55 protein-coding genes (1 of these 55 only partly in view) are annotated in these 55,215 nt (G+C 69.2%); 43 read left to right on the forward strand and 12 right to left on the reverse strand.

Going from position 1 to position 55,215, the window contains the following annotated elements; all coding sequences use genetic code 11:
- The 18 genes from ACE37J_RS02650 to ACE37J_RS02735 form a co-directional block, all read left to right on the forward strand.
- The coding region (locus ACE37J_RS02650; protein WP_409706607.1) for a hypothetical protein at positions 1-1,586 on the forward strand (1,586 nt) is incomplete at its 5' end.
- On the forward strand, positions 1,583-2,518 hold the full coding sequence (locus ACE37J_RS02655) for a glycosyltransferase family 8 protein (protein ID WP_409706610.1): 936 nt from the start codon (positions 1,583-1,585) through the stop codon (positions 2,516-2,518). The genes ACE37J_RS02650 and ACE37J_RS02655, both read left to right, overlap by 4 nt.
- Positions 2,519-2,576: 58 nt before the next feature.
- A complete protein-coding gene (locus ACE37J_RS02660) occupies positions 2,577-3,359 on the forward strand; it encodes a phytanoyl-CoA dioxygenase family protein (RefSeq protein WP_409706613.1) in 783 nt (260 codons plus the stop codon).
- Positions 3,311-3,979, forward strand: coding sequence for a hypothetical protein (locus ACE37J_RS02665; protein WP_409706616.1), 669 nt, complete (start codon positions 3,311-3,313; stop codon positions 3,977-3,979). The genes ACE37J_RS02660 and ACE37J_RS02665 overlap by 49 nt, the downstream gene beginning before the upstream one ends.
- Positions 3,976-4,629 (forward strand): FkbM family methyltransferase, encoded by a 654-nt coding sequence (locus ACE37J_RS02670; protein WP_409706619.1) that lies wholly within the window; start codon positions 3,976-3,978, stop codon positions 4,627-4,629. Before ACE37J_RS02665 ends, ACE37J_RS02670 begins: the two co-directional genes overlap by 4 nt.
- A gap of 55 nt (positions 4,630-4,684) precedes the next feature.
- A complete protein-coding gene (locus tag ACE37J_RS02675; RefSeq protein WP_409706622.1) occupies positions 4,685-5,686 on the forward strand; it encodes a hypothetical protein in 1,002 nt (333 codons plus the stop codon).
- A 597-nt stretch (positions 5,687-6,283) separates the two neighbouring features.
- On the forward strand, positions 6,284-7,816 hold the full coding sequence (locus ACE37J_RS02680) for a hypothetical protein (protein WP_409706624.1): 1,533 nt from the start codon (positions 6,284-6,286) through the stop codon (positions 7,814-7,816).
- Between the two features lie 27 nt (positions 7,817-7,843).
- Positions 7,844-8,992: a phosphatase PAP2 family protein gene (locus ACE37J_RS02685; RefSeq protein WP_409706627.1), complete on the forward strand. Its 1,149-nt coding sequence runs from the start codon at positions 7,844-7,846 to the stop codon at positions 8,990-8,992.
- Complete coding sequence (locus ACE37J_RS02690; protein WP_409706630.1) at positions 8,977-11,325, forward strand: hypothetical protein; 2,349 nt, start codon at positions 8,977-8,979, stop codon at positions 11,323-11,325. Before ACE37J_RS02685 ends, ACE37J_RS02690 begins: the two co-directional genes overlap by 16 nt.
- A 231-nt stretch (positions 11,326-11,556) precedes the next feature.
- Complete coding sequence (locus ACE37J_RS02695) at positions 11,557-13,191, forward strand: S8 family serine peptidase (RefSeq protein ID WP_409706633.1); 1,635 nt, start codon at positions 11,557-11,559, stop codon at positions 13,189-13,191.
- A 25-nt stretch (positions 13,192-13,216) separates the two neighbouring features.
- Positions 13,217-13,870: an N-acetylmuramoyl-L-alanine amidase family protein gene (locus tag ACE37J_RS02700; protein ID WP_409706636.1), complete on the forward strand. Its 654-nt coding sequence runs from the start codon at positions 13,217-13,219 to the stop codon at positions 13,868-13,870.
- Positions 13,871-13,890: 20 nt separating this feature from the next.
- The gene (locus ACE37J_RS02705; protein WP_409706639.1) at positions 13,891-14,703 is read left to right on the forward strand and encodes a hypothetical protein; all 813 of its coding nucleotides are present in this window, start codon (positions 13,891-13,893) and stop codon (positions 14,701-14,703) included.
- 77 nt (positions 14,704-14,780) lie between these two features.
- Entirely contained in the window at positions 14,781-15,452 is a 672-nt protein-coding gene (locus ACE37J_RS02710; protein WP_409706641.1) for a hypothetical protein, read from the forward strand.
- Positions 15,453-15,467: 15 nt separating this feature from the next.
- Positions 15,468-16,769, forward strand: a complete 1,302-nt coding sequence (locus ACE37J_RS02715) for an N-acetylmuramoyl-L-alanine amidase (RefSeq protein WP_409706644.1) — start codon at positions 15,468-15,470, stop codon at positions 16,767-16,769.
- Positions 16,770-17,214: 445 nt separating this feature from the next.
- A complete protein-coding gene (locus ACE37J_RS02720; RefSeq protein WP_409706646.1) occupies positions 17,215-18,525 on the forward strand; it encodes a flagellar hook protein FlgE in 1,311 nt (436 codons plus the stop codon).
- 42 nt (positions 18,526-18,567) lie between these two features.
- Positions 18,568-20,034 (forward strand): flagellar hook-associated protein FlgK, encoded by a 1,467-nt coding sequence (gene flgK / locus ACE37J_RS02725; protein ID WP_409706649.1) that lies wholly within the window; start codon positions 18,568-18,570, stop codon positions 20,032-20,034.
- 22 nt (positions 20,035-20,056) lie between these two features.
- The gene (locus ACE37J_RS02730; protein ID WP_409706652.1) at positions 20,057-21,070 is read left to right on the forward strand and encodes a flagellin; all 1,014 of its coding nucleotides are present in this window, start codon (positions 20,057-20,059) and stop codon (positions 21,068-21,070) included.
- A gap of 5 nt (positions 21,071-21,075) precedes the next feature.
- On the forward strand, positions 21,076-22,173 hold the full coding sequence (locus ACE37J_RS02735) for a flagellar basal body P-ring protein FlgI (RefSeq protein ID WP_409706655.1): 1,098 nt from the start codon (positions 21,076-21,078) through the stop codon (positions 22,171-22,173).
- A 174-nt stretch (positions 22,174-22,347) separates the two neighbouring features.
- On the opposite strand, the gene ACE37J_RS02740 is transcribed toward ACE37J_RS02735, so the two are convergent.
- The 5 genes from ACE37J_RS02740 to fliF are packed head-to-tail and all read right to left on the reverse strand — an operon-like array spanning position 22,348 to position 26,776.
- The gene (locus ACE37J_RS02740; RefSeq protein WP_409706658.1) at positions 22,348-23,454 is read right to left on the reverse strand and encodes a FliG C-terminal domain-containing protein; all 1,107 of its coding nucleotides are present in this window, start codon (positions 23,452-23,454) and stop codon (positions 22,348-22,350) included.
- Positions 23,451-24,200 carry a flagellar type III secretion system pore protein FliP gene (gene fliP / locus ACE37J_RS02745; protein WP_409706661.1) on the reverse strand — a complete coding sequence of 250 codons (750 nt, stop codon included), beginning with the start codon at positions 24,198-24,200 and terminating at the stop codon, positions 23,451-23,453. Before fliP ends, ACE37J_RS02740 begins: the two co-directional genes overlap by 4 nt.
- Before the next feature lie 4 nt (positions 24,201-24,204).
- Positions 24,205-24,528: a FliM/FliN family flagellar motor switch protein gene (locus ACE37J_RS02750; RefSeq protein ID WP_409706664.1), complete on the reverse strand. Its 324-nt coding sequence runs from the start codon at positions 24,526-24,528 to the stop codon at positions 24,205-24,207.
- A complete protein-coding gene (locus ACE37J_RS02755; protein ID WP_409706667.1) occupies positions 24,525-25,169 on the reverse strand; it encodes a hypothetical protein in 645 nt (214 codons plus the stop codon). The genes ACE37J_RS02750 and ACE37J_RS02755 overlap by 4 nt, the downstream gene beginning before the upstream one ends.
- Positions 25,166-26,776, reverse strand: a complete 1,611-nt coding sequence (gene fliF, locus ACE37J_RS02760) for a flagellar basal-body MS-ring/collar protein FliF (RefSeq protein WP_409706670.1) — start codon at positions 26,774-26,776, stop codon at positions 25,166-25,168. Before fliF ends, ACE37J_RS02755 begins: the two co-directional genes overlap by 4 nt.
- 297 nt (positions 26,777-27,073) lie before the next feature.
- Between fliF and fliL the strand changes: the two genes are divergently transcribed.
- From fliL to ACE37J_RS02810, 10 genes are all read left to right on the forward strand, one after another.
- Positions 27,074-27,592, forward strand: a complete 519-nt coding sequence (gene fliL / locus ACE37J_RS02765; protein ID WP_409706673.1) for a flagellar basal body-associated protein FliL — start codon at positions 27,074-27,076, stop codon at positions 27,590-27,592.
- Between the two features lie 10 nt (positions 27,593-27,602).
- Positions 27,603-28,463 (forward strand): hypothetical protein, encoded by an 861-nt coding sequence (locus ACE37J_RS02770; RefSeq protein WP_409706676.1) that lies wholly within the window; start codon positions 27,603-27,605, stop codon positions 28,461-28,463.
- A complete protein-coding gene (locus ACE37J_RS02775; protein WP_409706679.1) occupies positions 28,460-29,110 on the forward strand; it encodes a MotE family protein in 651 nt (216 codons plus the stop codon). The genes ACE37J_RS02770 and ACE37J_RS02775 overlap by 4 nt, the downstream gene beginning before the upstream one ends.
- Positions 29,111-29,238: 128 nt before the next feature.
- Positions 29,239-30,105, forward strand: coding sequence for a flagellar motor stator protein MotA (gene motA / locus ACE37J_RS02780; RefSeq protein ID WP_409706682.1), 867 nt, complete (start codon positions 29,239-29,241; stop codon positions 30,103-30,105).
- Positions 30,102-32,519 carry a hypothetical protein gene (locus ACE37J_RS02785; protein ID WP_409706685.1) on the forward strand — a complete coding sequence of 806 codons (2,418 nt, stop codon included), beginning with the start codon at positions 30,102-30,104 and terminating at the stop codon, positions 32,517-32,519. The genes motA and ACE37J_RS02785 overlap by 4 nt, the downstream gene beginning before the upstream one ends.
- Positions 32,512-33,234, forward strand: coding sequence for a flagellar hook-basal body complex protein (locus tag ACE37J_RS02790; RefSeq protein ID WP_409706687.1), 723 nt, complete (start codon positions 32,512-32,514; stop codon positions 33,232-33,234). Before ACE37J_RS02785 ends, ACE37J_RS02790 begins: the two co-directional genes overlap by 8 nt.
- Before the next feature lie 48 nt (positions 33,235-33,282).
- Positions 33,283-34,068 (forward strand): flagellar basal-body rod protein FlgG, encoded by a 786-nt coding sequence (gene flgG, locus ACE37J_RS02795; RefSeq protein WP_409706691.1) that lies wholly within the window; start codon positions 33,283-33,285, stop codon positions 34,066-34,068.
- Positions 34,065-34,502: a flagellar basal body P-ring formation chaperone FlgA gene (gene flgA / locus ACE37J_RS02800; protein WP_409706694.1), complete on the forward strand. Its 438-nt coding sequence runs from the start codon at positions 34,065-34,067 to the stop codon at positions 34,500-34,502. Before flgG ends, flgA begins: the two co-directional genes overlap by 4 nt.
- 2 nt (positions 34,503-34,504) lie before the next feature.
- The gene (gene flgH / locus ACE37J_RS02805) at positions 34,505-35,278 is read left to right on the forward strand and encodes a flagellar basal body L-ring protein FlgH (protein ID WP_409706697.1); all 774 of its coding nucleotides are present in this window, start codon (positions 34,505-34,507) and stop codon (positions 35,276-35,278) included.
- 9 nt (positions 35,279-35,287) lie between these two features.
- Positions 35,288-35,776 carry a flagellar basal body-associated FliL family protein gene (locus ACE37J_RS02810; protein ID WP_409706700.1) on the forward strand — a complete coding sequence of 163 codons (489 nt, stop codon included), beginning with the start codon at positions 35,288-35,290 and terminating at the stop codon, positions 35,774-35,776.
- Between the two features lie 56 nt (positions 35,777-35,832).
- On the opposite strand, the gene ACE37J_RS02815 is transcribed toward ACE37J_RS02810, so the two are convergent.
- Positions 35,833-36,522, reverse strand: coding sequence for a flagellar hook capping FlgD N-terminal domain-containing protein (locus ACE37J_RS02815; protein ID WP_409706704.1), 690 nt, complete (start codon positions 36,520-36,522; stop codon positions 35,833-35,835).
- 9 nt (positions 36,523-36,531) lie between these two features.
- Positions 36,532-38,085, reverse strand: coding sequence for a flagellar hook-length control protein FliK (locus tag ACE37J_RS02820; RefSeq protein WP_409706707.1), 1,554 nt, complete (start codon positions 38,083-38,085; stop codon positions 36,532-36,534).
- 103 nt (positions 38,086-38,188) lie between these two features.
- Here ACE37J_RS02820 and ACE37J_RS02825 point away from each other — a divergent pair, with 103 nt between their 5' ends.
- Together ACE37J_RS02825 and ACE37J_RS02830 are read left to right on the forward strand one after the other, a co-directional pair.
- Positions 38,189-38,497 (forward strand): rod-binding protein, encoded by a 309-nt coding sequence (locus tag ACE37J_RS02825; RefSeq protein WP_409706710.1) that lies wholly within the window; start codon positions 38,189-38,191, stop codon positions 38,495-38,497.
- Positions 38,490-38,861 carry a hypothetical protein gene (locus ACE37J_RS02830; protein WP_409706713.1) on the forward strand — a complete coding sequence of 124 codons (372 nt, stop codon included), beginning with the start codon at positions 38,490-38,492 and terminating at the stop codon, positions 38,859-38,861. The genes ACE37J_RS02825 and ACE37J_RS02830 overlap by 8 nt, the downstream gene beginning before the upstream one ends.
- A gap of 4 nt (positions 38,862-38,865) precedes the next feature.
- Here ACE37J_RS02830 and pyk read toward each other — a convergent pair whose 3' ends face one another.
- Positions 38,866-40,311, reverse strand: coding sequence for a pyruvate kinase (pyk, locus tag ACE37J_RS02835; RefSeq protein WP_409706716.1), 1,446 nt, complete (start codon positions 40,309-40,311; stop codon positions 38,866-38,868).
- 143 nt (positions 40,312-40,454) lie between these two features.
- On the opposite strand from pyk, the gene ACE37J_RS02840 reads away from it, so the two are divergent.
- Positions 40,455-41,213 carry an N-formylglutamate amidohydrolase gene (locus ACE37J_RS02840; RefSeq protein ID WP_409706718.1) on the forward strand — a complete coding sequence of 253 codons (759 nt, stop codon included), beginning with the start codon at positions 40,455-40,457 and terminating at the stop codon, positions 41,211-41,213.
- Positions 41,214-41,238: 25 nt separating this feature from the next.
- Positions 41,239-41,529 (forward strand): DUF1244 domain-containing protein, encoded by a 291-nt coding sequence (locus ACE37J_RS02845; protein ID WP_409706721.1) that lies wholly within the window; start codon positions 41,239-41,241, stop codon positions 41,527-41,529.
- A 219-nt stretch (positions 41,530-41,748) separates the two neighbouring features.
- On the opposite strand, the gene ACE37J_RS02850 is transcribed toward ACE37J_RS02845, so the two are convergent.
- Together ACE37J_RS02850 and glyA are read right to left on the reverse strand one after the other, a co-directional pair.
- A complete protein-coding gene (locus tag ACE37J_RS02850; protein WP_409706724.1) occupies positions 41,749-42,768 on the reverse strand; it encodes a DUF2332 domain-containing protein in 1,020 nt (339 codons plus the stop codon).
- The gene (glyA, locus tag ACE37J_RS02855) at positions 42,765-44,093 is read right to left on the reverse strand and encodes a serine hydroxymethyltransferase (RefSeq protein WP_409706727.1); all 1,329 of its coding nucleotides are present in this window, start codon (positions 44,091-44,093) and stop codon (positions 42,765-42,767) included. The genes ACE37J_RS02850 and glyA overlap by 4 nt, the downstream gene beginning before the upstream one ends.
- Before the next feature lie 93 nt (positions 44,094-44,186).
- Here glyA and ACE37J_RS02860 point away from each other — a divergent pair, with 93 nt between their 5' ends.
- From ACE37J_RS02860 to ACE37J_RS02875, 4 genes are read left to right on the forward strand one after another with little or no spacing between them, the layout of a single operon-like run.
- On the forward strand, positions 44,187-45,062 hold the full coding sequence (locus ACE37J_RS02860) for a LysR substrate-binding domain-containing protein (RefSeq protein WP_409706730.1): 876 nt from the start codon (positions 44,187-44,189) through the stop codon (positions 45,060-45,062).
- Between the two features lie 10 nt (positions 45,063-45,072).
- On the forward strand, positions 45,073-45,549 hold the full coding sequence (locus ACE37J_RS02865) for a hypothetical protein (RefSeq protein WP_409706733.1): 477 nt from the start codon (positions 45,073-45,075) through the stop codon (positions 45,547-45,549).
- The gene (locus ACE37J_RS02870; protein WP_409706736.1) at positions 45,549-46,499 is read left to right on the forward strand and encodes an NADPH:quinone oxidoreductase family protein; all 951 of its coding nucleotides are present in this window, start codon (positions 45,549-45,551) and stop codon (positions 46,497-46,499) included. The genes ACE37J_RS02865 and ACE37J_RS02870 overlap by 1 nt, the downstream gene beginning before the upstream one ends.
- A gap of 11 nt (positions 46,500-46,510) precedes the next feature.
- Positions 46,511-47,467: a glycerophosphodiester phosphodiesterase family protein gene (locus tag ACE37J_RS02875; RefSeq protein ID WP_409706739.1), complete on the forward strand. Its 957-nt coding sequence runs from the start codon at positions 46,511-46,513 to the stop codon at positions 47,465-47,467.
- Positions 47,468-47,474: 7 nt separating this feature from the next.
- On the opposite strand, the gene ACE37J_RS02880 is transcribed toward ACE37J_RS02875, so the two are convergent.
- Positions 47,475-48,098, reverse strand: coding sequence for a trimeric intracellular cation channel family protein (locus tag ACE37J_RS02880; protein WP_409706742.1), 624 nt, complete (start codon positions 48,096-48,098; stop codon positions 47,475-47,477).
- 9 nt (positions 48,099-48,107) lie between these two features.
- Entirely contained in the window at positions 48,108-48,869 is a 762-nt protein-coding gene (locus ACE37J_RS02885) for a competence/damage-inducible protein A (RefSeq protein WP_409706745.1), read from the reverse strand.
- A gap of 120 nt (positions 48,870-48,989) precedes the next feature.
- Between ACE37J_RS02885 and map the strand changes: the two genes are divergently transcribed.
- From map to ACE37J_RS02920, 7 genes are all read left to right on the forward strand, one after another.
- Positions 48,990-49,802 (forward strand): type I methionyl aminopeptidase, encoded by an 813-nt coding sequence (map, locus tag ACE37J_RS02890; RefSeq protein ID WP_409706748.1) that lies wholly within the window; start codon positions 48,990-48,992, stop codon positions 49,800-49,802.
- Positions 49,803-49,933: 131 nt separating this feature from the next.
- Positions 49,934-51,118, forward strand: coding sequence for an ABC transporter substrate-binding protein (locus tag ACE37J_RS02895; protein ID WP_409706751.1), 1,185 nt, complete (start codon positions 49,934-49,936; stop codon positions 51,116-51,118).
- Between the two features lie 64 nt (positions 51,119-51,182).
- Positions 51,183-51,965 carry an ABC transporter ATP-binding protein gene (locus ACE37J_RS02900; protein WP_409706755.1) on the forward strand — a complete coding sequence of 261 codons (783 nt, stop codon included), beginning with the start codon at positions 51,183-51,185 and terminating at the stop codon, positions 51,963-51,965.
- 29 nt (positions 51,966-51,994) lie between these two features.
- Positions 51,995-52,675: an ABC transporter ATP-binding protein gene (locus ACE37J_RS02905; RefSeq protein WP_409707351.1), complete on the forward strand. Its 681-nt coding sequence runs from the start codon at positions 51,995-51,997 to the stop codon at positions 52,673-52,675.
- Positions 52,676-52,788: 113 nt separating this feature from the next.
- A complete protein-coding gene (locus ACE37J_RS02910) occupies positions 52,789-53,802 on the forward strand; it encodes a branched-chain amino acid ABC transporter permease (protein ID WP_409706758.1) in 1,014 nt (337 codons plus the stop codon).
- Positions 53,799-55,118, forward strand: a complete 1,320-nt coding sequence (locus ACE37J_RS02915) for a branched-chain amino acid ABC transporter permease (protein ID WP_409706761.1) — start codon at positions 53,799-53,801, stop codon at positions 55,116-55,118. The genes ACE37J_RS02910 and ACE37J_RS02915 overlap by 4 nt, the downstream gene beginning before the upstream one ends.
- Before the next feature lie 85 nt (positions 55,119-55,203).
- Positions 55,204-55,215, forward strand: the beginning of a protein-coding gene (locus tag ACE37J_RS02920) for a DMT family transporter (protein WP_409706764.1). The gene runs 879 nt beyond the window's last position; only the first 12 of its 891 coding nucleotides appear in the window; its start codon is at positions 55,204-55,206; its stop codon lies beyond the right edge, outside the window.

A 55,215-nucleotide genomic window follows, 5' to 3' on the forward strand; every position in this document is an offset into this window, starting at 1 on the left:
GTGAAGCGTTTCTTGGGCATCTGGGCATTCCTCCGTTTCCAGATTCATGCCCGAAAAATCGCAATCGGTCCGGACCAGTTCTCCGGGTCAGGACCCGGATCAGCCGTGTCCTGCACGCGATCCGAGCCGGAGGGCTTGCACTGGAGAGGCGGGAGGAAGCGTTCGGCATTTCGTCCGGCAAAAAGCCTTCCGCCATCCGGATGAATGTTGAGGTCCATCAGGAGCCTCAAGGCGCGCCGACGCTTCGTGCGACGGAGGCGGAAGCCTTCGGCATTCACTCGACCGTCTTCGGCTTCGAAAGCGTTCTCGCGGAGGAAGCAACGGGCGTCTACGTGCGGATCGCGCCGCGCGGACTGCAGCGCGTGCTGGTCAAGTTGAGGAGTCGGGCGAACTTCAGATCGAATTGGGTTCAGTGCTTTCTGGATTTTGCGACCGGTGGCCGCAGAATGAACAGAGCTGGCCAGGGCCTGGATCTGACTTCGGTCGATTTCTTCCCGGAAGCGGAAACAGGATGGTGGCAATTGAGGTTCGAAGGCCTTCTTCAACCGGACTCCGGCGTAGCCGAGGTCGAGGTTGTCGCGCTGCCGGACGATGGCTCCGAGTGGACGTCCAATGGAAGCCCCGATAGGGGATTCGACATTTCGGAGGTGACTCTTTCGCGTCTGGCTTGGTCGGGACGTGATCCTTTGGCGCCAGGCAAAACGGTTGCGGCCCCCAGCGCAAACCAGCCCGCAGCGAGGCCCGAGCCTCCGAGGATGGTCCACTTGGAGAAACGGCGGCAATTGCGGGCCGCCTATCTGGCGTCGCCGGAATACCGGCGTATCGCGGATATGCGCGATCGTCACAGGGGGCGGCGCGCCTTCATCATCGGCAACGGGCCTTCGATCCGGAACCAGGATCTCACGTTGCTCCGCGACGAAGTAACGTTCGTCACCAATTGGTTCGTCAACCACGAACAGTTCGAGGACATCTCACCGACCTACATGTGCGTCTCGTCGCATGAGATGTTCGGGGGCTGGGGGAACGCGAAACCTGAGCTTAACGGCGAATGGGCGCGAAAGATGCAGGATCGCGGGGGGAAGGTTCACAAGTTCTTCTCGTTCGCCTTCGCAGACTATCTCCGCGAAGCGGCGATATTTCCGGAATCACAAACGGATTTCCTGCTTTTCGATCGGCCCAAGGAGCAGGTTGACGAAGCGGAAGACATCAATCTCGATCTGAGCCGGCCGATGATGGACGGCTATACGGGCGTAATCACCTTCTGCCTCCCTCTCGCCCATCATTTCGGCTTGAAGGAGATTTATCTCATCGGCTGCGATTGCGACTATGACATCAAGCCGGATTCCGATGAGAAGGCCTACTTCTACGATTACAAGCAACATGCCTCTTCCACGACAAAGACAGAAAGCCTCTTGCGCGTCTGGGCGGATGACGGCCCTGTTTTCCGCTCATATGAGATCGCGCGCAAACGATTTGCCGCAGATGGCGTCTCCATTGTGAACGCCACGGATGGCGGCCGGTTGAACACATTTCCCAGGTTGAGCTTCGAGCATGTGCTCGGGATGAAGCCGGCGGGGCGACCATGACGTTTTCTTCGGCTGAGGAATTCGCTCTCTGCAGCGCCGTCAACGACGATTTCGCCGTCGCATACATCCTGATGATCCACAGCTTTCGCCGTGAGAATCCGGCTCTGCGCCCGCGCCTCTACGTCATCGCCGAGAGCGGCGAGCAATTCCTGTCGCCTGCCGCCAGAGAGATGATGCTCCGCTGGTGTGGGGAGATCGAGTTCGTCGATGTCGACCCTCTCTCCTACGAGACGGTGCATATGCATGCGCGAACGACGTTCAAGACGCCGGATCGCTTGATGCCCGCATTCTACATTCTTGAGGCGTTCAACCATCCCGCCGAGCGAAAGGTGCTCTGCCTCGACAGCGACATGTTGATCTTTGGCTCGCTGGAGGAGGTTTTCCTCGCGGAGGGAAGCTTCGTGGCAGTGCGCGCGCGAGACGCCTCCACGGGAAGGCCGCGCGCCTTCGTGAACACCGGGGTCATGCTGGTGGACCGCGAACGCATGAACGGGCTGATGACGACCGACTATGTGCTCGATGCCATCAGGGACCTCACGCCGCGCCGCGGAACCGGCCTGGCGGATCAGGCGATCATCAACCTCTTCATGCCCAACCGGCGGATCACATATCTGCCGTCGATCTTCAACTACACGAAACGCTCGCTTCTCATTTCATATCTTCGGAGACATCCTGAGAACGAGTACTTGCTCAAGGCGCAATGCGAGATCGGAACAGCGGACGAGATGGTTGCGTGCGTCGAGGAAGATGACATACGCATCCTTCATTTCGTCGGCGAGAAGCCGTGGCAGATCAAGCAGAGGAGCGATGAGCGTTCCTTCGCGGCGATCGACGAAATCTGGTGGCGTGAACTGAAGGCTCTGGACGATGGGGAGCTTTCCGGGTTTGTCTACGGACGAATGCAATCGGTGCTCGCAGCGGGCGTGCAATGATCGGTGCGGTTCGGCTGCGGGCAATCAGCCGAAAATCGAGGTAATGATGACTGTGTCCATGAAAAACGTAACCTTCGAGTATGCGGACGTTCAGTTCGACGCAGCGGTTCGCGATGAGGTGAAGGCGTCGATAGCGTCGGCCGGCATTGCAATTCTGAAGGGATATTTTTCGCCTGAGACCTGCGATGCGCTCGTAGGAACTATTGATCGCGCGATCCAGGAGCGGCCGGAAATCGTATGGCGCCGAAGCGATCTGCGGATATTCGGCGCAGACGTACTGGCTCCGGAAATCGAGGCGTTCCGACGCGATTCATTCCTTGAGGAGGTCGGCGAACTCGCCGTAGGCAAGACCCAGAGATGCGTTTTCTCCATGGCCAATCGGCTCGAGATGGTGGCGGGCCAACCGCGCCGCTCGGGCGGGGACTGGCACCGGGACCGAATGTCTCCCCAGTTCAAGGCGATGGTCTACCTGACGGATGTCGGGCCGGACAATGGCCCCTTCTCTTTCTTTCCGGGGTCCAACAGGGTCTGGCCCTATGGCGTGTATTGCAAGGAGACCAAGTTCGATTTCTTCGCCAACCGATGGACGCCGGACGAGTTCGCCGATTTCCAGGAGGCTGCGAAGGCCAACCGGTTGATTGTGACCGCCCCAAAGGGATCGGTGGTGCTCTTCGAGAGCTCGAACATTCATTCGGGCCTTCCGATAACCGATGGGCGGCGATATGCGATCACAAACTATTACTACGCGGAGGATGAGATCGATATCGCGAAGATGACCAAGAAATTCATGCCATGCGCCAGGCCGATCACCATGCCCGATTTCTCGACACGGGCCGCCTGAACATGGAGAATGGGAACGCCGAAGGGCCGCTTCGGCTCGATCCGGCGGAGTTGGACTCGCGACGACCGAGTGGAACGAGGGCTTATCTGTCGTTCAACGAAGTTTCCCGCCCAGGATATGATGTTTGTGTCGTAGTGTACAAGCAAGACACGAATGAACTTGTCCTGCATGGAAAGGACGGAGTATTCGCCGAGGTGCTCGTCGAAAATGTTGCCGAACATCTCGCGACTGATCGGGCCAGCGCCGCCGCATTCTGGCGAGAACTCTACCGGATCTGTGCGCATGGCGCGATCGTCAAGTTGTTGCTCAGGGCTCGGCCTATCGGCGCCGCCAGCGCATTTCCGAACTCGCTCGGCGAGATGCGTGAGGCAATTGAGCGTGTCTGGACACTCGACATGGACGTCGACGCATGCTTCGCGGTCGAGCAGGGCGTTTCCTTCGGTCTGCTTTCCTACGAGCCGATATTCTCGGCCGAGTACCACCGCGCAATCAAGCGCCGCAAGATGACCCAGGATGCAGCTCTCGCGATTGCCGAAAAAGAGGGCGGAGTTGTCGATTTCCATTACTTCTCGTTGATCGTTAACAAGCGCCTCAGTGCCTTTGAAGAGGTCGAGCTGTGAGCGGCGCTGTGAAAGACGGGCGCCTTCTCGGGACTTCAGGCGACAATCCATATTTCGTCGACATGGCTCGATTGGGCCCGGAATCGGTGATCTACTGTGGCGGCCTGGGGCATCAAATAGAGTTTGAGAGGGCGCTGGTTCGCGAACTTGGCGCTGTGATAAACTGTTTTGACCCGACGAACGAGAGCGCGACTTATTTGCGACAAAAGAAACCTGAAGGCCTGCGTTTCTCTCGAATAGGGCTTTCCGGTACGGACGGCTCCATATACTTCACCGTGAAGAAAGAGCGGTCGAAATACTACAATTCTGTCGAGATTCGAGAAGGCCATTCCGCCGGGGTGGGGGAAGAAGTGTTCGAGGTTCGCCGGGTCGGCACGATTATGAAAAAAATGTCTCATCGAGTTATAGACCTCTTCAAGATCGATATAGAAGGGGCGGAGTACGCAGTTTTGGACGACATGATTTCGTGCGGAATACTCCCGAACCAGATCGCACTGGAGTGGCACTACTCTTATATTGGCGCAGGTGACCGCGTGCGTGGGCGCGACATCACCAAGTCTTACGTGGATAAGCTTATCGGTTTCGGTTACAAGGTTATCTACTCAACACGTTCAGACACGGAAATGACGTTCGCCCGGACGGATGCTTGATGCAAGTCATCGCGGCCGCTGCAGACAACACAAGAAAAAGTAGAGAATCGCCCGAATGACAGAAAAAAGCACCACGGATATCGCTGAGACGCTGCAGAGCCTTCATGATCTCATCGAGTCCCAGTCAAAAACGATTGGCGTTCTCCGCAAGGAAATCAAGGCGCTTCGTACTCGACCGGAACTCACTGCCCAGGAAATCAAGGCCGATCATGTTGTCTTCGAATCCATGCTTGGCTCGCTCCTTTCGCTTGAGCAGTGCCGCCTTCTTCATCGTTTTGTTTCGGATAAACACGAATGGCTGAACGCGGCGTCCCCTTGGTATACAGAAGGCGCGAAGACTTGGCTGTCAGCGAACGTGCGTTACACCGATAGTGTGATCGAGTACGGTGGAGGGCGGAGTACAATCTGGTGGTGTCTGCGAACGCAACGCGCCTCACTCGTCGAGGCGTCGCCAGAGTGGACGATTTGGATCCTTTTGTATTTGTACAATCGTCCGGAAGCGCTCAAGAACTTGCGTCTGCACTTCACGCCGGCGGAGTGGAACCCGAGTTTTCAAAAGCTCTCGAAGCGCTACTGGCTGAGCCACCGCGCCGCCCTGAACGAAGGTGACGTGATCAGGATGGAGAGCGATCTTGCCGATCCGAGACTGTTGAATGGCCATAATATACTAGTCCTTGATGGCGCAATCCGATATTTTGTGATGTGCCGCTTTGGCGCTCTAAAGCTTTTCGAGCAATTCGAAATGGTGATTGTGGATAATACAGAAGCACGAAACAATTCGTTCGTTGCAGATCATTATTTCAAGGATCTTCCGTTCCGGCGGCTGGATTTTGTCGCAGGGCCGAACGACATTATACCAGGCCATCAGAGCGGTGCGCACATAACCTCAGTTTACGTGCGCGAGGATCGCTTCGCCGGTTCGACTCCCATAGATATTGGCAGGAGCTACACGCTCACGGATGCAGAGCGGGACGCTTACCAAAACCCGGGTCAGGCTGACGACGACACGATCCATAAGCTTATCAAGCATTACGAGCGCTATAGTGCTCTTGGCTAGTTCTTGAGAGCCCGTCTCCGTGAGGCAGGTTATCTGGATCTGCTTAGGCCGCATATGTCACCGCTCGGGTGAGGCCGGGAGGTTGCTTGAGCCCGTGGACTTAATCCTGATCTTCGCTCGAAGTTCCTTCCTCGTCCGTTTCGGGGCGGAGCGAGCGCCAATGGGATTGTCGCCGATGGCGAGGAAGGTGAAGCCGCAAGCAAGGCGGCGCTGCCTCGCCTGAGCTTCCTGAAGAACGAGTCGGGGAAAGGTCCGCTGGTCGCCGACCCGAGGGTGTCGCGCTGCTGGCGACGGAACCAGACCTCGCGGCGGGTTGAAGGCAGTCCCCCCGAGCGCGGTGTCGGGCTGACGTTTTCTGTCCGATGCAGGTCATTTGGCCCAAACCGTGAAAAAAGTGTGAGGCGCTTTTAAAGCAGGTGAAGTTGACGCAGTCTGACTACTAGACGTAGCGGCGCATCACGTTTCGATTCGGCTCATTCGAGGGCGCGCGGTTTGAAACGACAACTTAAGATCAGGCTCTTCGGTGCGTTCGTCGCGGAATGGAGCGACGGCGGTCAGCAAGAGATAAGAGGCGCGAAGCAAAAGGCCCTGCTCGCAGTGCTCGCGACCGCGGCCAACGGCCGGCACACGCGGACCTGGCTTCAGGATCTCCTCTGGTCGCGATCGGGCTCCGAGTTGGGCCGCGCGAGCCTGCGCCGGTGCCTGTCGGACCTTCGCGCGGTGATCGGCGGCGGCTTCGACGAGCTCTTCGAAGTCACCAACAGCGACATCGCGCTCCGCCCGGAGCGGATCCGGATCGTCGGCGATCCGCGCGACGGCGACTTCCTTGAGGGGATCGACATCCAGGAGGAGGGCTTCGAGGACTGGCTGAGGCAGAAGCGCCGGGGCGGTCCAATCCCGCCCGCGATCAGCGTGGCGCGGGAGCAAGAGGGGATCAAGCCGCGGGTCGCGATCCTGCCCTTTCTCTGCCATTATGGGGCGACCGACGCGGCCTATTTCGCCGATCTCCTCGCGCTCGAGATCTCGCGGGCGCTGAGCCGGTCTCATTTCATCGATGTGATCTCGCATCTTTCGTGCAGGAGCCTCGCCGGTTCGGCCGTCGACCTCGCCGTCGTGCAGCGGTCGCTCGGGGTGGACTATGTCCTCTACGGCTCGTTGCGGGGCGACGCGCAGCGCTTCTCCGTGGACGCCGACCTTTTCGACGCGCGCCGCGGCAAGCTCTTGTCGACGCTTCGCCACGATGACGGTGTGGCGGCCGTGCTTTCCGGCGAGAGCCGCGCCGCATTCGACATGGCGAACCATGTCGGCCACCGAATTCTGTCCGCTTCGGTCGAACTGGCCCGCACGAGACCGTTGCCGAACGTGGAGACGCACGCTCTGCTGATGTCGGCGATCGCTCTGATGCACCGGCATACGAAGGACGCGTTCGACGACGCGAGGCGCAGGTTCGAGGAACTGATCGCCCGCGCGCCCGGAAGCCCGGAGGGATACGCATGGTTTGCGAAATGGCGGATCCTTGCGGTGTCGCAGGGGTGGAGCGCGGACGCCGCGGCGGATACGGCCGCCGCGTCGAAACTGGTCGACCGCGCGCTTGAGATCGATCCCAGAAACTCGTTCGCGTTGGCGGTTGACGGCATGGTCCAGGCGGACCTTGCGCGGGACTACGCGACGGCCAGCAGCCGGTTCGAGGCGGCCGAGGCGCTGGAGCCCAGCAACACGCTCGCGGCGATCCTCAGGTCACGGCTGCATTCCTTCAGGGGCGAGGGTCCGCTCGCCGTCAGATATGCGGAGCGCGCGCTTGCGCTGTCGCCGCTCGACCCGCATGCGTATTTCTACGACACGCTCGCGGCGACGGCCTATGTGACCGACGGCCAGTACGAGCAGGGCCTGGCGGTGGTCGAGCGGTCCCTGAAGGCGAACGCGCACCACGCCTCGGCGCTGCGGGTGAAGGCGGTGGCGTTGGCCAAGATGGGGCAGGAGGCTGAAGCCTTGATGGCGGTAGGCGCGCTGCTCAGGCTCGATCCCGACCTGACGGTCCAGAAGTACCTGCGCAACCATCCCGCGGCCGCTTTCCAGATCGGCCGCGACTGGGCGGAGACTCTGTCCTCCGTCGGACTTCCATCGCGTTGAAGAAATATTCGGGAGAGGGGAAATCGAATGGCGTCGTCAACGGGCATCACCGGGATCACCGGGATAACGGGCATCACCGGCATAACAGGGATCACGGGCATAACCGGGATCACCGGGATCACAGGCATTTCGGGCGACGCGCCGGTGGCGGGATCGATCGACGCCGCGACGGCGGCCGGTCTCCTCCTCGCGCGGGAGGGGATCGTCGGGCGGTGGGTCGTCGACGACGTGCTGGCGCCGAAGGAGAGGACCATCGGCGAGCCCGCCAACATCGAGGACTGGTCCCCGGCGGTGCGCGCCTCGGTCATCCTCCGCGAGATCCTCTCGACGCTGAGGGTCTCGCTGGATGGCGACCAGGCCGTCCTCTCCTTTGAGAAGCACCCGCCCGAGGCCGCGTCTTCCGCCGAGATCTGCAGGTTCACGCGCCCGGGTCATGCGGATTTCAAAGAGCAATTGAGATACGTGCGGAGCTATGCGGATCTGCGCTCGGATCGCGCGACGGAAATCCTGACCCAGACGGGTTTCACGACGCTATATTTCAACCACATCGTCGGGCTTCATCCGGGGCAGCGTCGATGGACCCACGAACTCATCGGAATCATCTACGCCGTGGCCAGCGCCTGCGTGCTTGACATCAAGCATCTCCTGGCCTGCCAGCGGCCGGACGCGTTTTCGCCTCAGGTGCAGCCGATGATCCCGACGCCGGGCCACGGCGCGCTGCCGAGCGGCCATGCGACCGAGGCCTACGCGGTGGCGACGTTCCTCCGCGCCTTCCTCGCCAGGCGGGCCGGGGCCGGGGCGGCGAAGCTCGGCGACATGTTGTTCCGAATGGCCGAGCGGATCGCGATCAACCGGACCATCGCCGGGGTGCATTTCCCGGTGGACTCGGTCGCCGGCGCGGCGCTCGGCGCGACCATCGGGAAGGTGCTCACGGGGCTGGCGGCCGCCGGGGGCATAGGCTGCGAGTCGCTCTCCGTCCGGAAGGTCGTCTTCAACGGGACCAATTCGCCCGACGCCGATTTCGACCATGACGACCTCTTCGACGACGCCGGCGAACTGAAGGATGCAGGCGACCCCCGGGTGTTGCTGAACGGAGCAGCCGAGGTCGCGCCGGTCGAGCGCTCGACGTTCGGCGCGTTGGTCCGGCTCGCCGAAGCCGAATGGCCGAGGCGCTGACCATGGCCCGTCTTGTGTGGCGCGACGACGTCGCCGACAACGTCGTGCAGGAAGTCGAGGGGTCTGCCCGACCCGTCGACCTGACCGACGGCTACGCGCACTGGTTCTTCCGCTATGCGCGGGAGTTTCGCCGCACTGCGGAGATCGAGAAGAACGACGAGGCCGACTTCTCGTACGCGGCAACGATCAGCTACGGCGCCCGCAGCAGCCGAGGCTCATGGAGAAACCGGAGTTTCGCGCGCACGACAATCCTGCGCGCGGTCACGATGAAAGTCTCGTTCGACCAAGCCGCCGGCGCGTCCGGCGACGCCTTCTCGGTCCTGCTGCCGCTCCGCAAGTCGAGCATCGGGGAGGCCGATCCGAAACAGCCGGAGATCGATGTCCGCGGGCGTGGGATCACCGGCGAGACCGTCCTCGTCGCGATCATCGACGACAGTTTCAATCCCGCGCATCAGGAGTTCCTGTTCAAGGAGGGCGAACAGTGGCGGTGCCGGTTCGAGACGCTGTGGGTGCAGGACGCGCCGGCGCGGGAGAATGGCACGGTCCGCTATGGCAGGGAGGTCATGCCCGGCGAGGTGGAAAGGCTGTTGAACAGCAATCCTCGCCTCACGGAGGGCCAGATCCTGGATCGGCTCGAGATCACCCGGGGACGGGGGCGCGAGTATTCGCCGAGCCCGCTCCACATGCGGTTCTCGCACGGGTGCCATGTCGCCTCCATCGCGGCCGGCTACGGTCCGGACGAGCTGGACGGCGAGGACGCATGGCTTGCCGGCAAGATCCGGGTGATCGGCGTGCAGATCCCGGTTCTGGCCTCGCAAGATTCCTCGGGCGCGACCCAGCTGGCCGCCACGTTCGACGCGATCAACCACGTGTTCGAGCGCGCGGCGCAAATCGGCGAGGCGCTGTGCGCGCCGGTCCCGGTCATCCTCAACTTCAGCTACGGGCTTTCGAGCGGGGCGCGGGACGGGGCGTACATCCTCGAATCCCAGCTCAAGGCTTCGATCGAGCGCTACCAGGAAAAGATGAGCGAACTTGGACACGGCGAACCCTATGTCGAGGCGGTGCTGCCCGCCGGGAACGCGCACCTGACGCAGACGCATATAGCGACCGATGTCGCGCAGGAGCTCGGGCCCAAGCGGCTCGACGCTACGTTTCGCGTGGCGCATGACGACCGCACGAGCAGTTTCATCGAGCTCTGGTGCCCGCGCGGCGCGACCGACGTCTTCCTGACTCTCGAGGCGCCCGGCGTCGCGCGGGAGCGGTTCGCGATCAGCGACGCCCTGGCGCGGGAGCCGGGCGCGGCGCGAGCCTGGATTCTCGTCGCGGCCGCGGATTCCGGTGAGCGTCCACCTGAGCGGGCGGCGGCGCGGGTCGCGGTGGACACCCCGCTCGACCCGGGCCCGCCGAGCGCCGACGCGCTTGCCAGGCATGCGCCTTGGTCGTCGTACAGCCGCATTCTCATAGCGCTCGCGCCGACCACCCGGATCGATCACAAGCTGCCGGTCGCTCCGGCAGGCGACTGGAACCTGTCGCTCGAGGCGCTAGTCCCCGTGGACGGGGTGCTGGAAGGCTGGATCCTGCGCGACGAGAACGTGTCGCACGTCGCGCCCCGAGGGCGGCAGAGCCACTTCCATTCTCGGATCACCGACACGTCGCGGTTCGATGCGATGACGGACTGGAACGTGGACGAGTATCCGGACGGCGCGATACGGCGCAACGGCACGCTGTCCAGCCTCGCCACCGCGAAGCGCGGAAAGCCGTGGCGGGAGCGTTCGAGGAAACAGCAGAAGCCGCAAGGCGAGGCGCAGGAGGCGGCGCAAATGGCCGAACTTGTGGCTGAAGAGGCGAAGTCGCGGCGCCGTTCGAACGATTGCATCACGATTGTCGGCGGGGGATACGCCCATAACCTCGCCGTCGCGCCCTACAGCGCCGCAGGGTCGGCGCGCATTCCCGCGCCCGAATACGTCGCGCCGACCGAGACCAGCCGCGCGATCGCCGGAATCCTGGGCTGCGGTTCGCGCAGCGGCGCGTGTGTCGCGCTGAACGGCACGAGCGTCGCCGCCCCGCAGATCGCGCGCATCATCGCCGAGGCGGCGGCCAAAGCGCTGCAAGCGGGCGACCCGTTGCCGAAGGTAACCGGGATCCTCGAACCCCTGACGCTCCCGAGGCCGACAAGCCCGAGCCCCGAGCGGGAGACGCTGACGAAGCGGTCGGCGCGCCTTGAGCGGCTTTCAGGCGGCCAACTCTATCATGACCCGTCGAAGCCGCGGCACGGTTTCCACTCCGCCAGCCAGGCGAGGCGGATGCGGCTGCGATTCCGGCCGGAGGACTGACCACGCTCCCGAACGGCTGGCCGCCGTCTTCTCCGTGAGGGGGCGGCCGGCCCGGGCGCGTCGCGTCGGCCTGCGCGCCTGCATCGCGCTCTCAGCCCCCCTCTGACCCAGAGACCGTGACGCCGCAGTAGATTTCGCGGTTTCCTCACGCTGCGGCTCACGCTTTTCGGACTCTCGCGATGCGACGCTCTCTCCAACGACCGCGCCTGGCGGCCTGGGATGGAGAGCGAAATGACGGAACAGATCGAATTGAGGTTCGGCGACACGCCCGTCGGACTGAGGAAGAGCGAGGCGATGGTCGGCCTGCGGCCCCGCCCCGGCGCGGACGAGGCCTTTGGAAACGCGATGGCCTTCGAAGCCGCGAACGGGCGAGTCAGGCGCGAAGGAGCCATCGCCGGGTTCGAGATCATGCGCCTGACCGGCGGAGAGGCGGACGCCTGGCTCGACCGGCGGCGGGCGGAGCCCTACATCGCGCTCGGCACCCATGTCTGGCATATCGGGGACGATCCGACGCCGCTGACGCCGACTGGCGAGATCTATCTCCGGTTCGTCGCCGGGCTGCCGGACGCGGAGAAATCCGATCTGATCGCTGAACACGGGCTCGGCCTCGTCGAGAGCCGCGGGGCTGACGTATTCATTGTCACCGTGACGAGCAGGTCGCGGAACCCGGTCGCGGCAAGCGGTAACCTGAATGCGGATGCCCGCGTCTCGACGGCCGAGCCCGACATGGGCACGCCGATCAGGCCGCTCGACGGCGCGGGGGATAGTGTCGATGACCTCGCCCCTCTGCAATGGCACCTGCGCAATCTCGGCCGACACGGTGGAACGGGCGTCGGCTACATTGCGGGCGCAGACGCTCGCATCGTCGATGCGTGGGCGCTGCTGCCGGAGCCAGGCCACCGAGACATCAGGATCGCAATCATCGACGACGGTTTCGATCTTTCGCACCCGGATCTTGACGGGCAGGCGGACGCAACCTTCGACGCGATGACTGGCGGGTCAATTGACCGCCCGCGCGCCGGGGCGGCGCACGGCACGGCCGTCGCCGGGGTGGCGCTGGCCCGGCGGCGTGGCGGGCGCGTGGTCGGCGCCGCCCCCGCCAGCCGTCTGATCGCAATCGCCTGGGGCGGCGAGCTCTCCGACGCCGAATTCGAGCGGTGGTTCGGGTTCGCGTTGCGCTCGGACGCGTCGATCATCTCGAACAGCTGGGGCGCCTATGCGCGGCTCTTTCCGCTATCGACCCGCAAGAAGAACATGATCGAACGCGCCGCCCGCGAAGGGCGGGGCGGCAAGGGCTGCATCATCCTGTTCGCGGCCGGAAACGACGGCAGCGATGTGAACGACCCCGCTGGCGGGTCGTTGAACGGCTTCGCCATCCATCCGGACGTGATCGCCGTCGCGGCGACCACCAGTCAGGACCGGCGCGCAAGCTATTCCAATCATGGCGAAGAGATCTGGATCTCGGCGCCGTCGAGCGGGGACGGCGGCTGGGGGATCGTCACGACCGACGCGACCGGCTGGGAGTTGACGCCATCGGGAACCTTGCGGCCAGCCGGGTATGCGCGCGGCGCCTATACGGTCCAGCGCGACGACCGGTTCGGCGGCACATCGAGCGCCTGCCCGCTCGCCGCCGGCGTCTGCGCGCTGATACTCGCGGCCAATCCGACGCTCACCGCGGCGGAGGTCCGCCGCATCCTCGCCGAAACGGCGCGGCGTCTGCCTGACCAGGCTTCCTCCCCCGACCGCTATTTCGGCTGGGGCTGCGTGAACGCCTATGAGGCGGTCCGGGCCGCCCAGGCGGCGCCGGGAGCGGTCTCTCCGTTGATCGACGAAGGCCCCGCGCCCCGCGACCCGCGGCTCACGTGACCGCGGCAGAGCAGGAGAGAATAAGATGTACGACGCTCGGGACGTAAGGGAGCGGCTCAACCTTTCGGTCGAGCTGATCCCGTTTGGACAAAGGAACCGGCCGGGCCAGCTCATCCGCCCGGACCACATCACGATCCACAACACCGGCAACGACGCCCCCGGGGCGGACGCTGCGGCGCATTCCCGCTATGTCCGCAGCGGGCCGGATGTCTCGTGGCACTTCACTGTCGACGACATGCAGGCGATCCGTCACCTCCCGGTCGACGAGAAGGGCTGGCACGCCGGCAGCCGCGGCAACGCGCGGAGCATCGGGATCGAGACCTGCATGCATCGGGGCGTCGACCAGCCGGCGGCCAACGCGCGGGCAGCGCTGCTGACCGCGGTCCTGCTCCGCAGGATCGGCCAGGGCGTCGACCGCGTGGTGCCGCACCGGCGCTGGTCCGCCACATCCTGTCCTGTCCTCTACCTTCGTGACTGGCAAGGTTTTCTCGGAATGGTCGAGGATCGCCACGGGCGTCTTCCCCCCGGGCTCGACGTCGATGAGGCGCTGATGCTGTCCGTCGAAGACCGCGGGGCGCAGCCGCTGCGCGCGGCGGGACCGCCGCAGGCCGACGATGACGAGCCCGATCTGGATCACGGCGCAATCGCCGAGGCGCTGGGCCCGTTTCTCACGAATTAGTCGAAGCAAGGGAGAAGATGATGACCTGTTCAAGAGGGCTGAAGGTTCCCGGGGGCGGCGCGGTCGCGCTGGCCGCGATGATGACGGGGGCCTGCGCGCCGGGCCTCCAGCTGGCGACCGACGAGCGGGCGCTGGTCGATCCGAAGAGCAGAGCCGTGAACGTCGCCGGCGGCTCGCCGCTGGCGCTGCGGAATTTCGGAGACCTCGTGACCTATGGCGCGGCGCTGTCCGAAACCTATGTCACGGCGGCCGACCGGATCGCAGCGGGGCAGGATGCGGCCGCGCTCGGGATCATCGCGGCTGCCGCGACCGCGGTCGGGGGGCTGGCGTTCAACGCGCCCGCCGCCGTGACCGGCGGGGCCGGACTTGCGGGCGGCGTGATCGCCGCCGGGACGCAATACGTCAACGGCCCGTCCGCCATCAAGGCGCTGCTCGCCGCTTCGACGCAGGTGGCCTGCGTGGTGCGCGCCGGGCAGTCGAGCCTGCCGCTGGACAGCTTTTACACAGAGCACCGAGAGTTCGAACGGCAGCGCATGGCCATCGTCCAGGGCGGCTATGTCACCGCGCGGATCGAGCTCAGGCGCGCCCTGATCCGGGAGCTTCCCGACTTCGCCGGCACGTTCAGCGCGCTTCAGGCCGCGTCGAAGCCGGGCGACGCGGCCCCAGCCGCCGCGCCCGCTGTGGCCCAGGGGCTCGCCAAGGACGCCAGGGCGGCCGCGGAGGCGGAGGCAGCGATCCGGGCCGCGCTGAAGGCTGCGAACGACAAGATGCTTAAGGATGTCGCGATCTGCTTCGTCCCGGCGCCGCTGGTCGCCCCGGCGACGAGCGGCTGACCGGGCAGGCGGAGTCACCGGGCCTGCCGGCCCGGCGGCCCCTCCGGGACGAGGGGTGAGAGAAGAGGGAAATCGAGATGTGGATGGAAGAAGCGGTCGAAAAAGCCTTGCGTGAGAACGACATCGACGCGCTGGAGCGCGAGGCGTTCGAGGCGGCGCAGGCGCCGCGGCCGGACGTTGGGTTCGGCCTTCGCGAGACCGGACCCAACCTGGCGAACCGGATCGCGCATGTGAAGCGTCGCGTTGTCTTCAACCTCAAGGCGCTCGGCGGCTTCGACGGCGCCCGGATGGCGTCGGCGGGGGGCGGCTGGTTCCATTATCCCGTCATCCTGTCCGGCGTCTTCGGTCACCTGTCAGGCGACGCGGACAAGTTCATCCCGTCATGCGGCGATGCGGCCGACAACGACGTGCGGGGCGAGGGGCGGCTTGAGCGCATCCTGAAGCCCCCCGAGCCCGGCGACACTGTTCGTGGAGGAGGTCGAGGCGGCGCTGACAGGTGCGGTGCGGGAGGAGTGTCGCCGGGGTCTCGATGGCGTGGCCATGGTCAAACCGGGTCTGCGGGTCATCGCCCACGGCTACAACGCGCCCCCTTGCGCCCTCGGCGGGCCTTGGATCGGCCAGCCGCTCGCCCGCCTGGGCGCGCCCGCAGTTTCATCCTGCGCACGTGCTGGGGCGACGGCGGATATGCCTGCGCGAGAGATCGCTACGCAGGCGGCGCCTGCACCGAATCCTACGGCGTAACCATCTGACAGAAAGAGGAAACCATGGAATCTCAGTTGCACCGCAGGGTGGCGGCGCTGGAGGCGAGGGTGGCGCAGGCCATGCGCGGAGCCGCGCCCGAGCCGTTGCGGCAGTCGGCCGTCGACGCCGCCCCGTCGATCGAAATCTCGCCCGACGGCAAGCGCGCCATCGGCAAGAACGGGCTGAAGATCGCCTACCGGGGCGACGACGCCTGCCCATATGGCCGCAGCGCGACGGCGAACCGCCGCCCGTTAGAAGCGGTCGTGATCCACCATACCGGGGACGATCACGACATCGACTGGTACGTCCAGTACCAGATCGACGGCGACCCGGGCCGCGGGGGCGATCACTTCGGGTATCATTTCTACGTCGCCCCCGATGGCGAAGTCATTCAGGGCGCGCCGCTGACGAAGCGGACGAACCACGTGAAGCCGTCCAGCGACCCGGAGCGCAAGCCCTTCGGCAGGCACGCGAACAACAGCAACGCGATTGGCGTGTCCTGCGTCGGCGCCGGAAAGCCGTTCTTCAGCCCGACGCCGCAACAGGTGGGGACGTCGCGCGCGCTGGCGCTGGCGCTTTGCGATGCTTTCGGCGTGGAGCGCGCGAGCGTCTACGGCCATAGCGAGCTGCAGCGCGATCGGGAAAGGACGATGGAGGGCGCCTCCATCGCTGAAAGCGTGCGGTCGGGCCTCGGCGCCGGGGTCGAGGACGATCTGGACGACGGGCCGATCCACGCCATGACGGCGCGGCCGGCGCTTCACGAGGACGCTGACGACCTCGACCCGGACGCCGTCCCGTGGAGCGCGGACCCGGTCGCGGTCGACGCGGCGCCGCTCGGCGCTATCGCCGGCCTCGCGACGACACGGTTGCGTTACACCAATCAGAACAGGATCCGGAACCGGCCCTGCACTGCGAACCTCGAGGAGCGGATCGTCGAGGCGGCCGAGGCCGTCTTCGGCGCCGGATGCGAGATCAACATCTACAGCGGCGGGCAGGACCGGCTGGGCGACGGCGACCGGCGCGTCGGAAGCATCCGGCACGACGACTTCGGATCCGGCGGACGCGCCGCCGACATCCACGTGTTCGATGCTGGCGGGCGGCAGATCCGGGCGCTGGAGCTCTGCCGGCTTGGCCAGTATTGGCTTGCGGCGAATTTCGGCTGCGTCGGGCTGGTCATGCAGGGCGGCGGAATCCACCTTGACGAGTGGACGACCCCGCCGCCCGGCGGCGGCCGGTTCTGGACATACGCCTACAGCGATGCGCAGCCGTGGGGACAGTCTGCGCGAACGATGCTCGCCAGGGGCGCGCAGGGAGTGTTTCCCTGAGACAGCCGTCGCCGCGTCAGTTCCCATGAAAGACGCCGCGTTCGGGAATACGAACCCTTTGCCGCAACCGCTGATGGACACGGCACGGAAACGCATGACCGGGGCGCAGGATCAAAACCGTCCCACTTAACCTTCTTGCCGTGTTGTTCCCGGATAGAAGGGAGCCGTCCTTGCGGCCCGACCGACGCTGAATGCGCCTGCCGCCGCCCGCGCGTGGGGGCGTGCGCCCGCCGACGCGGGGGACGGGGAGGCCCGCAGGCGACGCAAGCGAGCGCCGGCGGCAGGTCCGCGCTCCCGGGGCTTTGTCTCAAAACGCCCGCATCGCTTTACCGCGCGGAAAGGAACGCGCCGGAGAATGCTCAGGTCGGGCAGCATGCCCCGAAGGCTCCGGATGGGCCGGAGATGGAGCAGAACGCGCCACAGGCGCTCTAGAGAAGGAACGGCGATGACGCTTTCATCCTCACTGAACGCCGGCGTGGCCGGGCTCAGCGTCAATTCGAGCAAGCTGGGCACGATCTCCGACAACATCGCGAACTCGCAGACCAACGGCTACAAGCGCGCCATCACGGAATTCTCCTCCCTCGTGGTCAGCGAGGCGGGCGGCGGTAAGTACACGGCGGGCGGCGTCCGCTCCGCCTCGTTCCGCCAGATCGACGCGCGCGGTGGCCTTCTGACCACGGAAAGCGCGACGGACATAGCCATCGGCGGAAGGGGGATGATTCCCGTTACCTCTGTCTCCGCCCTCGCGAATCTCGATAACGAAATCCCGGTTCAGTTCGTCTCTACCGGCTCCTTCCGGCCGGACCAGAATGGCGTGCTGCGAACGTCGACGGGGCAGGTGCTGCTCGGCTGGCCGGCGAACCGCGACGGTTCGGTGCCCGCATTCCCGCGCGACACGACTACCGGGCTCGCGCCTGTGCAGATCAACAGCGGCGGCCTCGTCGCCGCGCCGACGACGGAAATCGGGCTCGGCGTCAACCTGCCTGCGGCCCAGACTCAGGCCGGCGCGAGCGGCGACCCGATCCCGCTCTCGACCCAGTATTTCGACAATCTCGGCGCCTCCCAGTCTCTCGCCTTCACCTTCTCTCCGACAATTCCGGCCACGGGCTCGTCAAACGAGTGGACCGTGGAGATCAGCGATTCGGCGACCGACGCGGCCTCGAACCCCGTCGCCTCTTTCGTCGTCACCTTCGACGACGGCTTCGCGAACGGCGGCTCGATCCTCGGCATCGCGGGGGCGACGGGCGGCGCTTATGACGCCGCGACGGGCATCTTCACCTTCAGTACGGCGAGCGGGCCGATCGAGCTCGATGTCGGCACCCCGGGCGACTCGATCGGCCTCACGCAGCTCTCGGCCGAGTTCGGGCCGACCGGCGTGACGAAGAACGGCTCCCCCGTCGGCAGCCTCTCCTCGATCACGATCACCGAGAACGGCTTCGTGCAGGGCGTCTTCGAGGGCGGTTTCGTCCGGACGCTCTACCAGATCCCGGTCGCCGACTTCCCGAACCTCAACGGGCTCCGGGCGACGGACGGACCGGCCTTCGCCGCTTCGCCGAGCTCGGGCTCGCTCTTCCTCTGGAACGCGGGCGACGGGCCGACGGGCGGCATGGTCAGTTTCGCGCTCGAAGGCTCGACCGCCGACATCGCGACCGAGCTGACATCTCTCATCACGACGCAGCGCGCCTATTCGTCCAACGCGACCGTAATCCGGACGGTGGACGAGATGCTGCAGGAAACCACGAACCTGAAGCGCTGACGATATAGGCGTCGGCGAAGATAACTCGGGAAGGACAGGACCATGACCCTCTCTCTGGCTCTCGCCAACGCCGTGACCGGCCTGCGCGCGAACACCGCGCAGACCGAACTGATCTCAAACAACGTCTCCAACGCCCTGACGGAAGGCTATTCGAGGAAGGACATCGTCCTCTCTCCTTCCGCTCCGGGCGGGCAGGGCTCCGGGGTGCGCATCGACGCGACGGTTCGCGCCATTGCACCGGGGGTGACGGAAGCGCGGCGGCTTTCGGCGGCGGATGCCGGGGACGGAAAGGCGCGTGCGGAAGCGCTCGCCCGCCTCGCCGCCGTGACTGGTGAGCCCGGCGAGCAATTCGCGCTCGCGACCGCGGCGGACGCGTTCGACGCGGCCCTTGCGGCCACCGCCGACACGCCGGAGAGCGCGCCGCTCCTGAACGCCGCCGTCGGCTCGGCGACAAATTACGTCTCCGCCGTGACCCGGGTCGCCGCGGAGGCGATGGCGCTCCGTACGGAAGCGGACTCCTCGATCGCCAAGCAGGTGAACGTCGTCAACGACACGCTGGGCAAGGTTCTTTCCCTCAACATGGAGATCAAGGCCCGGCAGGTTTCGGGCGGCGACTCGACCGCGCTCGAAGATGAGCGCGCGCGGCTGATCGAGCGGATCACCAGCATGATTCCAATCAAGGTCGTGCCGCGGGAATTCGGCGAGGTCGCGATCTTTGCGAAGAACGGGGCCCAGCTGCTCGATGGCAACGTTTTCGAACTCGAATTCACACCGACGCCCCTGGTGACGCCGGACCGGACGCTGGCGAATGGCGGTCTCTCCGGCATCTCGATCAACGGTTTCGCGATGCGCATCGGGGAGGGCGGGAACGCCGGTTTCCTGGACGGCGGCTCGCTTAGCGCCGCATTCGAGCTGCGGGACTCGATCCTGCCGCGCGTGGGGGCGACGCTCGACGGCATGGCGGCCGACCTCATCGGCCGCACGCAGGGCCTCGCCGCCGACCCGACCCTCGCGCCCGGCGCGGCCGGGCTCTTCACCGATGGCGGGCTGGCCTTCGACCCGGCGAACCTAACCGGCCTCGCGCTCCGGCTCGAGGTCAACCCCGCGGTTGATCCGGACCGGGGCGGCGAGCCCTTCCGCCTGCGCGACGGGATTGGCGCGGCCGCGCCGGGCGAAGTCGGCGAGGACTCGCTCCTCCGCGGCCTCCAGGACGCGATGCGCGAATTGCGCATCCCGCCGGCCGGAACCGAACTCACGACGCAGCGAGACGCCGCCGGCTTCGCCGCGGAATTCTCCGCCTCGATCCTCTCCCGCTCCGCGACGTCGGATTCCGAGCTGGCCTTCCGTCAGGGCCGCACGGACGGCCTTGCGGAGGCGGAGCTTACGCGGATCGGCGTCGACACCGACCAGGAGCTCGCCCGCCTCCTCGTCGTCGAGCAGGCGTTCCGCGCCAATGCTCGCGTCGTGCAGGTGGTCGACGAGTTGCTCGAACGCCTGACCAACCTCTGAGCCCGAAGAACAGGAGCGCATCATGGCCGTCGCCGGACTTCCCGATCTCCTAATCGCGGGCCGCAACGCCCGCACCATCGCCGACGTCCAGGCGAACTTCAACCGCGCCTCGCTGGAGCTGACGACCGGGCGCCAGTCCGACGTCGTGAAGGCCACGGGCGGCGATCCGATCAAGCTCTACGCGGTCGAGCGCGACCTCGCCCTCGTCGCCGGGCGGCAGAGCTCGATCTCCGCCGCCGTCAGCCGCGCCGGCGTCATGCAGTCCGCGCTCGAGCGCATTCAGGGCGCGGCCTCCCAGATCGGGGTGAGCCTCGCCGCCGCCGTGGAAGCGAAGGACATCCGCGCGGCCGAGTTGCGGGCCTCCGGCGCGCGGGAGGCGTTCACGGATGTCGTGACGACCCTCAACGTCCGCTTCGGAGAGCGCTCGCTCTTCGCCGGCGCTGCGGTGGACGGCCCGGCAATGGCCCCGGCGGAAGACATTCTGGCCGAGATCTCCGCGCGCGTGGCCGGCGCGGCGGACGGGGCGGCGGCTATCGCCGCGGTTGACGCATACTTCCTGACGGACCCGACCGGCTTCGCCGCGACAGGCTATGTCGGTTCGACCGCCGACGCCCCGTCGACCGAGCTTGAAGACGGCTTCAGGGTGAATTTCGCCGCGCGCGCCGACCAGGCGGAGATCGTTGAGGTGCTGCGCACGCTGGCGCTGGCGATCACCGGCGCGGAGGGCGCCTTCGCGGGCGCCACCATCGGCGAGCGGCTCGACGTTCTGGGCGCCGCCGCCACATCCGGCCTCTCGGCGGTGGAGGGCGTCGTGCTGCTCCGCGGTCAGGTTGGCCTCGCGGAGGAGCGGCTCGAGGAAGTGGAGACCCGGCTGTCCGCCGAGACCGTCTTTCTGGAGCGGGCGAAGAACGCGCTCATCGCACGAGACCAGTTCGAGGCTGCGACCGAATTCAACGCGCTGGAGACCCAGCTCTCCCTCGTCTTCGAGATGACCTCGCGGCTCTCCAGCCTGACGCTCGCCAACTTCCTGAGGTGAACCGCATGATCCTTCGCACGCTTCTCGCCGCCGCCTTTCTCGCGGCGGCTCCTGTCGCCGCCGATATCCGCATCAAGGATCTCGTGGAGTTCGACGGGGTGCGGGGGAACGACCTCGTGGGCTACGGCCTTGTCGTCGGCCTGCCGGGAACGGGGGACGGCATCCGCAATTCGCCCTTCACGGAGGAGGCGCTTTCCAACCTCCTCGAACGGCTCGGCGTCAACGTGACGGGGGAACAGTTCCGACCCAAGAACGTCGCCGCGGTTCTGGTGACGGCGGAGCTGCCGCCCTTCGCGCGCGCCGGGCGGCGGATCGACGTCTCGGTCTCGGCCATAGGCGACGCTTCCTCGCTCCGCGGCGGCACGCTCATCATGACGCCGCTCAACGCCGCGGACGGGGGCATCTACGCCGTCGCGCAGGGGCCGGTTCTCGCCGGTGGCGTCGAGGTGTCCGGGGAGGCCGCCTCGATCACCCGCGGCGTGCCCACTGGCGGCACGATCCCCGACGGCGCGCGGATCGAGCGCGAGATCGACTTCGACCTCGCCCAGATCGAGGACCTTCGCCTCGCCCTCCGCGATCCGGACTTCACGACGGCCTCCCGCATCGCGGCCGCGATCAACCGCAGCCTCGGCGGGCGCGTCGCGCGGATGCAGGACAGCGGCACCGTGGTGATCGACTCGGCGCAGGTCCAGGTCGCCGGCGCGGCCGAGACCATCGCCCGGATCGAGAACCTTCTGGTGGACAGCGCGCAGAAGGCCCGCGTGGTGATCGACCAGCGCTCCGGTACGGTCGTGCTCGGCGACGACGTGCGCATCAGCCGCGTCGCCGTCGCGCAGGGCGATCTCACGCTCCGGGTTCGCGAGGCCCCCGTCGTCTCGCAGCCGAGCCCGTTCGGGGAGGGGGAGACGGTCGTCGTGCCGCGGACGGATGTTGCGATCGACGAGGAGCGCGGCGAAGGATTCATGATCCTGCCGGAGACGGTCTCTCTCGCCAATCTCGTCGAGGGCCTCAACGCGCTCGGCGTCTCGACGCGGCAGATGATCGACATTCTCGCCGCTGTGAAGGCCGCCGGCGCGCTCCATGCGGAATTCGTGCTTCAATAGCCGACGCAGAAGCCGCCGGACAGAAAACGGGCCGCGCACAGCGCGGCCCGTTTCGTTTCGGGACCGGTTCCGTCTCGGAGGCCGTTCCGCAAGGCGGGGGGCGAGCCGCCGCCAGGCGGGAACGATGAAGGGCCGCGCGCCGCGCGGCTCTTGTTCCATTCGCGAGGCCGGACGTCAGTCCTCCGCGACCTCCTTGACCACCATCTTGATCTGGCCGTTGTCCCGCAGGCCGACGATCGCCGCGACCAGCGCCGCCTGCGCGGCCTCGCCATCCTTCCGGCTCGGGGCCTCGAGCGCCGCGAGATCCTCCCGCATCCGTTCCGCAAGGCGCTTGGAGATGTTCTCCATGATGTAGTCGACCACCTTCGCGCCCCGCTCCCCGGCCGCCTTCATCGCCTTCATCAGCGTCGCCTCGTCCACCGACTTGACCACGAGGCCGATGTCGCGCGGCGCGATCCGCTCCGGGATGTGCTCGAACGTGAACATGATTTTGCGGACCGACTCGGCCAGCTTCGGCGCCGCCCCGTCCATCGCCTCGATGATGCGGTCGCGGGTGCGGACGGAGACGTGGTTCATCACGCCGGCGATCAGGTCCGCCGGGTCCTTGCCGCGGCTGCGGGTCATGACCGACGGCAGGAAGTCGCGCGCGATCACCTCGCCGATCCGCTCCGCCATCGCCGGATCCGCTCCGGCGGCCGGGCCCATGCGAATGACGATGTCCTCCGCGAATTCGGGCTCGAACTTCTCCAGCACTTGCGCGGCCTTCATCGCCGTGAGGCGGGAGAGCGCGATGGCGGCGACCTGCGGGTGCTCGGAGCGGAGCCAGGCCGCCAGCCGTGCATCCTCGACATCGTTGAGCAGGCTCCAGACGGTGCGGCCGGACGCATCGATATCCGCCATGATCTGGTTCACCCGGTCGTTCTCCAGCACTTCGGAGAGGAAACGCCGCGCCTCCGCGGCGCCGCCGCCGATGCTGAGCGTGTCCTCGATCTTCTGGAGGAACTCCGCGATCACCCGCTCCACGATCTCGGGCGGCGTCTCCTTGAGCCCGCTCACGGCGCGGGCGAAACGGCGGATTCGGCTCTCGTTGAAGCCGGTCAGCAGCTTCGCCGCCGTCTCCGGCCCGAGCGCGACCAGCACGATCGCCGCCTTTTCGGGCGCGCCGAGCCCTTCGTAACGCGCGGCGACCTCGGGCGCAAGCGCGAGGGCGCCGCCCTGCTGCGGCGCGACGACCGGCAGGTTGGCGACCTCCTCGAAGGGCGCGAACGATGTCTCCATCATGATCCGTATCCTCTGACGAGCGCGCCCGCGAGCAGCGTCCAGCCGTCCGCGAGCACGAAGAAGGCGAGTTTGAAGGGCAGGGCGACCACTGCGGGCGGCACCATCATCATGCCCATGGCCATGAGGATGGAGGCGACCACAAGGTCGATGATGAGAAAGGGAATGAAGATCAGGAAGCCGATCTCGAAGGCGCGCTTGATCTCGCTCAGCATGAAGGACGGCACGAGGAGCGAGAGCGGCGCCGGCTCGCCCGGGGTCGCCTCGGGCGCGGCGCCGGGCGCTGCTACGCGGAGCGCCTCCACTGTCGCCGGGTCGACCCGCGCCTCCATGAAGCTGCGGAAAGGTCCCATCGTCTCCGAGAAGGCGGCCTCGGCCGTCAGCGTTCCGTCGAGCAGCGGCGCAACGCCCGCGTCCCAGGCCGCCTCGAAGGTCGGCGCCATGACGAAATAGGTGAGAAAGAGCGCGAGGCTGACGATCATCATGTTCGGCGGCGCCGCCTGCACGCCCACGGCCTGCCGCAGGATCGAGAGCACCGTGACCATGAAGGGAAAGCAGGTCACCATCACGGCGATGCCCGGCGCGAGGCTCAGCACCGTCAGCAGCAGGAAGAGCTGCACGACCTGCAGCGTGAGCGCCCCCTCGCCGCCGAGATCGATGCTCACGGCCTGCGCCGCCGCCGCGCCCGGCAGGGCGAGCGCAAGGGCGGCGGCGAGGCCGAGGGCGGCGGCGGCGGCGGCGGCGCGCATGGCGTCAGAGCGTGTCGGAAAGGTCGGCGACTTCGGTCAGGCGCACGCCGAGGCGGCCCGTCTCCCCGTCGATCTCCTGTAATTCGCCGCGGGCGATCACCCGGTCCCCGATAAGGATCTCCACCGGGTCCTCGATCTTGCTGTCGAGCGGCAGCACGCTGTCGCGCCTGAGGGCGACGAGTTCGGAGAGGACAGGCCGGGCCTTGCCGACCGAGACCACCACCTCGATCGGCACGGTGAGGACGGCGGAGCGCCGCCGCTCCCCCGGCGCGGGGTCTTCGCCGCCGCCGCCGCCGAACCCGTCCGCGAAGCTGCTGTCTTCCATCATGATCCGGTCTCCATATCGTCATCGGGGTTGTCTTCGGGGGCCGCCGGCTCTCCGGCGGCGAGATGAGCGTCGAGGATCGCGAGGGCGCGCGCCGCGGCGGCCCCGGCGTCGATGAGGTCGAATCCGCCGGCCCACCGGAGCCGCGCCTCGGTCTCTCCGAGGTTGGCCGCGCCGACGATTTCGGCCCCCGCGACCCGGCCTTCGAGCGCGGCCTCCAGTTCGTCCCTGCGATGCGCGGCGACCTCGATCACCGGGCGCGCGCCGGGCGCGGCGCGGAACGCGTCTGTCAGCGCGGCGAGAATGTCGTCCTGAAGCGAGAGCGCGGCGAGCCGCGGGGCGAGGGCGCCGAGGACGGCGCGGGCCACGGCGCAAGCCTTGGCCTCCGCCGCGCCTTCGGCCGCCGCCCGGTCCGCCCGCGCGAGCTCGATCGCGGCGGCGACGCCTTCAAGAAGGGCCTCCAGCTCGCGCTCGATCCGCGCCTCGGTTTGGGTGACCCCGTCGGCGAAGCCGTCGGCCCTCGCCTGCCCGCGCGCACGGGCGAGCAGGAGGTCGAGCGCCTCGTCCTGCGGGCGGTCTGGGCCGCGCCGCTCGAAAAGGCGGGGCTTCCCGAAATTCTCCAGAACCGGCGCGCGCGCGATCATGCCCGTTCGGCCTCCGTCCCTTCATCGAGCCAGGAGCCGAGGAGCTTGATCGCCTCGTCCGGCTTCTCCGCCACCGCATTTTCGAGCAGGGCGCGGCGGTCCACGCCCAGCGCCTCCGAATCGATCATCTCGCCCGAGGGGATCGCGAGGGCCTCGCCCATGCCGCCGGCGCCGCCGAAGGAGGGGAAGTCCATCTCCCCCCCATCGTCGTACTGCGCCGCGCCGGCCGGGCCCGCGACCGAGAGAATCGGCCGGACCACAAAGAGCCCGAGCATCAGCGCGACGAGGCCGAGCGTGGCGATCTGGATCAGCGCCATGGCGTTGGCGGCGAGGAGGTCTCCGAAGCCCGATTCGGCGACAGTGCCGAGATCCGGCCGCTCCGAGAATTCGAGGCTCTGGAGCGTCACGCGGTCCCCGCGCTCCTCGTCATAGCCCACGGCCGTCTCGATCAGTTCGCGCAGTTGCGCCATCTCGGCCTCGGGCCGCGGGGTCCAGACGCCGTCCTCGCTCTTCACGCCGTCCACCATCACGGCAACGGTGATGCGCTTCACGTCGCCTGCCGGGCGCACGGTCTCGCGCACGGTCTCGGAGACTTCGAAATTCGTCCGCTGCCGGGTGCGCGCGGCGTCCCGCTGCGCGCCGGCGCCGCCCTCGACATCCCCGTCGGCGAGATTGCCCGCGACGGTGACGGCGCCGGCCTCGCCGTTGGCGGCCTCGGTGCTTTCCTCGGTGTCGGTATGGATCGCGACGCGGCTCTGCGGGTCGAGCCGGCGCTCGCGCAGCGTCTCGCTCTCGCGCACGGTGGCGACGGAGACCTCGACGATCGCCGCCCCGGCGCCGACGCGGGCCTCGAGCAGGCGGGAGACGCTCTCCTCCAGCGCCTTGGCGCGGGTGACGTCGTCCGCGCCCGCCCCGGCTTCGGTCTCGCTCTCGCCGGAACGGAGGATGACCCCGTATTCCTGGTCGATCACGGCGACGTTCTGGAGGGAGAGCCCGGCGACCGCCGAGGCGACGAGATAGCGAATCGCCTCCGCCTGGCTCCGCGTCAGCGCGCCGGAAGAGGTGGAGACGGTGACGGAGGCCGTCACCGGCTTTTCCTCCTCGAAGGGGCGGCGTTGCGATTCGGCGATATGGACGCGCGCGCGGATCACGCGATGCGAGGCGAGAATTGTGCGGGCGAGCTCGCCCTCCTTTGCGCGCCAGTAGGCGGCGTCGAACATCTCCGCGGTCGTGCCGAAGCCGGAAAGCCCGTCCAGAAGCTCGTAGCCCGCGGCGCCGGCCGCCGGAAGGCCCTGGCCGGCGAGGGTGATGCGCGCCTTGTCGCGCGCGTCGGACGGAACGAAGATCGCGTCGCCCCGCACCTCATAGGGCACGCCCTGGCGCTCCAGCCCTTCGATCACGCCGCTGGCGGCGGCGCCGTCCAGCCCGGAATAGAGAAGCGCCATCGTGGGCGCCGTTACGATTCGCAGAAAGAGGGCGAGCGCCACGACCAGCGCGACCGCGCTGACGGCGAATACGGCCTTCCGCCGCGGCTCCATAGCGCCCCAGGCTTCTCCGAGTCGGGTCAGAATCGTGTTCACGTCGCCGCCGTCCTTATCGCCCGCCATTCTGGGGACAGGGCGGAAGATGGGCGGGACGCGTTTAATTTTGGGTTATCGGAACAGCCTTTTCCCCGCCAGCGCCGCGCCGCTTCTCGAGGCGGGGGCGCGAAGCGCCTAAAGAACCCGTGCGCGCGCGAGCCGGCGGGGCATCCGCCCGGAGAATCGAGAAAAATTTATTGAAAATCCGCAGGCTATCCGAAGGCCCCCGGCAACCACGCAGGTCGATTCCGCGCCGCGGGTAAGTTTCGGTTAGTCGGTTCCGGTTAGGCAGGGTCCAACCGGGAGAACCTGCGGTTGGAGCCGATGGCTGAAAGCGAAGACATCGAGACGACTGAAGAGGGCGCGCCGCCGAAGCGGTCGCGCAAGCCTCTTCTCATTGGAGCCGCGCTGGCGCTGCTGCTTGGCGGCGGCGGCTTCTTCGCGACGTTTTCCGGCATGGTCGCGCTGCCCTTCGGCGGCGGCGAGTCTGAGGAGGCGGGGGCGAAAACCGCCGCCAAGGCCCCGCCGGTGTCACCCGATTCGCTTCCCGCTTTCGTCCCGGTCGGGGAGATGGTGATCCCGCTCGGGCCGAACGCGCGGGCGAAGTTCCTCGTCATCGAGATGGAGATCGAGACACGCCCTGAGGACGCCGCGGCGTTCGAGGCGCTGAAGCCCCGGATCCTCGACGTTGTGAACACCTATCTCCGCGCGATCGAGGAGGCGGACATCGAGGCGCCGGGGGCGACGCTCCGGCTGCGCGCGCAGCTCCTCCGCCGCGTCCGCGCCGTTTCCGCCCCGGCGGAGCCGCGCGACCTGCTCATCACCGCTTTCGTCCTGAAATAGGAGCCGTCCAATGGAGCTCATCGCCGATGGCCTGCTCATCATCGCCGCCGTCACCGCCTCTCTCTACTGCATCGTGCTGTCGCGCCGGCTGCGCCGGCTGACGCAGATGGAGGACGGTCTCGGCAAGGCGATTACTGACATGTCGGCCCAGGTGGACGAGATGAACGGCGCGCTCGCGCGGGCGAAGGCCGCGACGGCGGCGGCGGCGGGCGACATCGACTCGCGCCTTGCGGCGGCGCGCGCGGCGACGGCGAAGCTCGAGGCGGTCGCGGCGCGGGTGAAGGAAGAGGGCGAACGGACCGAAACCGCGCGCCGCGCCTTCGAGGATGACGTCGAAGCCACACGGAACGAGCGGGACGAGGCCGCCGCGAAGGTCGCGGAACGCGCCGCTGCGGAGCGCGCGGCCGCGGAGCAGGCGGCGGCAATCGCGGAAACGGAGCGGGCGAGGGCCGAGGCGGCTGCCGCCGAGGCGGAGGCCGAGGCCGCGTCGGCGGCCGCTGAAGAGCCGGAAGAAATCGCCGAGCCTGCGCCGGCGCCCCGCCCGACGCCGCGGGTCGCCGCGCGCAAGGCCGCCGCGAAGCGCGCCGCCAAGAGCCCGGCGCGCGCCAAGGTCGCCGCCAAGCCCGCAGCGCGCCAGCCGGCGCGCGAGGAGGAGATCGAGGAGCCGCGGCGGGACGAGATGGTCGACGCGGCGCCGCGCGCCGCGGTCCAGGAGCGCGCGCCCGCCGCCTCCCCGGCCGCCGCTCCCGCGGTCGCCGCCGCCCTCGGCGCGGCGCTGTCCTCGCGAGGGGAGGGCGACCATGAGGCGCTGGCGCGCCGTCTGATCGCGGCCCTTTCCGGCGACTCGGGGTCGAGAGGCGCCCGCTCATGACCGCAAGGCCGAACCCGAAGCCCGGCGCCAAGCCCGCCCAGGCGCGGAGGCCGAAGCCCGCCGCGCCGCGCGGAAGGCCGGCGATGCTGATGCTCGGCGGATGCTTCATGCTCTCCGCCGTGCTTCGCGCCGCCGACCCGGCAAGCGCGCTGGCGGTCGAGATTCCGAAACTCGCCGCCGGGTCGGAAGCCGGCGCGCCGCCCGCCGCGCCCGCCGCGGCTGCGGAGGGGCCGACCCATAGCGACCTCGCCGCATTGCTCGAGACGCTGCGGGAGCGGGAGGCGCAGCTCGACGCGCGCGCCGAGGCGCTCGCCACGCGCGCCAAGGTGATCGAGGCGGCGGAGGCCAAGCTGAACGACCAGATGGCGCGGCTGGAGGATGCCGAGGCCAGGCTCGGCGCCCTGCTGCGCGTCGCAGACAATGCGGCGGAAAAGGACGTGGGCAAGCTCGTCGCCACCTTCCAGACGATGGAGGGCAAGCGCGCCGGGCCGATCTTCGAGAGCATGGACACGGCCTTCGCGGCCGGCCTCCTCTCCCGCATGGACGAGGCGGCGGCCGCCGCGATCCTCTCCGCGCTCTCGCCGGAGAAGGCCTACGCCGTCACCGTCCACATCGCCGGGCAGAACGCGGCGGCGCCGCGGGAATAGACGCAAATACGCGGTCGCCGGCCTCCGGCGCCCGCATCGAGCCAGGGCCGCCCGCCGGAAGGGGGCGGATCGGTCAGAAGACCAGGGGCGCCCGGAAGGGGCTGCTCCGCCAGTGAACAGGAACGCCCATGATCGGCATCGTCGGCATCGTCTTCACCTTCTGCATGGTCTTCGGCGGCTATCTGATCGCCGGCGGCAAGATGGGGATCATTCTCGGCTCGTTGCCCTACGAGATGATGATGATCGGCGGGGCCGCCGTCGGCGCCTTCCTCGTCGCCAACTCCGTGCCGGACGTGAAGTACACGCTCAAATCCCTCGGCAAGGTCTTCAAGGGCTCGAAATGGAAGGATTCCGACTATCAGGACCTTCTCTGCCTGCTCTTCGCGCTGATCCGCATCGCGCGCGCCAACCCCGTCGATGTGGAGGTCCATATCGAGGAGCCGCACTCGAGTCCGATATTCCAGAAATATCCGAAGATTCTGGCGGACCATGAGGCGGTCGACCTGATCTGCGACACGATCCGCGCCGGCACCATGAACTATGACGACCCCAACCAGGTCGAGGAGGTGCTCGACAAGCGGCTCTCCGGCATGCACCATCATGCGATGCACGCCAGCCACGCGTTGCAGACGATGGCTGACGGTCTTCCCGCGCTCGGCATCGTCGCCGCGGTGCTGGGCGTCATCAAGACCATGGGCTCGATCGACCAGCCGCCCGAAGTGCTCGGCAAGCTGATCGGCGGCGCGCTCGTCGGCACCTTCCTCGGCGTGTTCCTCTCCTATGGCCTCGTCGGCCCCTTCGCCACCAAGGTGAAGGCCGTCGTCGACGCCGAGCACAACTTCTACCTCCTCATCAAGGAGGTTCTCGTCGCCAATCTCCACAACCACGCGCCCGACATCTGCGTCGAGGTCGGCCGGCAGAACACGCCGCACGACTACCGCCCGAGCTATGGCGCGCTCGCCGAGGCGCTCCAGGCCGTGAAGGCGGCGACATGAGCGCGGCGCGCCTCCTCCTCGCCGCGGCGCTTGCGCTGCCCCCCGCCTTCGCGGCGGGGCAGGAGGCGGCGCGCGTCCGCGCCTATGACGTGGGCGATGCGAGCCGCGTCGAGATTCCGCTCTCCGGCGGCGGTTTCTCGCTGGAGCGGAGCGGGGAGCGGCAGGTGGATCTGGTCGCCGAAGGCGCGGAGGGCGGCTTCGACCTTTCGGAGGTCGCGGAGGGCGGGCTCTCCCGCCGCATCGCCGGCGCCCGGCTCGCCCCGGAAAGCGCGGGAACGCGGATCCGCTTTCTCCTCAGTTGCGATTGCGAATACGCCGCGCGGATGTCCGGCGGCGTGCTCTCCATCGACTTCCGCGAGGCCGGCGCGGCTGACGACCCGGAAGAGCCGGCGCCGCAACGCATTGCGGGAAATGAAGGCCGCACCGCGCCCCGCTTCTCCGCCCCTCCGCCGCGCCGGGCCGGGCCGGGGGGCGCTCCGGCCCCCGTCGCCGCCGCGGCGCCGAGGCCGGAAACCCGCGCCGAACTGGAGGAGGAGGTCGTGATCGCGCGGCAAAAGCTGCTTGAGCAGCTTTCCCGCGCCGCGGAGCAGGGCCTGCTCGAATTCAGCTCGCCGGAGGCCGCGGCGCTGGCGCCGCCGCCGCCCGATGAGCCGCGCCGCCGCCGGGCCGAGCCGGAGCCGGAGCCGGAGCCAGAGCCCGAAGCGACCCCCGCGCCGGAGCCGGAGCCTGAGCCCGCGCCCGAGACGGCGCTGGCAGATGCCCCGCCGCCGCCACAGCCGATCGAACTGCCGGTGCGGGCGCGCACGGCGATCGACAAGGAATTCCGGGCCGACCGTTCCGAGACCCTGGTCGAAACCGCGCCTTGCATCGCAGATTCGCGCCTCGACCCGCAGGGCTGGCCAGACGCAGGCGCCTTCCAGGCGGAGCAGGCGAAGCTCTCCGCCACGCTGCTGGACGAGTTCGACAACCCCGAGCCCGGCGCCGCGACGGCGCTCGCCCGGCTCTATGTCGCCGCCGGTTTCGGCGCGGAGGCGCGGCGGCTGATCGAGATCTATGGCGACGCCGTGTCGGATCCCTCCCTGCTGGCCGATCTCTCGCGGATCGTCGAAGGCGGGATTCCGGCGGCGGACGGTCCCGTCCACGCCGCCGGTCCCTGCTCTGGGTTCACGGCGATCTGGTATCGCGCCGCCGGTCTGCAGCCGCCGCCGCTTTCCGCAGACGCGCCGGAGGCGGCGCGCCTCCGCGCGGCCGAGATCGCCGAGGAGATGGTCGCCCGCTTCGGGGTCATGCCCGTCCCGCTCCGTGTGCTGCTCGGCCCGCCGCTCATCACCGATCTCGTGAATCGCGGCGAGGTCGACGTCGCGCGGCGGATCGACCTGATGCTCCGCCGGATCCCCGGCGATCACGGCCCGGCGTTCGACCTCGCCCGCGCGCGGCTTCTCGCCGAAACCGCGGAGGCGAACGAGGCGGAGGCGCTGCTCGCGCGGCTTGGCGGGCGCGACCTGCCCGAATCGCAGGAGGCGCTGATCCTCCTGCTCGACAGCCTGATCGAGCGCCGCGCGCCGGTGCCGGGCGACCTCGCCGAAGCCCTCGCCGAGGCGGCGTTCATGGCGCGCGGCGGGCCGATGGAGCGGCGGCTGAAGATCGCCGAAATCCGCGCCCGCGCCCGCTCCGAGGGTTTCATCGCCGCGCTCGAGACGGCGCGAGAGGCGCGCGAACGGCGCCCCGACTCGGCGGTCATCCTGCAGGATGCGGCGCATGCCGTCCTCGAGGAGGCCTCCGCGGTCGAGGCCGGGCCGCTCGCCTATGTCCGGGCCGTGCTCGCCCATCGTGACGATATCTCGACCGACATGGCGGGTGACGAGGCGCGCCGGCGCATCGCCGAGGAGCTGACTTCGGTTGGCCTCGCCAACGCCGCCCTCGCCTTCCTCGACCCGGCCCTCCGGCGCGGTGCGCCGGGCGTGCGGCGCGCCGCCGCGCGGGCGCATCTGGCGCTGGGTGACGCCGAGGCCGCGCTCGTCGCGCTCGAAGGCGTCGGCGGGGCGGAGGCGGAGCGGCTCCGCGCCGCTGCGGAAGATCTGGCCGGGCGCCCCGAAGCCGCGCTCGACCGGCTCTCCGCCCTCGGCGGCGCCGCCCCGGAAGACCAGGCCGCGCTCGCGCTACGGGCGGGCGCCTGGGCCCAGGCGAGCGTCGCCGGCGCGCCCGAGCGCCGGCTCCTCGCCGCGTTCATGGCCGGCGAGGAGGCGGAGACCGCGCTTCGCCCCGAACTCGAGGCCGCCGCGCCCGGCGCGGCCGCCGCCTTTCTCGACCCGCCGGCGATGGAGGGCGAAGTCACCCTCGGCGCCGCCGAATCCGTCATGAACGCATCCCGCGCCGTGCGCGAAGCAATCAAGGAGGCCCTCGGGGATGGATAATCCGGGATATGTCACGCTCTCGCGCCAGGCGGGGCTGATGAAGGACATGCGCATCATCGCGACCAACATCGCCAACCTCTCGACCGACGGCTACCGCCGCGAGGGCGCGATCTTCGCGGAGATGGTGGAGAAGGGCGCGCTGATCGGAGGCGCCTCCGCCCAGACCGCGGCCCATGTGCGGGTGACGGATTTCAGCCAGGGCGCGTTGCAGCGCACGGGCGGAGACTTCGACCTCGCCATCGAGGGCGACGGCTTCTTCCTCGTCCAGACGCCGGACGGCCAGGCGTTGACGCGGGCCGGCTCCTTCCTGCGCAACGACGCGGGCGAGCTCGTGACGCGGGACGGGAACCGCCTGCTCGACGAAGGCGGCGCCCCGCTCTTCGCCCCGGCCGAGGCGCGGGAGATCGCGGTTGCGACGGACGGCACGATCTCGGCCGACGGTCAGCCCATCGGCCGCGTCGGAATCGTCACGGTGGAGGACCCGAGCCAGCTCACGCGCCGCGAGAGCGGCCTATTCACGACGGAAGAGCCGCTCATCCCCGCCGAGGAGGCCTCCGTCTTCCAGGGCTTCATCGAGGAAAGCAACGTGAACCCCGTGCGGGAGATCGCCCGCATGATCGAGGTGCAGCGCGCCTACGAGTCCGGGGCGAACTTCCTCAAATCCGAAGACGAGCGAATCCAGCAGGCGATCCGCGTGATCGGCTCCGCCGGCTGAACCCCGCGCCGCGAGGCGCCCCCAGATTTCGCGTGAAGGAGAATCCACATGCGCGCACTAGACATCGCCGCGACCGGAATGGAGGCCCAGCAGACCCGGGTCGAAACCATCTCCAACAACCTCGCCAACATGAGCACCACCGCCTACAACCCGCGCCGCGCGGAGTTCGCCGACCTGCACTACCAGCAGGTGCGCCAGCCCGGCGCGGTGAACGCGGCGGACGGGACGGTGCTGCCGACCGGCGTGCAGCTCGGCCTCGGCGTTCGCGCCGCCGCCGTCTCGATGGAGGTGACGCAGGGCTCGCTCCGCGCCACCGGCGGCGAGCTCGACATCGCCATCGAGGGCAACGGCTGGCTCGAGATCGAGCTGCCGAACGGAACCTCGGGCTACACCCGCGACGGCGGGCTGAAGCGCAACGGGGAAGGCGAGGTGGTGACGGCGGAGGGTTTCCCCGTCGTCCCCGGCATCACGATCCCAGAGGATGCGCGCTCGATCACCATCAACGCGGATGGAGAGGTCGTAGCCTCCTTCGACGACCAGCCGGCGGGCGAGGTGCTCGGCCGGCTGACCCTCGCGACCTTCGTCAACGAGAAGGGGCTGGAGGCCATCGGCGGCAACCTCTTCCGGGAGACGGCGGCCTCCGGCCCGCCGAATGTCGGCGACGCCGGCGTGGACGGGCGCGGCACCTTCCGCCAGGGCTTCCTTGAGGAGAGCGGGGTGGATGCTGTGCGCGAGATCACCGAGCTGATCGAGGCGCAGCGCGGCTACGAGATGAACGCCAAGGTCATCACCGCGGCGGACCAGATGCTCGGCGCGACGGTGCAGATCCGATGAGCCGCCTGGCGATCCGCGTCCCGGCGCTCCTGCTGCCCGCCCTTCTCCTCGCCGCCCCGCTCGGCGCGGAGAGCCTTGTCGCCTCTCGGGCGATCCCGGCCCGCTCGGTCATCGGGCCGGAGGACCTGCGGGTCGCCGCCGCCGCAATCCCCGGCGCGCTGAGCGATCCCGCAGCGGTCGAAGGGATGGAGACGAAAGTCACCATCTACGAAGGCCGGCCGATCCGCGCGGGGGACCTCGTTCCCGCCGCCATTGTCGAGCGTAACCAGATCGTGCGGTTGCGGTTCGAGCGCGGCCCGCTCGAGATCGCCGCGGACGGCCGCGCGCTCGACCGCGGCGCGGTCGGGGAGCGCATCCGCGTCATGAATCTCGCCTCCCGCGTCATCGTCACAGGCGATGTCGCGGAGACAGGCGACGTGATCGTTTCGAGGTAAAGATGAAATACGCCGTCGCGCCCCTCGCGCTCCTTCTCGCCGCCGCCGGCTGCGGCCGGCTTGATCATGTCGGCAAGCCGCCCTCCTTCACCCCGCCGGGGCAGGTGCTGGCGACCGAGCCGCTGACCGTCACGCCGGAGCGCGTCGCCCTCGCCACGCCGCAGCCGAGCGCGGCGGAACTCGCGGCGATGCGCGCGCCCGCCAACATTCAGGAGCCGATCGTGAGCGCCTCGCTCTGGCGCTCCGGCCCGTCCTCCCTGCTCGGCGACCGCCGCGCCCGGACACGGGGCGATATCCTGACCGTCGTGATCGAGATCGACGAGGAGGCCCAGATCAACAACGCCACGCAGCGCACCCGCGCCGCGGGCGAGGACATGTCGGTCGGCGCCCTGCTCGGCCTTCCCGATCTCATCGACGACCTGACGGGGATCGACCTCGACCCCGGCGCGCAGGTGACGGCGAACTCGACCAGCGCCGGCTCCGGATCGGTCAGTCGCGCGGAGGAGATCACGCTCCGTCTCGCCGCGACGGTGACGGACGTTCTGCCGAACGGCCATTTCGTCATCGTCGGCAACCAGGAAGTGCGGGTGAATTTCGAGCTGCGCGAGCTTCGCGTCCACGGCGTCATCCGGCCGGAAGACATCAGCCGCAAGAACGAGATCACCTATGACAAGATCGCCGACGCCCGCGTGAGCTATGGCGGCCGCGGCCAGATCACTGACGTACAGCAGCCCCGTTACGGCCAGCAGATCGCCGACATCATCCTGCCCTTCTAGGAGCGCGCTATGAAGAAGCTGCTGATCCCCGTCGTCCTCGCGCTCGTCGGCCTCGCCGGCGGGCTCTTCGCCGGGCATTCGATGAAGCCCGCGCCCGAGCCGGAGGAGGGCGAGGCGGCCGAGGCGACGGCGGAGAAGACGCCGGAGCCGGCGGTCGCGCCCGATGCGCCGGGCGAATATGTGAAGCTCGAGCGCCAGTTCATCGTGCCGGTCATCGCGGACGAGAAGGTAGGCGCGCTCATGGTCCTGCAGATGGCGGTGGAGATGGCGCCGGATGCCGGCGGCAGCGCGCCTGTCTTCGAGCAGGAGCCGAAGTTGAGGGACGAGTTCCTGCGCGTGCTCTTCCTTCACGCGCAATCGGGGGGCTTCGACGGCTCCTTCACCGAGCCGCGGGTCATGGACGATCTCCGCGCCTCGCTGACCTCCACGGCGAAGCGGGTCATCGGGCCGGGCGTGCGCGCCGTCCTCATCACCAGCATCATCCGCCAGGACATCTGAACGGAAAACGGGCGCCCTGTTCGGGGCGCCCGTTTTCATGCGCGTCTCGGGGCGGCTCAGGCGCCGGAATCAGGCTCGCGGATCGCCCTGACGGCCCCGGCCTCGACGACGTCGCCATTCTCCAGCACGAGGTCGACTCCGCTCTCGCCGGTCCGCGCCTCGACCACGGTGGAGAAGCCGCGCGGAGTCTCCGGCGGCATCGCGTCCTTCCCGTTCACACGTTCGAGCGTGAAGCGATAGGTTCCGGCCTCGGCCGGCGCGGCGCCGCCTGTCTCGCCCGACCATGTCAGCGTCGTCGCCGTCGGATCGACCGGCAGGCGCGCCACGGTCAGGCCCGACTCGGTCTTGACCACCAGCGTCGCGCCCGTCGCCCCCGGCGCAGGGTCGACCTTCATCTCCAGCGGCGCGCCGGAATAGGCGAGCGCCGAGGGCGCCTCCACCTCCCTGCCGAGCCAGGGCGCCAGCGCGCCCGCGCCCGTCCCGCCGAGGGCGGAGAGGATGGAGCTCAGCGTCTCGTTGCTCCGCACCTGCTGTTCGACGGCGGAGAACTGGGCCAGCTGCGCGACGAACTCCGTGGATTCCTGCGGGTTGAGCGGATCCTGGTTGCGGAGCTGCGCCGTCAGCAGGGTGAGGAACGTCTCGAAATCGCCGCCGGCGCGCAGCGCGTCCGACTGGGCGGCCTGTTCCGAGGCGGCGGTCTGCGAAGCGGTGCCCTGGGTGAGGCCCGTAATGGCGGCGGTTTCCATGATCGTCTCCTAGATACGGATGTCGAGCCGGTCCTCGCCGGCGGAGAATTTGCGCCAGGGGGCCGGGCTCTTCGCCGGCTCGGCGCTGTGCGGGCCGGAGTCGGCGCCGTTTCGGCCCTCGCCGCCCTGCTCGCGCCCGTTCCCGCCTCCGCTGAAATCCAGCGAGACCCGTTCATAGCCTGCATCGGCGAGTTCGCGCTGCAGCATGTCGCCATTGCGGCGCATGAGGTCCAGCGTCTCGGGCCGGTCGGCGCTTACGACGGCGGTGAGGCCGAGCTCGGTTATCGTGAAGCTGAGCCGCACGCGGCCGAGCTCCGGCGGGTCGAGGCGAAGCTCCAGCGTCTCGCCGTCCGCCTTTCCGCCGTTCAGCGCCGCGGCGATATGCCCGGCGACCTGGGAGGCGACGCGTTCTGCGCCTGCGCCGTGCGCGAGCGGGGCATGAGGGGCCGCCGCCGTTTCGAGCCGAAGGGCGGAGCGCGTCTCCTGCGCCGGGCCCGTGAAGTCGGCCTCGCCCGTCGCCGCGCCGGCCGCGTCCGCGAAACCCGCCGCGGCGGGCCTCTCCGCCGAACCCGGAAGCGCCGCGAGGGCGGGCTTCGGCGCGTCGGCGCCCTCGCGCGGCCGGGCGGCGTCGCCCTCCGGGCCGATGCGCGGCGCGGCTTCGGCCTCGGCTTCGAGCGCGCGCGCCGAAAGCGGCGCCCCCGCAGGCGGCGCGTCGACGGGCTGCGCAGGTTTCGGCGCCGCTTCGGCCTTTTGGCCGGCTGCGCTCCACTCTCCTGGTCTGCCGGCGGGAGCCGCGGCCGCATCCCTCGCCCTCCCGGCGTCCTTCGCCGCCATTTCGGGCTCCGGGCTCGGCTCGGCCGCCGCAGCGGGCTGCGCGGGCGGCTCGGCTGCCGGCGCGGCCGCCTGTCCCCTACGCGGCTCGGCGGCGGCGCGTTCCTGTTTCGGTTCGGCGAATGCGGCGGGGTCCCGCCGGGGCGCAGGCTTGGCCGGGTCCGCGCCCTGCTTTGCCGCAGGCGCGGCCGCCGCGCCCGCTTCCGTGGCGACGGCGGCCGTGGCCCGGCCGCCTTCCTGCGCCGGCCGTGGCGCGGGCGCTCCGTCCGCATTCAGGGCGGCGGCGTCCGGCGCCGTCTGCGGCGCGCCCGCAAGGCCTGCATCCGCGGTCGCGGATGTCGGGGCGGCGGGCGCGGAACTCTGGTTCGCGACGGGCGCCGCATCGGGGAGAGGGGCCGCGGCCGCCGCGGGCGGCCTCACGGCTCCTGCGGCCTCCGGCGCGACGGCTGCTAGGCGCGGGGCTCCCGCGTCGGCCGCCCGGGCCTCAGCGGCGCCGGGCGTCGTGGCAGCCGTCGCTCCGTCCTGCCGCGGCGGCGCGTCACGCTCCGCCGCGCTGTCTGCGCCGTCGGTCGCGTCGAGCGCGGCGGCGAATCCGCCGCCCGCCTCTTCGCCCCTCTCGCCCGACCCTGCGGCCTCGGCTCCGGCGCCCTCGGCGCGGGCCTTTCCGGCCGCGGCCCCGGCGGCGGCCTTGCCGCCGGCCGGCGGCATGGAGATGATCTCGCCCTGGAACACGTCGCGTCTCCGTTCTGGTTCGCGCGTGCGATAATGGCTGGCGAATCTTACCATTCGTTTACGCGAATGCGTCATGATCGCCGCAAGGTTCAGGAGACTTGCAATGGATGTCCCCACGATCGGCGCTCTTGCGCCCGCGACGAAGGCGGCGACGCCGGCCCCTGCGCAGGCCGGGCGGCCCGACCCGCTGCGCGAGGCGGCGACGCGGTTCGAGGCTGTGTTCCTTGCGGAGATGTTCGCGCATGCCGGCCTCGGCGCGGCGCAGCAGGCGAATGGCGGCGGGCCGGGGGAGGAGGCCTTCTCCGGCCTCCTCGCGCGCGAATGGGCGGAGTCCGTGGCGAAGCAGGGCGGCATCGGGCTTTCCGACCGCATCTATCAGGCCTTGCTGACGCGGGAGGGCGGGGATGCTTGATTCGATGCGCTGGCGCTATCGCCTGTCCGAGGCGCGCGCCTTCCTGCAGACTGAGCGTGACCTTCTCGTGAAGGGCCGCGCCGCGGAGCTCGCCAGCCTCGCCGCGCGGCGCAAGCTGGTCGCGGAGAGCCTCTCGGAAATGCCCGCCTCCGTCGCCGAGGCGAACCGCGCCGCCGTGCGGGAGATCGCCGCGGCGGCGCGGCGCAACCAGAGGCTCCTGCGCGCCTGGCTCGACGGCGCGGCGGAGGCTGTGCGGCGGCTGAAGGCGATCGATGAGAGCCGCGCGCGGATCGGCGCCTATCGGGCGGACGGCACACGACTCGCCGGCGCGGCGGCGGCGCCGACGACGGAGCGCCGCGCCTGACGCGCTATTCCGGCTCCCCGGCGTAGATCTTCCGAACGTCGCAGGGCGCGACGCGGAGGATGTTCGTCGTTCCGGGGACGTTGAAGGGCACGCCCGCGGTCACCACGATGAAATCGGCCTCCGTCGCGAATCCGTCGTGGAGAGCGACCCGCGCCGCGCTCACGACCGCGAGCTTGAAGCGCTCCACCTCCTCCGTCACGGCGCAATGCAGCCCCCAGACGAGCGCGAGCTTGCGCGCCGTGGCGCGGAACGGCGTGAGCGCGAGGATCGGCACGAAGGGCCGCTCCCGCGCCATCAGGAGCGCGGTGGCGCCCGAATGGGTGAAGCAGCAGATCGCCTTCACGTCCGTCGTCTCCGCCACCTCCCGCGCCGCGGCGGTGATCGCGGTCGCCACCGCGTCGCCCGAGGCGGTGCGGGAGCGGCTGATGATCTCCCGCCAGGTCGGGTCGGATTCGACGGCGAGGGCGACGGCGTTCATCGTCGTCACCGCCTCGACAGGGTAGCTCCCCGCCGCGCTCTCCGCCGAGAGCATGACCGCGTCCGCGCCCTCGTAGATCGCCTGCGCGACGTCGGAAACCTCCGCCCGCGTCGGCACCGGGCTCTCGATCATGCTCTCAAGCATCTGCGTGGCGACGATCACCGGCTTTCCGGCGGCGCGGCAGCGGCGCACGATGCGCTTCTGGAGCGGCGGAACGGTGGAGACCGGGAGCTCGACGCCGAGATCGCCGCGGGCGACCATGATCCCGTCGGATACCTCGATGATCGCGTCGAGGTCCTTCAGCGCGGCGGGCTTCTCGATCTTGGCGAGGACGAGGGCGCGGCCCTTGGCCAGCGCAACCGCCTCCTCCACGTCCGCCGCGCGCTGGACGAAGGAGAGGCCCAGCCAGTCCACCCCGAGATTGCAGACGAATTCGAGGTCCGCCCGGTCCTTCTCCGAAAGCGCGGCGACGGGGAGGACGACGTCGGGCACGTTCACGCCCTTGCGGTCCGAAATCTCGCCGCCGACCACAACCTCGCACTGGGCATGCGCCTCGTCGCAGGCGATGACCTTGAGCCGGATCTTCCCGTCATTGACGAGGAGGGTGGAGCCTGGCTCAAGCGCCTTGAAGATTTCGGGATGCGGCAGGCGCACCCGCGTCGCGTCCCCCGGCGCCTCGTCGAGATCGAGGCGGAAGGGCGCGCCCTCTTCCAGCATGACGGGCCCGGCGCCGAAGGTCCCGACCCGGAGCTTCGGGCCCTGAAGGTCCGCGAGGATGCCGATGGGCCGGCCGATCTCGTGCTCCACCTCGCGGATGATGGCGTGGCGCTTCGCCACGTCCTCGTGGCTGCCGTGGCTCATGTTGAGGCGGAAGACATCCGCCCCCGCCTCGTGCAGGGCCTTGATCGTCTCGCGGTCGGATGAGGCCGGGCCAAGCGTGGCGACGATTTTCACGTTGCGGTTGCGGCGCATGGCCCGATCTCCCGTCGTCACTGCCTCTTCGCCGCTCTTACAGCCCGCCGCGGCGCTTATCCACCCTCTCCTTGTGACAAGTCGGGGTCACAAGTCTGGCGGACTGCGTTGATCGCCGCCGCGCCGAAGGCTATGGGGCGACCATGGACGATCCTCCTTTCGAAATCCTTGGCGAAGGCCGCCCGCCGGCCTGGCTCGTGCTCTGCGACCATGCCTCGAACCGTGTGCCGCAGGACGTTGCGGGCGGCGATCTCGGTCTCCCGGCGGAGGACATGGCGCGCCACATCGCCTGGGATGTCGGCGCGCAGGGCGTCGCCGCGGCGCTGGCCGAGGCGCTCGACGCGCCGATGATCGCCACCCGCTTCTCCCGCCTCGTCATCGACCCGAACCGGGGGGAGGACGACCCGACGCTGCTGATGAAGCTCTATGACGGCTCCATCATCCCCGGAAACCGCGCAGCGGATGCGGCGGAGCGGGAGCGGCGGCTGGCGCGGTTCCACCGGCCCTATCATGCGGCGCTGGAGCGGATGATCGACGCCGCGCTCGCAGAGGGCGTCGCGCCCCGGCTCCTCTCGATCCACTCCTTCACGCCGCAGCTTCGCGGCCGCCCCCGCCGCCCGTGGGAGATCGGCCTGCTCTGGGACCGGGACGAACGCCTCTTCCGCCCGCTCTATGACCGGCTGCTGGACGAGCCGGGGCTCACGGTGGGGGACAACGAGCCCTATTCCGGTCAGCTCCGGGGCGACACGATGTTCCGGCACGGGACGGAGCGGGGGCTCGAACATCTCCTGATCGAGGTCCGGAACGATCTGATAGAGGAGGCGGCGGATCAGCGCCGCTGGGGCCGCGATCTCGCCCGCTGGATCGGCGAGGCGCTGGACCGGAGGCCCGCCGGCGCCTAAGTCCTCTTCGAACAGGGAGGACATGATGGACGACCGGACCCGCATCGAACTTGAAGCCGCCGCCTTCCGCCGCCTGCGCGACCATCTCCGCGAGCGGACGGACGTGCAGAACATCGACATGATGAACCTCGCCGGCTTCTGCCGGAACTGCCTCTCCCGCTGGTGGGAGGAGGCCGCGAAGGAGAAGGGCGTCGAGGTCACGCGCGAGGCGGCGCGCGAGGAATTCTACGGCGAGCCCTATGACGAATGGCGCGCGAAGCACCAGACCGAGGCGAGCGCCGAGCAGAAGGCCGCCTTCGCGAAGTCGCACGGCTGAGGGCCGTTCCGGGGCCGTCCTCCGCCCCTTCGTCGAGACTTCAGGCGCGCAAGGGGCGAAGCGGCTAAACCATGACTGTCACAAAAGTGTCGTAAATCAGAATATTATTTTGAATCATTTATTTAACCCCTCTGCTCACTGTGTGCACACAGCTGCGCCCACGCGAAATAGGCGGCTGAAGAGGCGTCCGGCGCCGGCCGGAGCGGGGAAGGGCGGGGCTCACGCCCACGCGGCCCATGAACCGTGAAAGCAGCAGCGCCCGATCCGCCGCCGCGCGCCGCCGGGCCAGAGCGTGAGGTCGAGCGCGGCGGAGCCGCGCTCCCCGTCCGGCTCCATTGAAAGCCGGGCGAGGGGGCGGGCTTCCGTCGCCCGCGCGCCGGCCGCCTCAATCGCCGCGTCTATGGCGGCGCGGGTCGCCGCCGGCATGTAGTCCCACATGATCGAATGCATGAGGAGCCGCAGCCGGCCCTCCGGCTGCGGGGCGGCCAAGCGTCCGGGGAGCCAGGCGGCGGCGTCCCCCGGCTCCACGCGCCAGGGCGTCGCGGCGAGGGCGGCGAGCGCGGCCTCCGCCCGCGCGATCCGCGCATGCTGGTCCGGCCAGAGATAGGCGATGAGCGGGGAGGGCCGCGCCGCCGGGTCGATCGGAGCGAGGTCCACGCCCGCGCGCTCCACGATGCGAAGCGGGGCCGCGGGGTCCGGCGCGTTCCCGCGCCATTCGCAGTCGATGCGCGGCCCGTCTCCCGCCCGCCGGCCGGCGGGGCCGAACTCGTAGGCGTAGAATTCGGGGATCAGGTTGAGCCCGGCGGAGGCTCCGATCTCGATAAGCTCGATCTCCATCCCGGTCTCCGCCGCCGCGATCAGGAGCCCGCCGATCAGCGCGCCGGAACGGGCGGGCTCGTTGGTCTGCGGGGGCAGGTCGAGCATCGGGGCGAGGAAGGCGTCTCCCGCGCGGATCGCCTCCGCGAGGAGTGCGGGGGAGGGCGTCTCGCCCGCCGCATAGGCTTCCGCCAGCGCCGGGGCGCGGCCCGACCGGGCGAGCGCATGGAGCGCCCCCGCCGCGCGAAGCGCCACGCGGTCGGCCAGCGGGTCCCCTTTCCACGCCCGCAGCCGCTCCGCGAAGGCGGCGCCATCCGGCAGCGCGCCGGGCAGCCGGGTCAGCAGATCCGCCGTAAAGGGCGAACCGAGGCCGCGGCAGGAGCGCGCCTGATCGAGGAAATGGGCCTCGACTTCCGACTTCATGGCGCATCCGCCGTGAAATGGATGCGGTCGAACCGGGCCCGAAGCGCGCGCGTCTCCGCCGCGAGCGCGTCCGGCTCCTCCGTCTTCAGCGCCCGCACGAGCAGCGCGGCGATCTCCGGAACGTCCCCTTCCGTCACGCCCCAGCGCGCCAGCTCCGGCGTCCCGAGCCGGAGGCCGTTCATCTCTCCCTCTATCGGCGGAAGCGGCAGCCCGATGCCGCATGCGAGGAAGCCCGCGGGCCTGATGTGGCGGGAGGCGGCCTGCCCGCCGCCCCAGCGTGTCGCCTCCAGCGCGAACTGGTGCGAAGCGGTGAAGTCCCGCGCCGCGCCATAAACCGGCAGACCGGCCGCCGCGAGGCTCCCCGCCATCGCCCTCGCCAGCGCGACCATCCGCCCGGCGAAGGCGGCGCCCTCCGCCCGCCAGTCCGCCAGCGTCACGGCGAGCGCGGCCGCGCGTCCGGCGTCGGAATTCGCGGTCAGGCCGGGGAAGGCGACCGCGTCGAGCCGCGCCGCGACCTCGGCGTCGTTCGTCACGATCAGCCCGCCCGGCGGGCCGGCGAGGCTCTTGTAGGTGCTCATCGTCATCAGATGCGCGCCCTCGTCGAGCGGGTTGGGCCAGGCGCCGCCCGCGATGATCCCGCATTGATGCGCCGCGTCGAAGAGGAGCGAGGCGCCGACCTCGTCCGCGATCTCCCGCGCCTTCGCGACCGGATGGGGAAAGAGGTTGAGGGAGCCGCCGAGCGTGATGATCCGCGGCCTGACCTCCCGCGCCAGCCGCGCCAGCGCGTCGATATCCACGGTGTAGCCCGCCGCATCCACCGGCGCGGGGACGGTGCGGAGCCCGAAGAGCCCGGCGCAGCCCGCGGCGTGATGGGTGACATGGCCGCCGATCTCCGGGGGCGGCGCGATGATCGCGTCTCCCGGCCGCGCCAGCGCCATGAAGCCGGCGAGATTGGCCATCGCGCCGGAAAGCGGCCGGATTTCCGCGAAGCGGGCGCTGAACACGGCGCAGGCGAGCGCGGCGGCGATGGTCTCGATCTCCTCGATCGCCTCCAGCCCCGTCTCATACTTTTCGCCCGGCCATCCGAGCGAGGGGCGGGGGCCGAGCCCGGCGGCGAGCATCGCCTCCGCCTTCGGGTTCATCGCGTTCGTAGCCGGGTTGAGGTTGAAGCAGTCCCGCTCGTGAATCTCCCGGTTCCGCGCAGCAAGGGCGGCGACGCGCCCCGCCACCGCCCCCGGCGCGAGGGCGTCGACGGCGGTAGCGAGGTCGGCGAAGCGGGCGCGGGCTGGCGCGCTCATCCAGGGGCCGGGTTCGGGCTTGCTCATCTCTGTCTCCTTTCGAGCGAAGGAACGCCGTCGCGGACCGGGGCGCAAACCAGTTCTCTTGCGAATCCGGCGTAGAAAAACTACGCCTCGTGGATGTCCCTCTCCCCGCCCCGCGGCTCCGGCCTGCCGCTCACCGCGCTCCGCGCCTTCGAGGCGGCGGCGCGGCTCGGCGGCTTCGCGGCGGCGGCGGAGGAGCTTTCGGTCAGTCCCGGCGCGGTGGCGCAGCAGGTGAAGGCGCTGGAGGCGGCGATCGGCGCCCCGCTCTTCGAGCGCCGGGCGCAGGGCGTCGCGCCGACGCCGCTCGGCGCGGAGGCGGCGCGGGGCTTCACCGCGGCCTTCGACGCGCTCGGGGCCGCGGCGGCGCGGCTCCGGGCCGGGGCCGGTCCGCGCGCCGCGCGCATCGCCGCGCTCCCCGCCCTCGCGCAGCTCTGGCTCTCCCCGCGTCTCCCCGCGCTCCGGGCCGCGATGCCGGGAATCGCGCTCTCCGTCACCGCGCTGGAGCGGGCGCCGAACCTCCTGCGCGAACCCTTCGACCTTGCGCTTTTCTACGAGCCGGCGGAGGGCGCGGCCCGCGCGCTCGATCTCGGGCCGGACGTGATCTTCCCCGTCGCGGCCCCTTCCGTCGCCCGCCGCCTTCGCCGCCCGGCCGACCTCGCGCGCGAGGCGCTGCTGACGGACGCCGCATGGCCGGGCGACTGGGCGCTCTGGGCCGAAATCGCGCCCGGCGCGCCGCGCCGGCCGCCGGCGGGGCCGGTCCATTCCCTCTATGCGCTGGCGGTGGAGGAGGCGGCTTCCGGCGGCGGGGTGCTCATCGGCCATTCCCACCTGGTGAGGGCCGCGATCAAGGCGGGCCGGCTCGTCGCCCCCTTTCCGGAGCGGCGGGCCCTGCCGCGGCGGCTGACGCTCAGCCTCTCACCCGCCGCCGAGGGCGGGCCGGCGGCCCGCGCCGCCGCCATGCTCGCGGCCTGAGGAGAGGATGATGGACCCGATGACCGCGCTGGAGGCGCTCAGCTATATCGTCACCATCCTTGGCCTGCCGCTCGGCATCTGGATCTTTGCCGCGCAGCAGCGCGAGGCGCGGCAGAACGAGGAGAACGCGCTCCACCGCGAGCTTTCCGAGGAATACGACGGCTTCCTGCGGCTCGCGCTGGAGAATGCCGACTTTCAGCTGATGCGCGGCGGCGCGGCGCAGAAGGCGCTGACGGAGGAGCAGCGGGAGCGTCAGACGATCCTCTTCCGCATTCTCGTCTCTGTGTTCGAGAAGGCGTTCATCATCCTTTACGACGAGCGGATGACGGAGGAGACGAAGCGGCTCTGGCTCTCCTGGGAGGACGACATGCGCGAATGGTGCGCAAGGCCCGAATTCCGCGCCCAGCTCGGCGCCCTGCTGGAAGGGGAGGATGATCTCTTCTCCCGCCACATCCTCCGAATCGCCGAACGCGAGTCGGCGCGATGATGCGCGCGATGATCGCCGATGCGCCGGGCGCCGCGCTCCGCGACGGCGCTCTGCCGCGGCCCGTGCCCGGCGCGCACGAGGCGCTGATCCGCGTCCGCGCCGCGGGCGTCAACTTCGCGGACACGCTGATGGTGAAGGGCCGGTATCAGGAAACGCCGCCCTTCCCCTTCGCGCCGGGGCTCGAGGTCTGCGGCGTCGTCGAGGGGGGCGCGCTCCCCTCCGGCACGCGCGTCGCCGCGCTGGTGCGCGGGGGGTTCGCCGAATACGCGTTGGCGGATGCCCGGCTCTGCGTCCCCGTCCCGGCGGCGATGCCGGACGAGGTCGCCGCCGGGTTCCTTGTCGCCTACGGCTCCTCGGAGATGGCGCTCGACTTCCGCGCGAGGCTGAAGCCGGGGGAGACCCTGCTCGTCACCGGCGCGGCGGGCGGCGTCGGCCTCACGGCGGTGGAGATCGGCAAGCTCATGGGCGCCCGCGTCGTCGCCTGCGCCCGCGGGGCGGAGAAGCTGGCTGCGGCGAAGGCCGCGGGCGCCGACATCCTCCTCGATTCCACGAGCGCGGACATCGCGGCGGAGGCGAAGGCGCTCGGCGGCGCGGATGTGATCTACGAGACGGTGGGCGGCGCCGACTTCGCCGCCTGCCTCCGCGCCGCGAAGCCGGGCGGGCGCATCCTCCCGATCGGCTTCGCGGGCGGGGAGATTCCGCAGATCCCCGCCAACATCCTCCTCGTGAAGAATCTCGTCGTCCTCGGCTTCTATTGGTCCGCCTGGGCGAAGCTCGACCCGGGCGCGATGGCGGAGAGCCTCGCGCGGCTCTTCGGCTGGTGGGAGGCGGGGCGGCTCCGCCCGCACGTCTCCCATGTCCTGACGCTCGGCGAGGCGGAGGCGGCGCTGGAACTTCTCCGCACGCGCGCGGCGACCGGCAAGGTCGTGCTCCGCGTCGCGGCCGCCTGAAGGATCCGCCGATGCTCCGGTTCGCTCTCGCTTTCCTCCTCGCGCTCCCCGCCGCCGCCGCGGACTTCCCGACGCTCGGCGGCGCCGCCCCCATCGTCATCGGCCACCGCGGCGCGCCCGGCTATCTGCCGGAGCACACGCTGGCGAGCTACGAACTCGCCATCGCCATGGGGGCGGACTTCATCGAGCCCGACCTGGCGATGACGGCGGACGGCGAACTCGTCGCCATGCACGATGAGACGCTGGAGCGGACGACGGACGCGGAGACCGTCTTTCCGGGCCGTCCGGGGGGCTACGCCGTCTCCGGTTTCACGGCGGAGGAGATCGCGCGCCTGACCGTCCGCCCGACCGGCGCCGCCTCCGCGACCCGCCCCGGCTTCGCGCCGCGGTCGGAGCGCGCACTGGCCGTTCCGACCTTCGCGGAAATCCTCGCGCTTCTTGCTGCGCATGAGCGGGGAACGGGCCTTCGCATCGGCGTTTATCCGGAGGCGAAGGCGCCGACGAGCGAGGCCCAGCTCCGCGCCATCGTCGCCGCGCTCAAGGCCGCCGGGCGCGGCGGGGCGGGGGGGCGGGCGCTGATCCAGAGCTTCGACCTTGACGCGCTCCGCGCCCTCGGGCGGATCCAGGGGGAGGCGGGAACCTCGATCCCCCTCGTCGCGCTCGGGGGCGCCGGTCGGCGCGTCGACGGCTTCGTGCTGGAGCGGCGGGGCGGGGCGGTTCCGCTCGCAGAAATCGCCCTCATCGCCTCCGGCGTCGGCGTCTCCGTCTCCCGCGGCGCGCTCTCGGCCGAGTTTGTCGCGGCGGCCCATGCGCTCGGTCTTGTCGTGCACGGCTACACCCTCCGCCCGACCTCGCAGGAGGAATCGGACCGGATCACGGCCCCGCTGGTTGCGATGGGCCTCGACGGGTTCTTTTCCGATTATCCCGACCTGACGCACGCGAGCGTGGACGCATCGGCGGCGCGCTGAGCGGGTTTCAGGAGCCCGGCGCCTTCGGCGCGCGCCAGCCGCGGCGGACGCTGACGACGCGGAGAAGGCAGGTCAGCGCCACCGCCGCCGCCGCCGTGGCCGTCTCCGACCACTCCATCCGCGCGCCAAGCGCGGCGATGGCGGCGCCGAGCAGCGCGGCGAGCGCATAGACCTCTTCCTTGAGCACCCGCGGCGTCTCCGCCACCAAGAGATCGCGGAGCGCCCCGCCGCCCACGGCGGAGACGACGCCGAGGAGCACGGCGGGGAGCGGATCCAGCCCGAAGGCCAGCGCCTTCGTGCAGCCGGCGACGGCGAAAAGCCCGAGTCCGAGCGAATCCATCAGCATCACCGGCTTCGTCGCCCGCTCGATCAGCCGGTGCGCAAAGAACACCGTCGCCGCAGCCGCCATCGCCGCAAGGAGATAGCGCGAATCGGCCAGCCCCGCCGGCGGCGTCGCGCCGAGCGCCACGTCCCGCAGCACCCCGCCCGCAAGCCCGGCGGCGAGGGCGAGGACGACAAGGCCGAATGCGTCCAGCCCCTTCCGCACGCCGAGCATCGCGCCCGACAGCCCGAAGACGAAGGTCCCGGCGAGGTCGAGCCAGAGCGAGAGGCCGAGGGGAAGCTCGGGCATCGTGCGCCTTCAGCCCGGCGGGGTTTCGGCGATGTCGGAGACGCCGAGCGCGGCGAGCATGGCGCGCATCTCCGCCGCCGCCGCGTCGAGCGCTGCCCGGTCCTGCCCGCGGGCGACGAGCGTGGAGCCCGCGCCGCCGCGGTAGAAGGGATAGGAGCCGAAGGAGAGAGCCGGATGCCGCGCCGCGAGCGCGCCGAGCGGCGCCGCCAGCTCCCCCTCCGGCGCCCCGACGCGGAACGCCCAGGAAAGGAGCGGCGCGCCGCCCTTCAGCACCGGGCGCAATCCCTCCAGCATCGCCTGGAAGACGGCGGGCACGCCCGCCATCACGTGCACGTTGCCGATGGTGAAGCCCGGCGCCTGGCTGCCCGGATTGAGGATCAGCGTCGCCCCCTCCGGTATCCGCGCCATGCGGAGCCGCGCCTCGTTCAGCTCCCCGGCCGCGTAGTAGGCTTCGAGGATCGCGCGCGCGTCCTCGCGCACGCCGATCGATGCGCCGAAGGCCGCGGCGACCGCATCCGCCGTGATGTCGTCATGCGTCGGCCCGATCCCGCCGGAGGTGAAGAGATGATCGACGCGCGCGCGGAGCGCGTTCACCGCCTCCACGATCGCCTCCCGGTCGTCCGCCACGACGCGGATTTCGCGGAGGTCGACGCCGATCTCGGTCAGCGTCTTCGCCAGATGCCAGGCGTTCCCCTCCCGCGTCCGCCCGGAAAGCACCTCGTCTCCGATGACGAGGGCGGCGGCCGTCGGGCGGGTTTCGGGTTCGGTCATGCGCTGCGCTCCTCTCAGGGGACGCGGCATATAACCCGCCATGAGAGAAAGGCGACAGGCGCCGTCTTGCGCCGCAGCCCTTGAACGCCGATGATAGTAGAGAGCGGCTAGGGACGAGACGTGGAGCGCACGACGGCAGACAGGACCCCGGAGGGGATCAAGATCCACCATCCGGGGGATTTCGCCGGCATGCGCGACGCCGGCCGCCTCGCCGCCGAAGTGCTCGATATGATCGGCGACCACGTTGCGCCGGGTGTTCTCACCGAGGAGCTGGACCAGCGGATCCACGACTATATCCTCGCCGCAGGTGCCGTGCCCGCCACAGTGGGCTATCGCGGCTACGAAAAGGCCTCCTGCATCTCGATCAATCATGTCGTCTGCCACGGCATTCCGGGCGCGCGCGCGCTGAAGCCTGGGGACATCCTGAACATCGACGTGACGGTGATCCTCGACGGATGGTTCGGCGATACGAGCCGCATGTATGTCGCGGGAACTCCGAACCGGAAGGCTGAGCGGCTGATCGACATCACGCATGAGGCCTTGATGCGCGGCATCGCCGCCGTCCGCCCTGGCGCGACCTTCGGCGACATCGGCGCCGCGATCCAGCGCTACGCGGAGGGGGAGCGCTGCGGTGTGGTTCGGGATTTCTGCGGCCACGGTCTCGGGCGCGTGTTCCACGACGCGCCGAACGTCCTGCATTTCGGGCGCCCGGGCTCCGGCCCGGTGTTGCGGCCGGGCATGTTCTTCACAATCGAGCCGATGATCAATCTCGGCCGGCCGGAGACGAAGGTGCTCTCGGACGGATGGACGGCCGTGACGCGGGACAAGTCGCTCTCCGCGCAGTTCGAGCATTCGGTGGGCGTTACCGACGAAGGCGTGGAAGTCTTCACGCTTTCGCCTGCAGGGCGATTCCACCCGACCTGGAGCCGCTGAGCGGCCGAATTCGGCCCGTTTCGCGCCCCGCCCCGCTTGAATCCTGCGGGGAAAGCCCTTCATATCGGCGTCAGGCGCGCAGGCGGGGGCCTGCGGCTTCAATGACGATTACCTCAACGGGAGAGGACAAGATGAAAAAGACCCTGATCGCCGCCGTCGCGGCGAGCTTCGCGCTTGTCGGCGCGGCCTCCGCGCAGGAAGTGAAGATCGGCGTGATCCTCGGCTTCACCGGCCCGCTCGAGTCCATCACGCCGGATATGGCCGCGGGCGCCGAGCTGGCGATGAAGGAGGTCTCGGAGGCCGGTGGCATCCTCGGCGGCACGATCGTGACGCCGGTGCGCGGCGACTCGACCTGCATTGACGCCGCCGCGGCCACCGCCGCGGCCGAGCGGCTAATCACCTCCGAAGGCGTCGCCGCCATCATGGGCGCGGACTGCTCGGGCGTGACGACCGCGATCCTCCAGAACGTCGCCATGCCGAACGGCGTCGTGATGATCTCCCCCTCCGCGACCTCGCCCGCGCTCTCGACCATCGAGGACAACGGGCTCTTCTTCCGTACGGCGCCCTCCGACGCGCGGCAGGGCGTGATCGTCACGGAGATCCTCCGCGGCAAGGGCGTGAACGAGATCGCGATCTCCTACACGAACAACGATTACGGCAAGGGCCTCGCCGATTCGATCGAGACCAACTTCAAGGCGGCGGGCGGCACGGTGACGCTGAACGCCCCTCATGAGGACGGCAAGGCCGACTACTCCGCCGAAATCGGCGCGCTCGCCTCCGCGGGCGGCGAGGTGCTCGTCGTCGCCGGCTATCTCGATCAGGGCGGCAAGGGCATCATCCAGGCCGCGCTCGATTCCGGCGCCTTCGACACCTTCTACCTGCCGGACGGCATGGTGGGGGACAGCCTGCCCGCCGCCATCGGTGCGGATCTGAATGGCTCCTACGGCGCCCTGCCGGGCACGGACAGCGAAGGCGCGGCGATTTTCGCCCAGCTGGCCGAGCAGGCGGGCTTCAAGGTCGGCGCCTTCTCGCCCGAGAGCTATGACGCGGCGGCGCTCCTCATGCTGGCGATGGAAAAGGCGGGCTCCACCGCCTCCGCCGACTTCGCCAAGGAAGTCCTTGGCATCGCCAACGCGCCGGGCGAGCAGATCCTGCCCGGCCAGCTCAAGAAGGCCATCGACATCATCCGTGCGGGCGGCGAGGTCGACTATGTCGGCGCGTCCGCCGTCGAGCTGATCGAGCCGGGCGAGAGCGCGGGCAATTACCGCGAGATCGCAATCCAGGACGGCGCCATCACGACGGTCGGCTTCCGCTGATCGCCTGAGATCGACGCAAGCGCGGCCCGGCTTCGCGCCGGGCCGCGCCATTGGGGGCGCGCCGATGATCCGCGTAGAGAACGTCCACAAGCATTTCGGCGGCGTACGCGCGGTGAACGGCGCGACTCTGGAGATTGTGCAGGGCTCCATCACCGGGCTGATCGGCCCGAACGGGGCCGGCAAGACGACGCTCTTCAATTGCATCGCCGGCGCCTTCCCGCCGACCTCCGGGCGTGTGTGGCTCGGGGAGGAGGAGATCACAGGCCTCACGCCTCATGAGCTCTTCGCGAAGGGGCTCCTCCGCACCTTCCAGATCGCGCACGAATTCTCCTCGCTCACCGTGCGGGACAACCTGATGATGGTCCCCCCGCACCAGTCCGGCGAGCGGCTGTGGGACGCATGGTTCTCCCCCCGCAAGGTCCGGGCGGAGGAGGCCGCGATCCGCCGGAAGGCGGACGAGGTGATCGAGTTCCTCAACATCTCCCATGTGGCGGACGAGCTGGCAGGGAACCTGTCCGGCGGGCAGAAGAAGCTGCTGGAACTCGGCCGCACGATGATGGTGGAGGCGAAGATCGTCTTTCTCGACGAGGTCGGCGCCGGCGTGAACCGCACGCTCCTCAACACGATCGGGGACGCGATAATCCGCCTAAACAAGGAGCGCGGCTACACCTTCTGCATGATCGAGCACGACATGGATTTCATCGGTCGCCTCTGCGACCCGGTAATCGTCATGGCCGAGGGCACGGTGCTTATGCAAGGAACCTCCGAGGAGGTGCTTTCCGACGAACGCGTGATCGAGGCCTATCTCGGGCACGGCGTGAAGAACAAGGCGGAGGTCGGAGGGTGAGCGCCGAACCCTTCCTCATCGGCGAGAAGATGGTCGGCGGCTATGGCGGCTCCACCATCCTCAACGGCTGCACCATTGCGGTGAACCGGGGGGAGATCGCCGTCATCGTCGGGCCGAACGGCGCCGGAAAATCCACCGCGATGAAGGCCGTCTTTGGGATGCTGAACCTCCGCGAAGGCTCAGTCCGGCTCGGCGGGAAGGACATCACGCATCTCTCTCCGCAGGACCGGGTGCCCGAGGGCATGGCCTTCGTGCCGCAGAACAACAACGTCTTCGCGGGCATGACCGTCCGCGAGAATCTCGAAATGGGCGCCTATCTCCGGCGCGAGGGCGTCGAGGAGACGATGGAGCAGGTGTTCCATCTCTTCCCGATCCTGCGCGAGAAGGCGGGGCAGAACGCGGGCGAGCTTTCCGGCGGCCAGCGCCAGCAGGTCGCCGTCGGCCGCGCGCTGATGACGAAGCCCTCCGTCCTGATGCTGGACGAGCCGACCGCCGGCGTCTCCCCCATCGTGATGGACGAACTCTTCGACCGGATCATCGAAATCCGCCGCACCGGCATCGCGATCCTGATGGTGGAGCAGAACGCGCGGCAGGCGCTGGAGATCGCGGACAAGGGCTATGTGCTGGTGACGGGCGAGAACCGTTTCACCGACACCGGCGCCGCGCTTTTGGCGAACCCCGAAGTTCGCCGCAGCTTTCTGGGGGGATGATGAGCGAATTGATGTCTTGCCCCCCCACGGTCCCGGCTGCCGGACCCCGATGAACGGCGCGCAGCCGCATCGAGGCCCCGGCTCAAGGCCGGGGCCGTGAGCGGGGCGGGCGCATGACGGACATCCTCAACGCCCTCGTCGTTTTCGCGAATTTCGTGCTGGTGCCCGGCGGCGCCTATGGCGCGCAGCTGGCGCTCGGCGCGCTCGGGATCACGCTCGTCTACGGCGTGCTCCGCTTCTCCAACTTCGCGCACGGGGACACGATGGCCTTCGGCGCCATGGTCACCGTCCTCGTCACCTGGTGGATGCAGGGCCATGGGCTGAGCCTCGGCGTGCTGCCCACCGCGCTTCTCGCCTTGCCCTTCGGCATCGCCGCCACTGCGCTCTTCGTCCTGGCGACGGACCGCGTCGTCTACCGCTTCTACCGAAGGCAGCGCAGCGCGCCGGTGATCTTCGTCATCGTCTCGGTCGGCGTGATGTTCATCATGAACGGCGTCGTCCGCTTCATAATCGGGCCGGACGACCAGAACTTCGCGGACGGCGCCCGCTTCATCGTCTCGGCGCGCGACTTTCGCGAGATGACCGGGCTCGACGAAGGGTTGGCGATCAAGTCCACTGCGCTTCTCACCCTTGTCGTCGCGATCGTCGTGATGGCCGCGCTCTTCTGGTTCCTGCAGAAGACGCGGATGGGCAAGGCGATGCGCGCCTATGCCGACAACGAGGATCTCGCCCTTCTCTCCGGTGTGAACCCGGATCGGGTGGTCATGGTGGCGTGGATTCTTGTCGCTGCGCTGGCGACAGTGGCGGGCGTCCTCTACGGGCTCGACAAGACCTTCAAGCCCTTCACCTATTTCCAGCTTCTCCTGCCGATGTTCGCCGCCGCCATCGTGGGCGGGATCGGCAACCCGGTCGGCGCCATTCTCGGCGGCTTCGTCATCGCCTATTCGGAAGTCGCGGTGACCTACGCCTACAAGCGCTTCCTCGGGCACCTCCTGCCCGAAAGCCTCGCGCCGGAGAGCCTCGTCCAGCTGCTCGGGACGGAGTACAAGTTCGCCGTCTCCTTCATCATCCTCGTCGTCGTGCTCCTGATAAGGCCGACAGGCATCCTGAGGGGGAAGACGATATGAGCGCCTCGCTTCGCGCGCCGGTACTCTTCGCCTTCATGGCGGCGGCCCTGGCCGTGGTCGGCTTCTACCAGTCCTGGTCGCTCAGCCTCGCGATACTCAATCTCTGTCTGATCTCCTCGATCATGGCGCTCGGCGTGAATGTCCAGTGGGGCTATGCCGGGCTCTTCAACGTCGGCACGATGGGCTTTGCGGCCATCGGCGGCGTCGCCGCCGTGCTCGTCTCCGCCGCGCCGGTGGGGGAGGCGTGGTCGGCGGGGGGCTGGGGGCTCTTCCTCGCCCTTCTCGCCGTCATCGCCACGATCGTCGTCATCGTCGTCATCCGCGCGAAGATGCCGAAGGGCAGGGCGCGGGGCTTCGCCGTCGCCGCCGCGATCCTCTTCGGCTACACGCTCGCGCGCTGGGCCTTCGATCCGGCGGTGGACGCGATCGAGGCGATTGACCCGGCGCTTTCCGGCTTTCTCGGCGGGCTCGGCCTGCCGATCACCGTTTCCTGGGCGGTCGGCGGCCTCATGGCTGCGGGCGTCGCCTGGGTGATCGGCAAGATCGCGCTCGGCCTCCGCTCCGACTATCTCGCCATCGCCACGCTTGGCATTTCCGAGATCATCGTCTTCATCGCGAAGAACGAGGACTGGATGACCCGCGGCGTGAAGAACGTGACCGGCCTGCCGCGCCCTGTGGCCTATGAGGTCGATCTCCAGCAGGCGCCCTGGTTCCTCGAACGCGTCGCCGCCTGGGGGCTCGACCCGGTGGAGGCGTCGTCCATCTACGTGAAGCTTTCCTACGCCCTTCTCTTCGCCGCCGTGCTTCTTGCCCTGCTCTGGCTCTCCGAGAAGGCGCTCAACTCGCCCTGGGGTCGCATGATGCGCTCGATCCGGGACAACGAGGCGGCGGCGGAGGCGATGGGCAAGGACGTGACGGCGCGGCGGCTCCAGACCTTCATCCTCGGCTCCGCCATCTGCGGCATAGCCGGCGCGATGCTGACGACGCTGGACGGCCAGTTCACCCCCGGAACCTACAACCCGCTCCGCTTCACCTTCCTCATCTGGGTGATGGTGATCGTCGGCGGCTCGGGCAACAACTGGGGCTCGGTGCTCGGCGGCTTCCTGATCTGGTTCGTCTGGATCCAGGCGGAGCCGGCGGGGCGCTGGATGATGGACGTGATGACCATGGGCTTCGGGGAGGAGAACCCGTTCCGCCTCCACATGATCGAGAGCGCGGCCTATATGCGCTTCATCCTGATGGGCCTCATTCTTCTCGTGGCGCTCCGCTTCGCGCCCAAGGGGCTTATCCCAGAGCGCACGAAGCTGGGCGCATAGCGCGCCGGGGCGATGCGGAAAGCGGGACGCGGCCATGCGCCCCGCCGCCTTGCTCACGCCCCGGCGGCGTGCCACCAACGCGCCCATGATCGCCGCT

This window comes from Pikeienuella sp., from assembly GCF_046290545.1.
Classification (GTDB): domain Bacteria; phylum Pseudomonadota; class Alphaproteobacteria; order Rhodobacterales; family Rhodobacteraceae; genus Pikeienuella.

Excerpts from the sequence above, each read along its gene's own strand:
- ACE37J_RS02655 (WP_409706610.1), top strand. The coding sequence starts at position 1,583 with ATGACGTTTTCTTCGGCTGAGGAATTCGCTCTCTGCAGCGCCGTCAAC.
- ACE37J_RS02660 (WP_409706613.1), top strand. The coding sequence starts at position 2,577 with ATGAAAAACGTAACCTTCGAGTATGCGGACGTTCAGTTCGACGCAGCG.
- ACE37J_RS02665 (WP_409706616.1), top strand. The coding sequence starts at position 3,311 with ATGCGCCAGGCCGATCACCATGCCCGATTTCTCGACACGGGCCGCCTG.
- ACE37J_RS02675 (WP_409706622.1), top strand. The coding sequence starts at position 4,685 with ATGACAGAAAAAAGCACCACGGATATCGCTGAGACGCTGCAGAGCCTT.
- ACE37J_RS02685 (WP_409706627.1), top strand. The coding sequence starts at position 7,844 with ATGGCGTCGTCAACGGGCATCACCGGGATCACCGGGATAACGGGCATC.
- ACE37J_RS02690 (WP_409706630.1), top strand. The coding sequence starts at position 8,977 with ATGGCCGAGGCGCTGACCATGGCCCGTCTTGTGTGGCGCGACGACGTC.
- ACE37J_RS02695 (WP_409706633.1), top strand. The coding sequence starts at position 11,557 with ATGACGGAACAGATCGAATTGAGGTTCGGCGACACGCCCGTCGGACTG.
- ACE37J_RS02700 (WP_409706636.1), top strand. The coding sequence starts at position 13,217 with ATGTACGACGCTCGGGACGTAAGGGAGCGGCTCAACCTTTCGGTCGAG.
- ACE37J_RS02705 (WP_409706639.1), top strand. The coding sequence starts at position 13,891 with ATGACCTGTTCAAGAGGGCTGAAGGTTCCCGGGGGCGGCGCGGTCGCG.
- ACE37J_RS02710 (WP_409706641.1), top strand. The coding sequence starts at position 14,781 with ATGTGGATGGAAGAAGCGGTCGAAAAAGCCTTGCGTGAGAACGACATC.
- ACE37J_RS02715 (WP_409706644.1), top strand. The coding sequence starts at position 15,468 with ATGGAATCTCAGTTGCACCGCAGGGTGGCGGCGCTGGAGGCGAGGGTG.
- ACE37J_RS02720 (WP_409706646.1), top strand. The coding sequence starts at position 17,215 with ATGACGCTTTCATCCTCACTGAACGCCGGCGTGGCCGGGCTCAGCGTC.
- flgK (WP_409706649.1), top strand. The coding sequence starts at position 18,568 with ATGACCCTCTCTCTGGCTCTCGCCAACGCCGTGACCGGCCTGCGCGCG.
- ACE37J_RS02730 (WP_409706652.1), top strand. The coding sequence starts at position 20,057 with ATGGCCGTCGCCGGACTTCCCGATCTCCTAATCGCGGGCCGCAACGCC.
- ACE37J_RS02735 (WP_409706655.1), top strand. The coding sequence starts at position 21,076 with ATGATCCTTCGCACGCTTCTCGCCGCCGCCTTTCTCGCGGCGGCTCCT.
- ACE37J_RS02740 (WP_409706658.1), bottom strand. The coding sequence starts at position 23,454 with ATGATGGAGACATCGTTCGCGCCCTTCGAGGAGGTCGCCAACCTGCCG.
- fliP (WP_409706661.1), bottom strand. The coding sequence starts at position 24,200 with ATGCGCGCCGCCGCCGCCGCCGCCGCCCTCGGCCTCGCCGCCGCCCTT.
- ACE37J_RS02750 (WP_409706664.1), bottom strand. The coding sequence starts at position 24,528 with ATGATGGAAGACAGCAGCTTCGCGGACGGGTTCGGCGGCGGCGGCGGC.
- ACE37J_RS02755 (WP_409706667.1), bottom strand. The coding sequence starts at position 25,169 with ATGATCGCGCGCGCGCCGGTTCTGGAGAATTTCGGGAAGCCCCGCCTT.
- fliF (WP_409706670.1), bottom strand. The coding sequence starts at position 26,776 with ATGGCGGGCGATAAGGACGGCGGCGACGTGAACACGATTCTGACCCGA.
- fliL (WP_409706673.1), top strand. The coding sequence starts at position 27,074 with ATGGCTGAAAGCGAAGACATCGAGACGACTGAAGAGGGCGCGCCGCCG.
- ACE37J_RS02770 (WP_409706676.1), top strand. The coding sequence starts at position 27,603 with ATGGAGCTCATCGCCGATGGCCTGCTCATCATCGCCGCCGTCACCGCC.
- ACE37J_RS02775 (WP_409706679.1), top strand. The coding sequence starts at position 28,460 with ATGACCGCAAGGCCGAACCCGAAGCCCGGCGCCAAGCCCGCCCAGGCG.
- motA (WP_409706682.1), top strand. The coding sequence starts at position 29,239 with ATGATCGGCATCGTCGGCATCGTCTTCACCTTCTGCATGGTCTTCGGC.
- ACE37J_RS02785 (WP_409706685.1), top strand. The coding sequence starts at position 30,102 with ATGAGCGCGGCGCGCCTCCTCCTCGCCGCGGCGCTTGCGCTGCCCCCC.
- ACE37J_RS02790 (WP_409706687.1), top strand. The coding sequence starts at position 32,512 with ATGGATAATCCGGGATATGTCACGCTCTCGCGCCAGGCGGGGCTGATG.
- flgG (WP_409706691.1), top strand. The coding sequence starts at position 33,283 with ATGCGCGCACTAGACATCGCCGCGACCGGAATGGAGGCCCAGCAGACC.
- flgA (WP_409706694.1), top strand. The coding sequence starts at position 34,065 with ATGAGCCGCCTGGCGATCCGCGTCCCGGCGCTCCTGCTGCCCGCCCTT.
- flgH (WP_409706697.1), top strand. The coding sequence starts at position 34,505 with ATGAAATACGCCGTCGCGCCCCTCGCGCTCCTTCTCGCCGCCGCCGGC.
- ACE37J_RS02810 (WP_409706700.1), top strand. The coding sequence starts at position 35,288 with ATGAAGAAGCTGCTGATCCCCGTCGTCCTCGCGCTCGTCGGCCTCGCC.
- ACE37J_RS02815 (WP_409706704.1), bottom strand. The coding sequence starts at position 36,522 with ATGGAAACCGCCGCCATTACGGGCCTCACCCAGGGCACCGCTTCGCAG.
- ACE37J_RS02825 (WP_409706710.1), top strand. The coding sequence starts at position 38,189 with ATGGATGTCCCCACGATCGGCGCTCTTGCGCCCGCGACGAAGGCGGCG.
- ACE37J_RS02830 (WP_409706713.1), top strand. The coding sequence starts at position 38,490 with ATGCTTGATTCGATGCGCTGGCGCTATCGCCTGTCCGAGGCGCGCGCC.
- pyk (WP_409706716.1), bottom strand. The coding sequence starts at position 40,311 with ATGCGCCGCAACCGCAACGTGAAAATCGTCGCCACGCTTGGCCCGGCC.
- ACE37J_RS02840 (WP_409706718.1), top strand. The coding sequence starts at position 40,455 with ATGGACGATCCTCCTTTCGAAATCCTTGGCGAAGGCCGCCCGCCGGCC.
- ACE37J_RS02845 (WP_409706721.1), top strand. The coding sequence starts at position 41,239 with ATGGACGACCGGACCCGCATCGAACTTGAAGCCGCCGCCTTCCGCCGC.
- ACE37J_RS02850 (WP_409706724.1), bottom strand. The coding sequence starts at position 42,768 with ATGAAGTCGGAAGTCGAGGCCCATTTCCTCGATCAGGCGCGCTCCTGC.
- glyA (WP_409706727.1), bottom strand. The coding sequence starts at position 44,093 with ATGAGCAAGCCCGAACCCGGCCCCTGGATGAGCGCGCCAGCCCGCGCC.
- ACE37J_RS02860 (WP_409706730.1), top strand. The coding sequence starts at position 44,187 with ATGTCCCTCTCCCCGCCCCGCGGCTCCGGCCTGCCGCTCACCGCGCTC.
- ACE37J_RS02865 (WP_409706733.1), top strand. The coding sequence starts at position 45,073 with ATGGACCCGATGACCGCGCTGGAGGCGCTCAGCTATATCGTCACCATC.
- ACE37J_RS02870 (WP_409706736.1), top strand. The coding sequence starts at position 45,549 with ATGCGCGCGATGATCGCCGATGCGCCGGGCGCCGCGCTCCGCGACGGC.
- ACE37J_RS02875 (WP_409706739.1), top strand. The coding sequence starts at position 46,511 with ATGCTCCGGTTCGCTCTCGCTTTCCTCCTCGCGCTCCCCGCCGCCGCC.
- ACE37J_RS02880 (WP_409706742.1), bottom strand. The coding sequence starts at position 48,098 with ATGCCCGAGCTTCCCCTCGGCCTCTCGCTCTGGCTCGACCTCGCCGGG.
- ACE37J_RS02885 (WP_409706745.1), bottom strand. The coding sequence starts at position 48,869 with ATGACCGAACCCGAAACCCGCCCGACGGCCGCCGCCCTCGTCATCGGA.
- ACE37J_RS02895 (WP_409706751.1), top strand. The coding sequence starts at position 49,934 with ATGAAAAAGACCCTGATCGCCGCCGTCGCGGCGAGCTTCGCGCTTGTC.
- ACE37J_RS02900 (WP_409706755.1), top strand. The coding sequence starts at position 51,183 with ATGATCCGCGTAGAGAACGTCCACAAGCATTTCGGCGGCGTACGCGCG.
- ACE37J_RS02905 (WP_409707351.1), top strand. The coding sequence starts at position 51,995 with ATGGTCGGCGGCTATGGCGGCTCCACCATCCTCAACGGCTGCACCATT.
- ACE37J_RS02910 (WP_409706758.1), top strand. The coding sequence starts at position 52,789 with ATGACGGACATCCTCAACGCCCTCGTCGTTTTCGCGAATTTCGTGCTG.
- ACE37J_RS02915 (WP_409706761.1), top strand. The coding sequence starts at position 53,799 with ATGAGCGCCTCGCTTCGCGCGCCGGTACTCTTCGCCTTCATGGCGGCG.